The sequence below is a fragment of the Aquamicrobium segne genome (assembly GCF_042656785.1).
Taxonomy (GTDB): Bacteria; Pseudomonadota; Alphaproteobacteria; order Rhizobiales; family Rhizobiaceae; genus Mesorhizobium; species Mesorhizobium segne.
The window spans coordinates 227,472-270,852 of record NZ_JBHSLL010000056.1 but is presented as its reverse complement, the minus strand read 5'-3'; the positions used below and the strand labels follow the sequence as shown (position 1 = coordinate 270,852).

Here is a 43,381-nt window from a genome sequence, read left to right as displayed (position 1 = left end):
CTGCTCTAATCTCTTGTTTTAGCCGCATTATTGCGGCTAAAACAAGAGATTAGAGCATTTCATCCGTTTCCGTGAAAACAAGAACTCTAATGGTGGGTTTTCTCAATCATAAAAAGATGCGCGATGGAAGAAGTTCAGCACGGCAGTTGTAATTTTAATTTGTCGAAAATGTTTGAATGCTGGCTGAAAGTCACCCGTATTCTGTAAGCACAGCGTTATGCAGGGTGAGCAGACGACCAGAATAAAGCCGGAGCGGCAGATTTATTGCGTTAATCCGGGGTTTTCATTATTTTTTCAAGCTGCCCTTGCTTGTGCGAACCAGACTGTCATAAATCTGTAACCGGATAACGGGAGAAGGCCGGTGCTCGCTAACGGGCATCAGGTAATAAAAAGTATTCAGGGGCAGACATATGACTAAAAAAACACGTTCTTACCGAGGCATGCATCGTTCGCTGCTGGCAGGCCTGGCTTTGTGCACAGCCATCGGTATTGGCTCTGCACAAGCTGACGCCATTACGGTCTATACTTCTTATGAGGAAGATGAAATTGCCGCTTTCCTTGCCCGCGCCAAGCAAGATATGCCGGATCTCGACATCAATGTCCTGCGACTGTCGACAGGTGATCTGCATGCGCGCATTCTGGCGGAAGCTTCCAATCCGCAGCATGATGTCATCTGGGGCTGGGCGGTTACCTCGCTGATTGATCCACGCATTGGCGAACTGGTCGAAGCCTATACGCCGGAAGGCATTGAGCGCATCGCCGAGCAGTTCCGCGACAAGGACGGCAAGTGGTTTGCCACCACCGGCTATATGGCCGCTTTCTGCGTCAATAATGAGGTTCTGAAGAACAAGAACCTGCCGATGCCGACTTCATGGGCCGATCTGACCAACCCGGTCTACAAGGGCGAAGTTGTGATGCCGAACCCGGCCTCATCAGGCACCGGCTATCTGATGATTGCTTCCATCCTTCAGATGATGGGCGAGGAAAAAGGCTGGGAATACCTCAATAGCCTCGACGGCAATATTGCGCAATATATCAAGAGCGGTTCGCGCCCCTGTAATGCGGCGAGCGAGGGCGAATTCGCCATCGGCGCCTCCTTTGCGCTTCGTGCCATCAAGAATATCGATGAGGGTTATCCGATCACCATGGTGATTCCCTCCGAAGGCGCCGGTAACGAACTGGAAGCCAATGCGCTGATGGCTGGCTCCAAGAACAAGGAGGCCGCCAAGCGCTTTCTTGACTGGACCGTTTCTGAAAACGCCGTCAATGAATATTATAACTGGAAGGAAATCGTCACCGTTACGGGCGGCGAAATGCCGGAGAAGTTCAAGGAAGCCGGTCTGCCGGAAGACATCGCTTCAGTGATGTGGAACATGGACTTTGTCTGGTCTGCTGATAATCGTGCGCCGGTCCTCGAGCGTTGGCAGAAAGAACTTGAGCGCTAAAGCAAGATTGGTCTGACCTTGCGACGCCTGCCGGTGCGCCATGCGCACTGGCAGGCAATTTGCCAAAGACAGTTCTGAGGTTATTGCGTGACGCTTGCTATTTCCCATGTGACCAAGCGCTTCGGTGAGACCGTAGCGCTCAATGATATCTCTCTGACAATCGAGCGTGGTGAATTCATCTGCTTTCTGGGCCCTTCAGGCTGCGGCAAGACCACCTTGCTGCGCATCATTGCCGGTCTGGAACTGGCGGAAGAGGGCACGGTGAAGCTGGAAGGAAATGATCTTTCACAGGTGCCGGCCCGTCATCGTAATTTTGGTGTGGTGTTCCAGTCCTATTCGCTGTTTCCCAATATGACGGCTGCGCGCAATGTCGGGTATGGGCTCGAGTGCCGTCGCCGTCCGCGTCAGGAGATTGAAGCCCGCTCAGCCGAGATGCTGCGGATCGTGGCGCTCTCCGACCATGCGCATAAATTGCCGTCACAACTTTCCGGCGGCCAGCAGCAGCGTATCGCACTTGCCCGTGCGCTTGCCACCAACCCGGAAGTGCTCTTGCTTGACGAGCCGCTCTCGGCGCTCGATGCCAAGGTGCGTGATAGTTTGCGGCTGGAAATCCGCGACTTGCAGCGCCGGCTGGGCATCACCACCATCATGGTTACCCATGATCAGGAGGAGGCGCTGACCATGGCCGATCGCATCGTGGTGATGGATACGGGCCGCATTGCTCAGGTGGGTACCGCTCATGAGCTTTACGAACAGCCAAGCTCACGCTTTGTCGCTGAATTTATCGGGCGCATGAATGTGCTGCCTGTCGAAGGGGGCAAGCTTGCCGGCCTGCCGCTTGGCTTGCCCGATAGTGCGCAGGGCGCGACGCTGATCGGTGTGCGCCCCGAAGATGTGCGCCTTCATGCCAATCCGGTCGTAACAGACGGGGCTGCCTGCACCATTTTGCCAGCGCAGCTACGCAACATTATCTATATTGGTAATCTTGCGCATCTGGTTCTGGCGCTCGATGGCGTGGAGCATGAAGTGACGGCAGAAATGCCGGGCCATGCCTATAAGACAATTGCCGAGGCCGCACATATTGGTGTGGAATTTCCGGCATCAACGGTCAAAGTGCTGGCATGAGTACGCTTGCCGCAGATATGAACACGCCGACTGCTGCAGGTAACCAGCGTAAGCGTCGTCTTTACGCCATGCTGCCGGCGGTGATTGTTGCCTTGCCGCTGATTTTGTTCGTGCTGTTTCCGCTGACGCATATTCTTGGCCGCTCCTTCTCGGTGCCGGGTGGCTATGGACTTGCCAACTATGCCGCCATGCTCGGCAATGAACGGTTTTTGCGCATCACATGGAATTCGTTTGCGGTAACGCTGTTGAGTGCGGCGATCGCCATAATACTGGCTTATGTCTTTGCCTATGCGGTGCAGCGCTCGACCATGAGACTGCGCAACCTGTTTCGTCTGATTGCTATCCTGCCGCTGTTTGCGCCCTCGCTGGTGCAAGCACAGGGGCTGGTGCTTTTGTTTGGCCGCAACGGGCTGATCAATCGCAGTTTTCACTTAAACATCGACCTTTATGGCTATTGGGGCATTGTCATTGCCTCTGTGCTTTATGTCTTTCCTTACGCTTTCCTGATCCTGTCGGCCGCACTCGCCGTTGCCGATGCGCGCATCTATGAAAGCGCGGAAATGCTTGGCGCATCAAAGTGGCGTGCCTTCCGCACGGTCACCCTGCCAGCCACCCGCTATGGTCTGGCGGCTGCAATCTTCGTCTGCTTTACACTGGTCATTACTGATTTCGGTAATCCGATGGTGATTGGTGGCGATTACACGGTGCTGGCTTCCGAGGTCTATAATCAGGTCATTGGCCAGGCCAATTTCGAGATGGGCACCGTTATCGGCATGGTGCTTTTGATCCCGGCTGCCCTTGCAGCCATTGTTGAAAAACGTGTCAGCGCCAAGCAATATGCGCTGATCAGCGAGCAATCCAAGCCGCTGGTGCCGCAAAAAGACAGATTGCGCGACATGTTTCTGCTTTGCGTCTCAGTGCTGATTTCGGCGGCGATCCTGTCGATCGTGCTGGTGGTGGTGTTTGCTTCCTTCGTGCATCTGTGGCCTTACCGGATGACATTTTCGCTACGCCATTACGCCTTTGACGTACAAAACGGCATCGAACCCTTATGGAACTCGATCTATATTTCGCTGATGGCGGCTGGTCTTGGCGTTATCGTGGTGACGGCTGCTGCCTATGTGATCGAGAAATTTCCTTCACCGGCGTCGCGCGGACTTTATTTCCTGTCGATCCTGCCGGCGGCGGTGCCGGGCATGGTGCTGGGGCTGGGTTATATTCTTGCCTTCAACAACCCTTCAAACCCTGTCTATATGATCTATGGCACGCTTGTTATCATCGCCATTGCCAATGTCTATTACTATCACGCCCACGGCTTTCTGATCTCCGGCACCAGCATCAAGCAGATCAGTGGCCGGTTTGACGAGGCGTCGGCGACATTGGGCGGTAGCCGGGTGCAAACTTTCGTCAAGGTGACGTTGCCGCTGCTTTTTCCCACCCTGGTGGGTATTGCGGTGTTCTTCTTCATGCGCTCAATGGTTACGTTGTCGGCGGTGATCTTCCTGATCACTCCCAATACGCAAGTTGCTGCTGTCTCGGTACTCTATCTGCAGGATCGCGGTGCAACCAATCAGGCGGCGGCGTTTTCAGTCTGCATCATTGCCACCATCATGGTAGCATTGTTGCTGGTGCGGGCACTGCTCAACATTACGGGCCACCGCAACGTGTCGCTGATTCGCTAGCAACTGTGTCTAAGCAGCATGGCCTGACTGCAAAATGTTCTAAATCGCGGCAAGTCCAAATTGCTGACTTGCCTGGCGTGCGGCCTGAAAAATTGCAACCCAGTCAGCCGGAAATGGCCGTGGCTCAATTATTCTGGCGGCGGGCTTGTAAGGCAATTCACTGCTAGCACCTCTTGCGGCCAGTTGGGCACAGCCCAGTGCCGTCAGTTCCGCCTCGCCAGAAACACTGATCTGGCGGCCAAGACAATCAGCGACAAACTGGCAAAACCATGGGTTGCGGCTCATCCCGCCATCAATGCTGATCGGGGCGACAATTGCGACCTGCTTTTCCATTTCTGCAAGGATTTCGCCCACCCGAAAAGCGATGCCTTCCAGCACTGCCTGCATCATGTCGCTGCGTGATGTATCAAGGCCAAGACCAAACCATGCGCCGCGCGCATGGCGATCCCAATGCGGTGCGGCAAGACCGGCAAGGGCTGGCACAAAGACAAGACCCCGCGAAATGGCGGGTTCGCTGGAAAAATGATCGATCTGGGTCCAGTCATCGAACAGTCCGATCTCGCGTGACCAGTTTACGGCAGAAGATGCAGTATAAACCCCGCCATCAAGTGCGTGCATTGGCTGGGCACCGTCTTCGGCCCAGGCAATGGTCGGCAAAAGCGGGCCGCCATCGTAAAGCGTATCGGTCAGCGTCAATACGAAGGCGCCGGTGCCGAAGGTGATTTTTGTATGGCCGGGAAGACGGGCGCCATGACCAAACAAGGCAGCCTGCTGGTCCACAATGCTTGCTGTCAGAGGCACGCCGTTAGGCAAATTGCCAAGCTGACCACCGGTTGGGCAGATCTGTGGCAAGGCTTCGATTGGCACACTAAAAATACGGCAAAGTTCCGCGTCCCATTGGCGGGTGTGTAAATTCATCAGCGAGGTGCGCGAGGCCGTTGTCGGATCGGTTACAAAATTGCCGGTCAGGCGGTCGCGAAAAAAGGCGTCCGTTGTGCCAAGGCGCAGATTTCCTGTTTGAGACAGTTTTTGCGCTTCGGGAACATGTTGCAGGATCCAGCCAAGTTTTGAGCCGGAAAAATAGGGGTCGATGGGCAGGCCTGCGCGTTCGCGCACCATTGGCTCAAAACCCTGTTGATGCAATTGGTCACAAATATCGGCGGTGCGATCATCCTGCCAGACGATGACCGGCGTAATTGCCCGCCCGGTGCGGGCGTCCCAGGCAAGACAGCTTTCGCCCTGATTGGCGATGCCGACACAATCAATATGGGGTGCCGCATCAAGACAGGCGCGGATATTTTTCAGCAATTCTTCCGGGTCATGCTCGACATGGCCCGAATGTGGATAATATTGCCGATGCTCAACCGTGTGTACGCAATGGATTCCGGTTTCATCAGCAACAAAGGCGCGGGTGGAGGTGGTTCCCTGATCAATGGCCAGAGTTTTTTTCACGGTGCCTCCTCTAAAATAATGCTCATGGCGCCATCCTGTGATGGTATCGGCAACAGGATGCGACGTTCCGGTCGCGTGTGAACAGGGTATGACGCCACTTCGCGGCCATCCACATGAACAGACAGACGCCCCTTGACCGGCCGGTTGACGCGCAGTTGCAAGTGATCGAAGGCGCGTTCCTTGCTGGTAAATTGCGGCACGACCCAGGACAACGCCTCTCCGGCAAGCACTATCGGCTGGCGAGTTGGTGAAGGAGGCGGGGCAGGCTGATCGGGAGAGGACATTTCGTCTTGCAAGTCAGCAAGAATGGTGCGTCCCATCTTTTGGCCCTCCGCCCAGCACCAGCCAGCGGTTTCGACTGGATGCAACATATTGCCCGCCGCATAATAATGCGGGTCTGTACAGCGGCCCATCATGTCGATGGCGGGGCCGCCACTGGCCGGGTCGCGCTTGACAGGCCCGTCGGCAAGCAATGTCGCCTCGGAGCGGAACCGGCCGCTGACGATCACGCCATCCGTTTCGATATGGCGCTTGCCGTCAGGGCCTTCGACAATGACGCCTTCCACCCGGTCACGGCCCTCAATGGCAAGAATGCGCGTGGAAAGATGCACAGGGATATTCTTCAGACGCGGATAAAGTGACAGGGGCCAGCGCGCCGTGGGAGTTGTATTCGGCTCGATCATGGCAATGGGGCGAATACCGGCATGGGCGCAGGTCATGATGGCTGAAAAAGAGACGAGTTCCGTGCCAAGAATGACCGGACGGCGAAAGGGCCTGCTGTTTTCCAGATAGACCAGACCTTGCAATGCGCCGGTTGATAAAACCCCGCCGGGCTTGGTGCCGCCGATCAGCCGCTGGGCACGTGAGCTTTCGCGCACGCCGGTGGCCAGCAGCACACGCCGGGCCTTGATTGTGGCAAGGCCGCTATCTGCGGTGACACTCACGCAAGGGCCGGGATGAAGGGCCACAACATTGACGTTGAGCGCTATGTTCACGCCTGCAGTTTGTGCACGTTTGACCAGCCCTCTGGCATAGTCGGGGCCGCGCATCGGGCGGTAAAATTCACGCATCCCAAAAGGGTAATGGCCGCAGTGACGCGGAATGCCACCGGCAGCACTTTCACGCTCGACCACCAGCACAGTGCAATGGGCGGCCAGTTCAGTTGCTGCGGCAAGCCCGGCGGGACCGGCGCCAATCACGAGAACATCCACTTGCAAAGGCAGGGTCATTGTGTCGGCTCCGCCATCGGCTGATCAAAATGGCCGCTTGTGATATGCGACAGTTCTGCCGAACAGTAAAAACCCTGACAGCGGCCCATGGTGACACGGGTGCGCCGCTTCAGCCCGGCCAGTGAACGGGCTGCCAAAGGGCCGGTAAGGGCATCCATGATTTCGCGCCGGGTAACCAGTTCGCAATGGCATACAATGCCGCCATGATCCGGCTTTTCCCAGTCACGTTCCTGAAACTGCGAAATATTGCGCACGGTCGGCCACGCAGGATTGGCAGGTGGTGTGAATGTATGATCTGCCAGTGTCTCGACATGCTGTGCAATGCCAAGCGCAGCCGACAGGCCGGTTGAGCGGATACCGCCAACCGTGATGCAGGACAGCCCTTCATGTGCGGTGATGCAGTAATCCTTGTACTCGGTTGCGGGGCGCAAGCCCGCATAGAGCGCGCTGACCTCATGGCTTTTTAACGCTGGCAGGATTTCCTCAGCCCGGCGCATCAGCCCGGAAAGTATTTCGGTGTCCAGTTCGGCATGTTGCCGGTCGTCCTGATCCTCGGCTGTTGGCCCCACCAGCAAATTGCCGAAAGCCGTGCGGCACACGACCACCCCCTTGGTGATGGCGGTGGGCACCGGCAGCAGGATATGCTGCACCAGCGCGGCTGCCGGTTTGTCATAAACGACAAACTGCCCCTTGCGCGGCCTGATGGTGAAATTGCGCCGTCCAATCAGGATTTCATCGACCAGATCGCCAAAATTTCCCGCGGCATTGATCACCAGTCGGGCGCGTAGCTGACCGCGCGTTGTCTCCAGCAGCCAGTCGTCTTCCTTGCGTGCGGCGGTCAATTCAGCGCCGCGCAGCACTTCGGCGCCGTTTTCAACCGCTTGCAACAGATAAGCAAAAGGTGCTGACCATGGATCGATCAGATATTCGCCCGGAACCCGGAAGGCAGCTTGCGCCAAAGGCCCGAGAGCCGGTTCGACTTCTCGCAATTGTGCCTGACTGAGCGGCTCGATATTGGTGACCCCGTTTTCATGCGCCTTGTCGATCAGCGCCGGCAGGGCCGCTTCCTGCTCCTGATTCCAGGCCACGACCAGTGCACCGCAGCGCAGAACCGGCAAGCCAAGCCGACCATGAATGGTCAGATATTCTTCATAGCCTGCCCGGATGCAGGCCTGTTCCAGCGAACCGGGCGGCGCATCAAAGCCGGTGTGGAGAATGGCGGAATTGCCCTTGGAGGCGCCATCGAGAATGTCGAGCGCCTTTTCGATGATGACAACGCGCGCGCCAGCGAGTGAAAACCGTCGGGCAATGGCGCAGCCGACGATACCGGCGCCAATGATTGCCACATCGAACTGCCCTGTAAGGGCCTGGGTCGGCTGCTGCACTGGAATTCCTGTTTCTTGTTGGTCAAAAGGAATTTTCCTGAAAATGACTGAATAGTCAATTTAACTTCTGAAAAATGTAAAAAAAGATATGTTTTGCCTGTTTTTATGTTGACATAGTCATAAATCTTGAGGCTAGCTGATACTTCCTGGGAGGGTGAACGTTGAAGCCGAGCAATCGACAGGCTGAAATCTTGTTTTGCGTCGAAAGGGATGGCGAAGTCTCGGTGCCAGACCTTGTGGCGCGTTTTGAGGTATCGGCTGAGACCATTCGGCGCGATCTGGCGCAACTGGCTGCAAGTGGGGCGGTGCAAAAAGTGCATGGCGGCGCGCGTCGCGTGCGCCTGCATGTCGAAAACAGTTTTGAAGACCGCATTTCCGAACAGGCTGCCGAAAAGGCGATCATCGCCCAGAAATTGCGCAAGCTGGTTTCTCCCGGCGACACATGTTTCATCGATACCGGAACGACAACGCTGGTTTGTGCGCAGGCAATTGCCGATATTGAAGACCTGACCGTGATCACCAATTCCTTGCATGTTGCGCGCCTGCTGGGCGCGGGCAAAGGGAAGGTGTTTTTGCTGGGCGGCAATTATGCCTTTGACAATGATGAGACAGTCGGCCCGATTGCCCTGGTGCAAATTGCACAGTTCCGTGCCGATTATGCGGTAATCGGTGCGGCAGCCCTCGACCCTGAGGCGGGGCCCATGGACGCAAATTTTGAGGAAGCCGCAATCGCACGCGCCATGTGCAAACATGCTGCAAAAATCATCATCGTGGCGGATTCCTCCAAATATGGCAAGCGCGCGCTCCACCATGTCTGCCCATTGGAAGATGTAGATATCATTGTCAGTGACCGGCTGCCGGACAAGGCATTTCAGGCTGCCCTCGATGACGCCAGAGTGAGGCTTGTCTAGCGTGAAGGCTGCCAATGCAGGGAAGAGTTAAATAGATGTCTTTGTTCATAAAAAGATATGTGCAGTTCATGGATGGCCTGTCGGAATGGGTCGGCAGATTTTCCATGCTGCTTATCTATCTCATGATTATGGTTCTTCTGTTTGATGTCTTTTCAGACAAGGCGTTAGGCATCATTCAGAACTGGACGCTGGAAACGGCGCAATTCAGTCTTGCAGCCTTCTATTTCCTTGCCGGGCCCAAAACCCTGAAGGATGAAAGCCATGTCCGTCTCGACCTGCTTTATGATCGCTTCAGCGAGCGCGGCAAGGCCATTATTGATTCCATCACGATCTGGCTGGTGATCTTTTATCTGGTCGTTTTGCTGTGGGGGGGCATTTCCTCGCTGCAATATTCCTGGGCCACCAATCAGCGCTTGCCATCCTTGTGGGGGCCTTCACTGGTTCCGATCAAAATCCTCATGAATGTCTGTATATTCCTCATGATCCTGCAATCTCTCGCAATCTTCTTCCGCGACGTCCTTAAAATTCGCGAAGGAGACGCATCATGAGTTATGAACTCATTGCATTGATCATGTTTGCGGGCATGGTCCTCCTGATGCTGACCGGCCAGCGCGTCTTTGCCATGATCGGTGTTGTGGCGGCGGCTTCAGCGCTTGCGCTTTACGGCAATGCAGCCATTGAACTGCCCTTCAATGCGGTTTTCAAGCTGTTTTCCTGGTATGCGCTGCTGACTCTGCCGCTGTTTGTTTATATGGGCCACATGATGGCCAAGTCGGGCATTGCCGAAGATTTGTATCAGATGATGCATGTCTGGTGTGGCAGGCTGCCGGGTGGTCTTGCCATGGGCACCATCTTCTTGATGGTCATCATCAGCGCCATTAACGGCTTGTCAGTGGCCGGTCTTGCCATCGGTTCGGCAATCGCACTGCCTGAAATGCTGCGCCGCGGCTATGACAAGCTGCTGATTACCGGTGTGGTGCAGGGCGGATCGACACTTGGCATTCTCCTTCCGCCTTCGGTGGTGATGGTGCTGTTTGCCGTCATTGCCCGCCAGCCGGTCTCGGATTTATGGCTTGGCGGAGTTTTCCCGGGCCTGATGATGGCGGCCATTTTTGCGCTTTATGTTTATGTGCGTGTCAAGTTCAATCCAAAGCTGGCGCCCAAGCTGAGCGAGGAGGAACTGGCCATTCCCTTGCGGGAAAAAATTCTTCTCCTGCGCGCCGGTATTGCGCCGATTATCATCTTCCTGCTCATGATCGGGCTGTTTGTGACCGGCTACACCAATCTGCTTGAAAGCTCGGCTGTTGGAGCCACTTCAGCAACCGTGGCTGCAGTCTGCAAGGGCCGGTTGAGCCTCAAATTGCTGATCGAGACGGCGCGTGAGACCATGTCGGTGACCGCCATGTTCATGTGGATCGTGCTGGCCGCATTGGCGTTTTCCTCAGTCTTTGACGGCATTGGTGCAGTTCGCGCCATCGAGAATATCTTCATCCATAATTGGGAATTGTCGCCCTGGGCAGTGATCATCCTTATGCAGGTCAGCTTTATCCTGATGGGCATGTTTCTGGATGATACGGCCATGCTGGTGATTGTTGCCCCTCTCTATATTCCACTGGTGCAACGGCTCGATCTCGGGATCGATCACCAGATGGTATGGTTCGGCATCCTGTACACGATGACCTGTCAGATTGCTTATATGACCCCACCCTTTGGCTATAATCTGTTCCTGATGCGTGGAATGGCGCCAAAGGAAATTACGCTCATCGATATTTACCGCTCGATTGTCCCGTTCGTGCTGATTATGGCGCTTTGTATTGTCTTGATCATGATCTTCCCACAGATCGCAACCTGGTTACCCGGTTATTTCAGAGGCTGATGCCGCAACCACAGGAGGAAATAATGTCTGACAAAAAACCCCTTTCCCCATCTGAACGGATCCTTGCGACGCGACGCAAGTTTCTGACCACTGCGGGACTTGCCGCGCCTGCAGTTCTGGCGGCACCTGCCATTGTGCGCGCCCAGGCGCCGATCCGCTGGCGCTTGCAGACCTATGCCGGGCCTTCGCTTGGCGAACATGTCATCAAGCGGCAGGTCGATGCCTTCAACGCCGCCGCCAATGGCGAAATGGAGATCGAGCTTTATTATGCCGATCAGCTTGTTCCCACGTCCGAGCTTTTCCGCGCCCTGCAAAACGGCACGCTCGATGCTATCCAGTCGGATGAGGCGACCATGGCCGCGCCTGTCGATATTTCCGTGTTCGGCGGCTATTTCCCGTTTGCCACGCGCTTCAGCCCCGATGTCGGCTCGCTGTTTACCTATTACGGGCTCGATGAGATCTGGAAGGAAGCCTATTCCGAAGTTGACAATGTCACCTATCTTTCGACGGGTGCATGGGATCCTTTGCATGTCTTTACCGTCGACAAGCCGGTTCGCTCGCTGGAGGATCTGAAGGGGCTGCGTGTCTTTGGTGTTCCCACTGCCGGCCGTTTCCTGTCACGTTATGGCCTGATCCCGGTCACAGTGCCGTGGGATGATGTCGAAGTGGCGCTGCGCACCGGCGATCTGGATGGCGTTTTGTGGTCCGGTTTTACCGAAATGTATGAGATGGGCTGGGCCGACATCTGTAAATATGCGCTGTCCAACTCCATCACCGGCGCCTGGTTTGGCTCTTATTATGTCAATACGCCAAGCTGGGAGAAGGTGCCGCCGCATCTGCAACAGCTCTACCGCTCGACCATCGACCAGTCTCACTATTACCGCATGATCTGGTATTGGGGCGGTGAAGCAAAGCTTCGCGTTGAAGGCGAAAAGATGGAGCTGACGTCTATTTCTCCCGAGGAATGGAATCAGGTTACCAAGGATGCCGAGAGTTTCTGGGATGAGGTTGCCGGTGAAAGCCCGCGGGCGGCGCGTGTCGTGGAAATCCTCAAGAAATATAGCAGTGATATGGAAAAAGCTGGTTATCCGTATCGTTAAGCATTTTGCAGCCAGATGTTTTCATCTGGCGTCGCACAAATGCGGCTAAAAGCAAGATAGATAGAAATTTTGCCGTCAGATGGAGCCATCTGACGGCAAAATATTATTTTAAAGCGCGTCGCAATCTTTCAGATTCACGCGACCCGCTTTAAGCCTTTGTTCTTACGCATGTCTTTATCCCGAAACCGGTTCCCAGTTCGGGAGACAGGCTTTAAGGCCGGAGTGGCTTTAAAATCTTGTCTAAATGGCCCCTTTTCGCGCAGGCAGGACATAGTAGACATGTGATGTTTGAAGAAAAGGCAAGCCGGTGTCAGATTTCGATTTCATCATTGTTGGTGCAGGCTCGGCTGGTTGCCTGATTGCCAATCGCCTGACACAATCGGGTGCCTATCGGGTCTTGTTGCTGGAGGCGGGCGGCAGTGACCATCGCTTCATGATCAAGATGCCGATTGGCTATGGCCACAGTTTTTATAATCGCAAGGTTAATTGGTGTTTTGAAACAGGACCGCTACAGGCATTGGCAGGCCGTAGCAGCTATTGGCCACGCGGCAAGGTGCTTGGCGGGTCCTCCTCCATTAATGCCATGGTCTATGTGCGTGGCCAGCGTTTTGATTTTGATGACTGGGAGCGTGCAGGCAATCCTGGATGGGGCTGGAATGATGTGCTGCCCGCCTTCAAATCAATAGAAACATTTCAGCGCGGCGCCGATGAATGGCGCGGCGGCTCAGGCGAGCTTTATGTCAGTGATATGGCCGGGAGCGTGCATCCCTTGTGCGAAGAGTGGTTGCAGGCTGCTGAGCAAGCCGGTTTTACACGCACAGCCGACTATAATGGACAACAGCAGGAAGGCATTTCGATCTATCAGATCACGGCCCGTAACGGCTTGCGCATGTCCACGGCGCAGGCTTTTCTTCATCCTATCAAGAAACGCTCCAACCTGAAAATCATCACAAAGGCTGTTGTGACCCGTGTCTTGTTTGAAGGCCAGCGCGCGGTCGGTGTTGAATATGAACAAGGGGGGATGACACATCGTGTGCGGGTACAGCGTGAAGTCATTCTCAGCGCAGGTGCGGTGTTGTCGCCGACCCTGCTTCAGCATTCGGGGGTCGGCCCTGGCGCCTTGCTGCAAAAACTTGAGAAGACCATTGTAAAGGATATGCCCGCGGTCGGCCAGAATCTTCAGGATCATCTGGGTATCGATTATCTCTTCCGTTCGCGCAAGCCAACGCTGAATTCGCTATTGCGCCCCTGGTGGAGCAGGATCGGACTTGGCCTGCGCTATCTTTTGTTTCGCGATGGGCCGCTGGCGCTCAGCGTCAATCAGGCAGGCGGCTTTGTGAAAGCAAATCCTGAACGCGGGCATGTCGATACGCAGCTTTATTTTTCGCCGGTCAGCTATAGCAAGCCAACGCCAGGGGTGCGACGGCTGACCATGCCTGATCCGTTCCCGGGGTTTTTTATCGGCATCCAGCCATGCCGCCCGCAAAGTCGGGGTACAATTGAAATCGGGTCGCCCGATTTTCATGCGGCGCCGGTTATTGAGCCGAATTATCTGTCGGCGCCGGGCGATATGGAGGATATGCTGGCGTCTGTGCGTCTGATCCGGCGTATTGCCGCACAACCGGCCATGCGTGCCCTGATCGTTGATGAAATGAAGCCGGGACAAGGCGTACAGGCGCAGGCTGATCTGATTGCCGATATCCGGGCCCGTTCAGGCAGTGTCTTTCATCCATGCTCCACATGCCGCATGGGGCCCGATGACGGAACCAATGTTGTTGACCAGCGGCTGCGAGTGCACGGGATTTTGGGGCTGCGTGTCATCGATGCGTCGGTTTTTCCAAACATCACGTCAGGCAATATCAATGCACCGACCATCATGGTTGCGGAAAAGGGAGCCCGGATGGTTTTGGAAGATAGTCACTAGATTATGCGGCAAAAAATCTAAAGCCTGTCTCTCGAAACTGGGAACCAGTTTTGAGATAAAGACATGCGTAAAAATAAAGATTTAAAGCGGGTCGCGTGAATCTGAAAGATTGCGACACGCTTTAAAGTATTTTATTCCCTTCAGGGATGATGAGCTTGCAATATCTGGCCCAGAATCTTGACGCCTCCGGCGATGGCGCGTTCATCAATGGCGCTGACGCCAAGTATCAGCCCGGGCTGCACACGCTCACGCTCAATGGCAAAGCGGCGTATCGGAAAAACCACCAGCCCGGCTGCTTCAGCCTCAGCAACGATGCTGTCTTCGTCCATCGTTGGCGACGTAAATTTACCGACCACATGAAAACCGGCGATGGACCGGTCGATATGAAGCAGTCCTTCCAGATGTTGCGAGGCCGCTTCATGGAATGCGGTGTGGCGCTCCATGTAGATTTCTCGCATCCGGCGCAGATGTGTCGCAAAATGGCCTTCCTCGATGAATGCCGCCAGCACAGCCTGAATGCTGGAGGGAACGCCTTGTAAAAAGGCCCCGGAAATGCGCTGAAAAATTGGTATGAGCGGAGCAGGGGCAATATAAAAGCCAAGCCGCAAGGCTGGAAACATGGTCTTGGAGAAGGTGCCGACATAGATGACGCGCCCGTCACTGTCTGCACTCTTGAGGGTCGGCAGCGGTCGGCTGTCATAACGGAATTCACCGTCGTAATCATCTTCGATGATCCAGGCCCCTGCCTGATTGGCTGCCGCCAGCAATTCGTGGCGTCGCGCCAGGCTCATTTCAACGCCTGTCGGGTGCTGGTGTGAAGGTGTGACAAAGGCAAGGCGGAAATCGGGCGCAAGCTTCATGCCTGACTTTACACACATGCCTTCGTCATCAACCGGAACGGGGATCATGCGTGCGCCGCAGGCAATCAGGCTGTTGCGGGCGCCAATTGCGCCCGGATCCTCAAACCACACAGGATCGCCGGGATTGAGCAGAACCCGGCCAATCAGGTCAAAAGCCTGTTGTGCGCCGGTAACGATGAATATCTGCTCGGGGTCGCATGACAGCCCCCGATTGGCTCGCAGATGTTCGGCAATTGCCAGTCGCAGTTGCGGATGGCCGTTTGCATCAGGATAGCCCAGGATCTGATCGCGGGGTTCGCGCCAGTGCTTTGCGGTCAGGCGCGCCCACACGGCCAAGGGGAATGCGTCGTAATCGGGCAGCCCGGTCACGAAAGCGCGTGGGCGTTTGGGATGTGACAGACGCTGGAAGAAGCGTGGCGAGGCGTCGGCGATAATGTCGGCGAGTTTGGCTGAAACAAGCCCTTTGGCAGGAAGGACGAGCGGTTGATCCGGCTTGCCTGCTTCGGCCTGATCCGAGACATAGGTTCCCGATCCGGTGCGCGAGACGATCAAACCTTCTGCCGTCAGGCGCTCGAATACGGCCATGCTGGTAGTGCGTGAGATGTCCAGTTCGCGGGCCAGTGTTCGGCTCGATGGCAGTTTTTTTCCTGCGGACAAGGCACCGGAGGTGATCAACTGGCGGATGGCTGTGTAAACCTGGGTTGTAATCGAGCGCGCAGATGAACGGTCAACGACAATCGAAAGCAAAAGCTCGCCCGATGACCTTTTCACCATTTTTAGAAAAACCCTTTTGCAAATTTTTCGTTGCAGAGCCCGATAACCGGCTTTCTGATTTTTTGAAAATGGACCTTACTGCAAAAGTCTGGATTTTCTAAACCTTTGCTGACAGGCTGGATTTGGAGAGCTGATGTGAAGATCAAATGCGTGGAAACTTTTTCAAACCAGTATGTGGGCTTCGTGCGCATCACTGCTGAAGACGGTACGCAAGGCATGGGCCAGCTTTCAACCTATCATTCGGATATTGCTTCACTGGTGCTGCACCGGCAGGTTGCGCCGCATGTGCTGGGTGTCGAATTTGACGATATTGATGCTCTTAGTGAAAAAGTGATCGAGCGTGAACATAAATTTCCCGGATCCTATATGAAGCGGGCAATTGGCGGCCTCGATACTGCCATCTGGGATTTGCGCGGAAAGGTGACAGGGCTTCCTGTGGTCAAATTGCTTGGTGGGGAGCCGGGCAAACTGCGCGCTTATGCGTCTTCCATGAAGCGTGACATCACGCCTGCCGATGAGGCCGAGCGGTTCAAGCGGCTGCGTGACCGCTTCGGTTTTGACGCTTTCAAATTCCGTATCGCGGCTGAATATGGTCATGACGTGGATGAATGGCCGGGGCGCACCGAAGAAATCGTGCCGATGATCCGCAAGGCGCTGGGGCCGGAGGTGGCGCTTCTGGTTGATGCCAATAGTGGTTTTTCACCAGAGCGCGCCATCGAGGTCGGGCGGATGCTTCAGGATAATGGCATTGAGCATTTTGAAGAGCCTTGCCTTTATTGGGAACTGGAGCAGACAAAACAGGTCGCGCAAGCTCTCGATATCGCCGTCACCGGCGGTGAGCAGGATTGTGAAATCGCGACATGGCGGCACATGATCGACATGCGCGCCGTTGATATTGTGCAACCGGATATTCTGTATCTGGGTGGCATCAGCCGCACTTTGAGGGTCTGTGCAATGGCAAGGGCCGCAGGCTTGCCGGTAACCCCTCACAGCGCCAATCTTGGCATGGTGACGCTGTTTACCATGCATCTGTTGCGCGCCATTGAAGGGGCTGGAAAATATCTGGAATTTTCGATTGAGGGCCCGGATTATTATCCCTGGCAGGAAGGCCTGTTCGTCACGTCTCCCTATGATGTGCAAGACGGCATGGTGACTGTTTCGGATGCGCCGGGCTGGGGTGTGGAAATCAACCCTGAATGGCTGGCCAGGTCGCATTATCAGGTCAGCAAAACAGAGTAATCAACAAATATGCAGGCTTTAAGCGGCCTTATCATTGGTTGAAAGTGGCCCTTACGTAGCAAAGTGGCAGATTGCATAATTGAGCAGGGAGAAAAGCGCCAGAAACCATTGGCCTTGAAATAAACAGGGAGGAAATGTTGATTTCTAGAAAGCTGATTATTGCACTGGCGAGTGCTTGCATGATGTGGCCGCTTTCAACTGGCGCACAGGCTGAAACGCTGCGTATCCTGACATGGGGAAATTACGCACCGGATGATGTCATCAAGTTGTTTGAAGCAGAATATCCCGACATTAATGTTGAGGTGACGCTATCCAATAATGAGGAGATGATCGCCAAATTGCGTGCAACCGGCGGGGCAGGCTTTGATCTTGTACAGCCGGGGTTCAATCGTGTGGCGGCAGCGCAGGCCGAGTTCAATATCTACAAACCGATGGATATGTCCAAGGTCAATGTCGATGCGCTTGATCCAATGCTGCTGGAAAAAGTACGGGCCGATACTACCATTGACGGTGAGATTTATTCCATTCCGTTCGATTGGGGCACGTCAGGTCTGATGGTTGACAAGACCAAGGCTCCCGAGGTCACGGACTGGCTTGATCTATGCGATGCCAAATATAAGGGCCGCACGTCCATGCGCCTACGGCGCACCATTCTGGTGGGGACGGCTTTTGCGCTCGGCAAGGATCCGTTTGCGGCCTATTCCGATCTGGATGAATACAAGAAAATTCTTGATGAAGTGGCTGATACGCTGATTGCCTGCAAGAGCAACGTCAAGGCTTATTGGCAAGGTGGCGATGATTTGTCGGCGCTGATGCTTTCTGGTGAAGCGGTTGCAGCCGAAACCTGGGACTCGACGGCATTCAGGCTTTTCTCGCAGAATCCGAACATTGTTTATGTTCCCCCGAAATCAGGCGCATTGGGCTGGATCGACACCTTTACGCTGCCGCGCAAGGGGCAGGCAGACGAGGCCGCCTATAAATGGATCAATTTTGTCTTTCGTCCGGACATTGTAACGAAGCTTTCGGCAAGCACAGGCTCGATCATTGCCGTGAAGGATGGCATCGGATTGCTGCCTCAGGATGTCAGGGAGGCGGTTCAGGGTGCTTTTACCCCTGAAGATATTGCCAATATCCGGTTCGCAGCCCAGATTCAGCCGGGTGTGGAGGACATCGAAGGCAAGGTGCTGGAGCAGATCAAGGCAGCTTCATCGAACTGATAGACATATGCGGCAGCAGGCGGGTCGCATTCTGCGTCTGATATGTGATGATATTTTATGTTTCAGCTGCATTTATGCAGCTGAAACAAATATTTAGAATATCTCGCCCTGTTTTTATGAAAATAGCTGAGGGTGCTGAAGCATTTTGCAGCCAGATAGAATTATCTTTGGGTGAAAGTGGATCTGCTGTGCTAGCTTTGCGTGTGCATGGCAGGTTTGAGACGGCACGCTACATGCTGTTTGCTTGTAAACCAAACAAGGGAGGATGTAATGATCTTAAAGAAGCTAATGACCGCGCTGGCAGGTGCCGGCGCCCTTTTGACTGTTTCGACAAGCGCGAATGCCGAAGCACTGCGGATTTTGACATGGGGCGGTTACGCGCCAGACAATGTTATTCAGCTGTTTGAAAAAGAATACCCCGATATCTCCGTTGAAGTGACGCTCTCCAATAATGAAGAGATTATCGCCAAGCTGCGTGCGACTGGCGGCGCCGGTTTTGATCTGGCCCAGCCGAGCCATGACCGTATTTTTGCAGCGCAGCAGGAATACGACATTTACAAGCCTCTTGACCTTTCACAGATCAACACCGGCGACATGCAGGAAAATCTGCTTGAGGCGGTCAAAACCAATGCAAGCATTGACGGCAATGTTTATGCGGTTCCCCATCAGTGGGGCACATCCGGCCTTGTGGTCGACAAGACCAAGGCCCCGGATGTCAAGGGCTGGGCAGATCTGTGCGATCCGCAGTATAAGGGGCGCACTTCCATGCGGCTGCGGCGGACAATCCTCTTGGGTATGGCCTTCTCGATGGGGAAGGACCCGTTTGCGCTTTATAGCGATCGTGATGCCTACCAGAAGATGCTGGATGAGGTGACCGAAAAGATGATCGCCTGCAAAAGCATGGTGAAAACCTACTGGAACGGGGGCGACGATCTTTCGACGCTGTTGCTGTCAGGTGAGGTTGTCGCGTCTGAATCCTGGGATTCGACTGCTTTCAAGCTCTACGCACAGAACAATAATCTGGTCTATGTTCCACCGGAAACAGGCGCGCTTGCCTGGATCGACACTTTTGTCATTCCTCGCAAGGGTAAGGCGGATGATGCGGCCTATAAGTGGATCAATTTTGTGCTGCGCCCTGAGATCGTTACGATGATGTCGGATTCGACGGGTGCGATCTCGGCGGTAAAGGGCGGTGTGGAATTGCTGCCAGAGGATAAAAAGGCTGCCGTCAAGGTGGCGTTCGATGATGCCGCGCTGGCTAATTTGAAGTTCTTTGCCAATATCCCAGCCGGGCTGGAAGATCTGGAGGGCAAGGCTCTGGAGCGTATCAAGGCTGCGTCGTCAGACTAAAGCCTGTCTCCCGAAACCGGGAACCGGTTTCGGGATAAAGACATGCGTAAAACAAGAAATGCTCTAGAGTATTTTGTGAGCACAGATGGCACCATCTGGCGCAAGCATAAATGCGGCTAACGCAAAAGCTTGGAATGGCTTTTTATGATGAGCTTGTCTCTGCAGGACAGCCATGCCCTGCAGGGACATGAAGTTGACGGCGGATTGGTGAGTGTCCATGTACGATCTTGAATGTGAGAATCTAACCAAGCTGTTTGGCCGCCACCGTGCGGTGAACGATGTTTCTTTTGAAGTGCCGCGCGGCTCGTTCTTTTCGATTTTGGGCCCTTCGGGCTGTGGCAAGACAACCTTGATGCGGATGATTGCGGGCTTTGAGACACCCGCAAACGGCGATATTTACATCAAGGGAAAATCAGTTCTCGCAACACCGCCCAACAAGCGTAGCGTCAAGATGGTTTTTCAGCATCTGGCGCTGTTTCCAATGATGAATGTTGGTGAAAACATTGCCTATGGCCTGCATTGCCAGGGCGAGAGCAAGGCCGAGATTGGGCGCAAGGTGACCGCCGTTCTGGATCGCGTTGGTCTGCCCGGTGTTGCTGAAAAACAAATAGCACAACTTTCAGGGGGGCAAAAGCAACGTATTGCGATTGCCCGTTGCATGGTGCTGGAGCCGGATGTTCTGCTTCTGGATGAGCCGCTTGGTGCGCTGGACCTGAAATTGCGTGAGCGTATGAAGATTGAACTGAAATTGTTGCAGAGTCAGTTCAATACGACATTTCTTTATATTACGCATGACCAGTCCGAAGCGCTGATCATGTCCGATAATGTGGCTGTCATGAATGCCGGGCGTTTCGAGCAGATCGGTTCGCCAGAGCAGCTTTACAACAATCCAAAGACCGGCTTCGTTGCCGGATTTGTCGGTGACAGCAATCGCTGGCTTGGCCGGGTTGTTGATGTGGCTGGCAAGGCTGCGCGCATTGATCTTGAGCATGGTGGCCAGATTGTCGCCACGCTCAATGACGATGCGGTTGCCGCAGGCATGCAGGTCGAGGTTTTTGTCCGGCCGGAAACAATCTCGCTTCGCTCCGACAATCATGAGGGCAACCGCTTGTCTGGTGTGGTTGACAGTCTGCTTTTTAATGGTGCCAACAGCCGTGTTCTTGTGCGGACCGGCCATGGCGATCTGGTTGAGGTCAGCCTTGCTGTGATGGATGGATCAAGCCCGATCCGGCCCGGAGATGCAGTCGATATGGTCTGGCAGCGCGAGCATTGCCTTTGCTTTGCTTTGGCGGGGTGGAACGATGCGTCTTTCTGATACGGGCAAGCTGTCGATCATTCTTTTGTTCATGCCATTCGTGCTGTGGATGGTCCTGCTGATTTTGCTGCCGCAATTCGGCATCGGCTATTTGTCACTGCGCGAAAAGCTGGGGCCGCGGGAATACAGCTTCGGCCTGGCTAATTATGCCGATTTTGTGCAGGAACCGATCTACTGGAACACTTTGCTGCGAACTGCCTGGATGTCGATTCTGGTAACGGGTCTGGCGCTTGTTACCGGTTTTCCCATTGCTTATTATATCGCCAAGATTGCCAGACAGCATTCGCGTGCGGCCTTGTTTTTGATGTGTCTCATTCCGCTGTGGGTCAGTGATCTGGTGCGCGCATTCGGCTGGATCGTGCTTTTGCGCGAGACCGGGCTGATTTCAGGCTTTTTGCAATATCTGGGGCTGATCAGCGGGCCGATCGAATTTCTCTATAATGACATTACTGTGGTGGTGGGGCTGGTCTACACCGTTGTCCTGTTCATGATCGTGCCACTGGTGTCGACGCTGGATGGCATGGACAATTCACTGCTGGAGGCGGGTTACAATCTGGGTGGTTCGCGGTTCACGGTGTTTCGCCGTATTGTCGTGCCCTATGCCATGCCCGGCATTGTTGCCGGATCGATCATTGTTTTCATGCTGACTGCGGGCAGCTATCTGACCCCTATTCTTCTGGGTGGCAAGAACAGCATGTGGTTCACAGAACAGATCTATGAGCAGTTCGTGACCCGCTACAATTGGGAATCGGGAGCGACGTTTGGCGTGTTGCTGCTGACCTTTACGTCTTTTGTTGTCTGGCTTGGCTTGCGTGTGACCGGCCAGAGTCTGGCCTCTACAGTAGCAAAGGATTAAAGCAGATGAATGTTGCTGCACCTCAGTCACCTTTGCTGCGCTGGATCTATGCGGGCTATGTGGTCGCCTTTTTTCTTTATCTGGCTGCGCCGCTGGCTGCTGCTGCTGTCTTTGCCTTCAATGACTCCTTGTTTCCGGCGCTGCCCTGGCAGGGCTTTACCCTTGACTGGTTCTTTGGCGCCTCTGCGCCAAAGCTTGGCATGTTTTATGACCGTCGGCTCATGGAGGGTTTGTGGAACTCCTTGCTGATCGGCCTCATTGTTTCTACGCTGACGGTGACTGTGGGCACCTGCAATGCGTTCCTGTTTGAGCGCAAGCAGTTCCCCGGCAAGAGCATGCTTTATGTGTTGATGATTGTGCCGCTGGTCATTCCCGGCGTCATTCTTGGTATTTCTATTCTTGTCTTTGCCAGCATGATCGCCAATGGCGTGGAAGAGTGGTTTGGTTTTGAGTGGGATTTTCTGCGGCCGGGTATGTTCCTGATTGTGCTTGGTCAGTTTTCCTTCATCGTGACAATCACCTCGCTGGTCATTGCTGCGCGGTTGCGCAAATTTGATGTGACGCTGGAGGAGGCGGCCCTTAATCTGGGGGCGTCGCGGCTGCGGGTGCTGCTGACAGTGACGCTGCCTTATCTGATGCCCGCCTTGTTTTCAGCTTTCGTTGTTTCTTTTCTGGTGTCTTTTGAGAATTTCAACACGACACTGATGCTGGTCGGGTCTGATGCTCCGCTTACAATCACCATGTATGACCGCATGGTAAAGGTCGGATCGACGCCGGTGCTGAATGCCGTTTCGGTATTTTTAATGATTGGCTCGGGACTGCTGGCTTTGCTCAGCATTGTCGTGCAGCGGCCAAAGGAAAAATCTTCTTAAAGCGTGTCGCGATTTTTCAAGTTCATGCGACCCGCTTTAAGCCTTTGTTTTTACGCATGTCTTTATCCCGAGACTGGTTCTCAAGTCTCGGGGGATAGGCTTTAGAGCATTTTTTGTTTTCGTGGAACGGACAAAATACTCTAATCGAGAGCTTGTTGCACAATGGATTCCACCCAATCGGCCGCTGAAACACCGGCCTCTTTTGCCTTTGCCTCGATCGAGTTCATCACCAGTGGTGGAAAATTGACTTCAAGGATAATCGCCTCAGTGCTATCCAGTTGATAGACCATGCGGGTCATGCGCAGGGCGAACTGGTTGACCTTTTGCGTCTTCTGGGCATCTGAAAGCCCGGTTTCATTGGCAATTGTCGGGCAGTAGGCCGCAATCAGGGTATCGACAATGATTGGCATGCTCACGCCTTCTGCATGAAGCGCTGTGAGCGCGGCTGTCAGCGCTGTGCGGTCGTCAAATGCCGCTCCAGTAGGAAGTGCAGCGGCAATTATTGAATTATGCGCGGTTTCCAGTGGCTGAGTTGGGCATTCAAAGGCTGCGCGGGCAGATATGGACCAGGGCAGGACAAATGCCAATCCGGCAATTGTCATTTTGAGCGGGTGTTTGCAGATCATGATTTCACTGAGTGGTAAGGATTAAAAATTCACCTGAGTGTTCAGGCTGTCTTCTTCAGAAAGGCGCAGTCTGTATTGCAACTTGATCGGGAATTCAGTCATTGTTCTTTTTTGCCCCATTGTCAGGCTGAATGCTGATATCCACCAGATTCTGACCTGAGGTCATGCTGCACTTTTTCAGAGGTGATGATCCAATTTAAGACATTGTTTTCACATTTATATTGATTCAAAAGCGGGTTTGTCATCCGGGATAGGGGCATGAGCGAATTCATGAATAATTTTCCCGTCATCACGATCTTTACAATTACTACCTTGGATTGCAATCTGATATTTGGTAGCAAAAGATAGTGCGCATGCCAAATCATAATTTTGCGCCGTCGTGGTCTGACTGAAATCAGGGCTTCATTCTGAATGGTTCAGCTTGTGATTGGCCAATCCGTTTCCAGCCATGGAAAAAAGATGTCTTTCTTTTCAAGTCCTTCCTACGCTTTGTTTGGCGCTTTTTTCCCGGCATGGATGCTTTATGCATTTATTGCGCTGGTTGTGACGGTCATGGTCCGCGCGCTCTTCATTCGTGTTGGTATTGATGATGTCTTGCCATTGCGGTTGGTGACCTACACAGCCCTTGCTTTTGCCTTTGCCAGCGCGCTTGCGCTTATCGCAGGCAGTTGATTGATGCCGGGGCATGATGCTTACGCCAAAAAATCCGTCAATACCCTTGGCGTCGGGGTGACGGGTTTTGTCATCGTGCTGGCTGTTATTCTGGTCAGTCTTCATCTGTGGCAGTCGCGCCAGAACCTGCTTTCTGAAGATGCGGTGATCAGCGCCAATTTCGTTAATGTTGCCGCTGGTGTGGCCGGGCGTATCCAGTCGATTGACGTTGTGGAAAATGAGCGGGTCAAGGCCGGGGACCTTTTGTTTTCCATTGATCCAAAGCCGCTTCAGTTGCTTGTTGATCAGACCAGAGCCGATCTGGAGATTGCCCAGGCAGCCCTTGCCGCACAGGCGCGCAGCCTGAAGGCAGAGACACAGAATGCGGCAATTGCCGATGATCAGATCATGCGCGCCAGAACCAATCTTGCCCTGGCGCAGGCAACATTGACCCGTCTGGAAGCGTTGCGCCCTCAAGGCTATGCCTCGCAGCAGCAGGTCGATGATGCGCGCACATTGCGTGATGATGCGCAGGTAAGTCTCAGTCAGGCGCTAAAGCAGGCGCAGGCCGCCAATGATCTGGTTGGAACTCTGGAGAGTTCGCAAGCGCTGGTGCGTGCCCGGCAGGCCGCTTATGCACTGGCGCTGCACAATCTTGAAAACACGAAAGTCACGGCTCCATATGATGGTTTCGTGGTTGGGCTTTTTCATGCGCCGGGCCAGATTGTTGCACCCGGCCAATCACTTTTCATCCTGATCGATGCGGCAAGCTGGTATGCCTCGGCAACGTATCGAGAGACAGATCTGGAGGGCATTGCAGTTGGCGATTGCGCCACTGTCAGGATATTGGCTGACAGTTCTGTGGCGGTGCAGGGCAGGGTTGAAGGCATTGGCCGCGGTGTCAGCAGCGAAGAAATCCTCAATGTGCCGCGCAATCTGCCTTTTATTCCCAAATCGCTGGACTGGGTCAGGATTGCCCAGCGTTTTCCGGTGCGCATCAAGCTCATTAATCCGCCAGATGATCTTGTCCGTGCGGGTGCTTCTGCTGTTGTGAGTGTGCATCATGGCCAAAGCTGCTAATTGGCGCTTCGGTGATCGCCGCCATGCCGATCGGGAGTTGTGGCAATCGCTGGGCGAGACATTTGCCGATCTTGCGCCCTTTCCGGGGCGACTGGCGACGAGCTGGCGCGTTGGGGTGGCGTGTGCGCTGGTGGCTGGCGTCGCCATGATGTTTCATATCCCGGAATCGGCCATCAGTTGCTATCTCGTGATCTTTCTCGTCAAGCAGGACGGGGCTGAAAATATGCTTGTCGCAACAGCGGCAGTGTTTGCCATCACCCTTCTGGTGGCCTTGATGATCCCGGTTCTGCAATCGACGATTGAATCGACATGGGTGCGAATCCTGACGATGGTGGTTGTTTCCGTCGTCTTCATTTTTCTTGGTGCAGCCACCAGGCTTGGCGAGGGCGGCAGCATTGTTGCGCTCATTATCGCTTTCATCCTGACACTGGTCAGTGCTGTGCCGATCAATGGCGTCATTTCCACGGGGCTGCGTTTTGCCTGGGAAATGGCAGTGTTGCCGATGTTCGTCATTGCCGGTTTCAATCTGTTCTTTGGCCGCTGGAGCCTGACGCTTTTGCGCGAGGAACTGCATCAGCGCCTGCTTCTGGCACAGCAGGCCCTGCATGGTCCCGACCCCGAAACAGGGCTGGCCCTGAGACGCAAACTTGAACAGGGCAATGATGAGCATGACAAGCGCGTCATGCTGGTAAAACTCTTGCACCAGACGACGCGGCAAAAGGCTGACAGGATGAGCAGGGATGTCTCGGCCTCCTACCAGTTGCTTTATGCGATTTCGGCCCTGCCGGAAACTGCGCTGGACAAGGCACGCGAACGGTTTTCAGCAATGATTGCGGCGATGGTGCAAGCGCTTGAAGAGGGGCAGCCCTTTGCCGAGTTCGTTGAAGATGATGTGCCCGGTGATGGCGAGGGAACAGCGCAGATGGCGGCGATTATGCAGGCGCTGCGCACGATCACCGGGACCGAGCCGGTGATTTATGAAAAGGGCAAAAATGACAGCTTTGTCGCGCCTGATTTTCTGTCCAATCCGCGTTATCTGCAATTTGCTCTGAAAACGACGCTGGCGGCGATGCTGTGCTATCTGTTTTACTCGGCCATCAACTGGCAGGGCATCCATACCGCAATGGTTACCTGCTATGTGGCGGCGCTGGGCACCACGGGTGACACTATCCACAAGCTTGGATTGCGGATTGGCGGCTGCCTTGTCGGTGCTGCCATCGGCCTTGGGTCGATCATCTGGCTGACACCGCAGATGGACAGTGTTGGTGGCCTGATGGGGCTGGTGTTTGCCGTTGGCTTGTTGTCGGGCTGGATTGCTGCGGGCAGTGAGAAGATTTCCTATGCCGGTGTTCAGATCGGCCTTGCCTTCACGCTGACGGTTTTGCAGGACTATGGCCCGGCAACCGATCTTTCAACGGCAGGCGACCGGATCATTGGCATACTCGTTGGCAATTTTGCCGTCTATCTGACCTCGACCTTCATCTGGCCAACGCCGGTTAGCGTCGATATTCGCAATCTTTTGGGGAAGGTGAAGGCTGGAATTGCAGAGCTTGCTGCAACACCGCCCCAACAGCGGATGCAGAAAATTGCAACCGTCAGCGAAAATGAAAAATGGCTCGGCAATGTGCGTTATCTGCTTTATCTGGTGCCATTCGAACCGCATTCACTGCGGCTGCATGTGCGGGAAGAAGAAGAGTATAAGCGCCTCATCCAGATGCTCGCCCAAACTGGCAGGGATGTCTATTTTTCTGCTGAACCACCCGCCTTGCTGGCGCCCCCGCAAGCTGCCCTGACGGATGGTGCCCTATGAGAATGCGCTGGCTGTTTCCTGCTGCTCTCATTGCGCTTGCTGTTACAGGCTGTGCAAACGAGGCTATCGAGCGGGCATCCTTGTCACCGTCAAAACCATGGGTGGCGCAGGCGCAACCACGCAAAACCGGAGGACCTGCCGATTTTTCTGTACCGGCTGAGCCAAAACTGGCGCAGATTGCCAACCCGGTCCTGATTGATCCGGAGCACGCTTATGATCTGGCGGGACTGATTGATATTGCGCAGCGTTCCAGTCCCGCAACACGCCATGCGTGGGAAGTGTCGCGTCAGGCAGCCCTTGCCTCGGGCATGGTCGAGGCAAGTTTTCTGCCGCTGATTACCGCAAGCGTGATTGGCGGTGTGCAAAAAAACAGCACACCTGTCGATGTGCCACTGGTTGGCAGAGTTGATGTCGAAAGCACATTGAAGGGTGTTACCCCGGTTCTGGCGCTGCAATGGCTGGTGTTTGATTTTGGTCAGCGCGCCGCTTTGAGCAAGGCGGCGCGCCAGGTTTCTTTTGCCTCGAATGTTACATTCAATGCCGCACATCAAAAGCTGATTTTTGATGTCACGCGCCGCTATTACGAGCATGGGGCGGCGATTGAAGGCCATCGGATTGCGGCGCAGACACTGGCCAACAGCAAGTCGGTTTTGCGGGCTGTTGAGGCGCAGCTTCAACAAGGGCGCGCCACGGCTGTTGAACTGGCTCTGGCGCGCCAGCAACTTGCCCAGTCAGAGCTTAGACTGGTGCGGGCAGGTGGCCAGCAACAGGACAGCTATCAGGCACTGCTTGGCGCGATGGGGGTCAATGCGACAGTCAGGCTGAAGGTGGCGGCGCCAAACCGGCGTCAGCTTCCGGCCCGGTTTGATGCGCTTACTCAAACGGTTCTGGAAAGCGCCATGCAGCGCCGCCCTGATCTTCTTGCAGCCTATGCCGCGCTGAAAGCTGGCGAGGCGCAGGTGGAGGCGGCAAAGGCTGGCATGATGCCGAAAATTGTCGTTGCCGGAACGCTTGCGTCAAATTCCAGCCGGTTCCATGCCGGCAATCTTTCCGACATTGGCAGTTCGACAGCGCAAAGCAGTGTGCTTGTTGTTGCCAGTGTTCCGCTGTTTGACGGTGGTTTGCGTGCAGCACAGGTAAAGACTGCGCAAGCCGGCGCTGCGGCGGCAGCCGAGACATTCCGTCAGGTTCAACTGGCCGCGATTTCAGAGATTGTGATTGCGTCCAATGTGCTTGAGACAACTCTGGCGGCCAACAAGGCGGCGGGTGTTCTGGTCCAGACATCCGCCACCGCTTTTGATGCGGCACTGGAAGCCTACCGCAATGGCCTTGGCACAATCGTCATTGTCAATGAAGCCAACTCGGCGCTGCTCGATGCCCGCCTGACCAAGGCCGATGCGGAAGTCGCGGTGCTGATTTCCGCCGCCAATCTTGCTTTTTTTACCGGCGCGCTGACATCAGTTGACAAGATCCCCGGTACAGTCATGGGGAGATAATGTGGTGGAGGCGGTTGCTGTAAAATACTGGATCATCGGGGTGCTGATTCTGCTTGCCTGTGCTGTCGCGCTGGCATTGTGGCTGCTTATGCGACGCAAGCAGATCTGGTCAGGCAGCATTGCAGCCCATATTGCTTTTGTCGTCACCATCTGTGCGCTGATCCTGCTTTTGCGCCAGCTTGCCTATAGTGTCGCCTATGATGTCAAATCTGTCTGGGTGACAGACAAACAGATCGACATGGCTGCGATTATAGCTGTGGCGCTGCTGTTGATGTGGCAATCGTTCCTGCTGATTAACCGGCTGACCCATAATCAGATCAAAAAGGGCAGCGATCCGACCTCGGCGCGGTTGATTTCACGAATTCTCAAACTGGTTATTTTCCTGATGCTGGTGCTGCTGTTTGGCGAGCATTTCGGCATCGGGTTTTCCGGTCTGCTGGCCTTTGGCGGCCTTGGCGGTATCGCCATTGGCGTTGCCGGCCGTGATGTGTTGAGCAATTTTTTCTCCGGGGCGATTTTGTTTTTTGACCGCCCCTTCAATATCGGGGACTGGATCTCGTCACCTGACCGGCAGATCGATGGTACGGTGGCGGAGATCGGCTGGCGCAGCACCAAGATCATCACTTTCGACAAGCGGCCACTTTATGTGCCCAATGCGCTGTTTTCGACGATCAGCATCGAAAATCCCAGCCGCATGACCAACCGGCGCATCAACACGACAATCGGCCTTCGCTATGAAGATGCCGACAAGGTGGGCGATGTTGTCAATGATATCAGAATCATGCTGAAAAACGACATGCGCATCGACCAGAGCAAGGATCTGCTGATCTTCTTTGATGCCTTTGCAACATCGTCGCTCAATATCATGGTCTATTGCTTTACAAAGACAACGAAATGGGCGGAGTGGCTTTCTGTCCAGCAGGATATTTTTCTCAAAATCATCGAGATCGTTCATGCGCGGCAGGCTGATTTTGCCTTCCCTTCCCAGACGGTGTTTCTGGAGAAGACGCAAGACTGATGCGTGTGAAAGCCTGTCTTTCGAGACTTGAGAACCAGTTTCGGGACGGTATCTTTTAAATTGAGTATTTTAAATAAATTCTACTTGTAGTTGTAATTCTGATCGTGCATTCTTTCATGAGAGTCGCTGGTTTTTAAACAACCATTATTGTGAAGGGATCGGGCATGAGCAGCAAGGCCAGCATCAATCATCACAGCGCCATTGATGATGTGTATGCCTCGGCTGAACTTTCGGGCTGCCTGCCAAAGGAAAAATTTCCAGAAGCCGAGCGTGACCCACGCAATGTCTATGCGGCGGTGCGAGATGAACTGATGCTGGACGGCAATTCGCGCCAGAACCTTGCCACTTTCTGCCAGACATGGGTTGATGAGGAAATTCGCGATCTGATGGATCTGTCGATCGACAAGAACATGATCGACAAGGATGAATATCCCCAGACTGCCGAGATTGAGGCGCGCTGTGTGCGCATGATTGCCGATCTGTGGAATGCGCCGGATCCGAACACGGCCATGGGCTGTTCAACCACAGGCTCGTCGGAAGCGGCCATGCTGGGCGGGTTGGCGCTCAAATGGCAGTGGCGTAAAAAACGTCAGGCTGCTGGCAAGCCGACCGGCAAGCCCAATATGATCTGCGGCCCGGTCCAGATCTGCTGGCATAAATTTGCCCGTTATTTCGATGTTGAACTGCGTGAAATTCCCCTCGAAGGCGACCGCCTGATCATGAGCCCGGACGAGGTGCTCAAACGGGTTGATGAAAACACCATCGGCGTTGTGCCCACCATGGGGGTCACCTTTACGTGCCAGTATGAGCCGGTAAAGGCGGTCAGCGATGCGCTTGATGTGCTGCAAAAGGAAAAGGGACTGGATATTCCCATTCATGTCGATGGCGCCAGCGGCGGCTTTCTGGCGCCTTTTTGTGCATCTGACATTATATGGGATTTTCGTCTGCCGCGGGTGAAGTCGATCAATACGTCAGGCCATAAATTTGGTCTGGCGCCACTTGGAGCAGGCTGGGTGGTGTGGCGGAAAGCTGCTGATCTGCCGCAGGAACTTGTGTTCAACGTCAACTATCTGGGTGGCGACATGCCGACCTTTGCGCTGAATTTCTCGCGTCCCGGTGGCCAGATCATTGCACAATATTATAATTTTCTGCGCCTTGGCCGGGCAGGGTATGCCAGGGTACACAATGCCTGTTATGCAACGGCACATTATCTGGCTGGCGAAATAGGCCGCATGGGGCCGTTCAGGATATTGTTTGATGGCGACCGCCAGAAAGGCATTCCGGCACTGGCCTGGACGCTGAAGGATGGCTGCAACACCTTTGGATACACGCTTTACGACCTTGCCGACCGGCTGCGCAGCCGCGGCTGGCAGGTTCCGGCCTATTCGATGCCCGCCCATCGCAAAGATCTGGTCGTTCAGCGCATTCTGGTGCGTCACGGTGTAAGCCGCGATCTGGCCAGCCTGTTGCTTGATGACATGAAACGCGCGCTTGACCATTTCAAGAGGCATCCCGCAAGCTCTTTTCTCAGCGAAAAGGAAGCGGGCAGCTTCAACCATGGTTGAAGCTTGCGTTGCCGCCCCCGGCTCCCTCCCTCGGGGGCGGCATTTTTCTTCCCAAAATACTTTAGAGCATTTTGAACAGGCCCTGCTTTACGCAAAGAGGTTCACATGGATTTCCTGACAAGCCTTTTTTCCTTCCTCACACATATGCTGGCCTATCAGCCATCCGGCGAATTTGTGATGGGCTGCACCGCCTTGCTGCTTCGCAGCACGGAAGGAAACGCCTATGCCGGGCGCACCATGGAATTGTCGGCGGAAATGCCTTACGTCGTGGCCAGCATGCCAAAAGGACAGGCACTTGCCTCGCAGGTTGATGGGCATGAGCCGCTTCATTTTACAACCAGATACGGTATCCTTGCCATTGCTGTTCCCTATCAGACACTTGATGATCTGAAGATCGTTGAGGGGCTGAATGAAAAAGGGCTGACTTTCAGCGTTCTTGCCTATGGTGGGGCATCGGGCCCGCGCAACAATGGCAAAAAGACACAGGCAATGCTGGCCGCCATTGATCTTGGCGCATGGCTTCTGGGGCTGTTTGCCAATATCGATGAGGTCAAGCAGGCCTTGTCACAGCGCAATATTGTGCTGACGGCGCTTGCGCCGCTGCATGGAGCAAAAACACCATTTCATTTCGTCGTGCATGATGCGTCGGGCGCATCTCTGGTCATTGAATTTTCCAATGGCGCGCAGCATGTCTATGACAATCCCGTCGGGGTGATGACCAATGGCCCGGATTTTCCCTGGCATTTGACCAATCTTGGCAATTACACATTTTTGAACAATCAGGACCGTTCAACCGGCCGGTTTGGAACACTCGATGTGGAACAGCCGGATGCCGGGATTGCCACTGCGGGCTTGCCTTCTTCCAACACCTCTGTCGGTCGTTTTGTGCGCGCGGCCTATTACGCGACCTATGCCGGGCAAACAGATGATCAAAACGCCATCCGCACGCTGGCGCATATCATGAACACTTTCGACCGCCCCAAAGGGACGACGCTAAACTCTCCGTCACTGTCCGGGCTTGATATTGAGGGGGCGACATCAAAGCCCGGCGAACAGGCCAGCGAATATACATCATGGACGGTGCTGGCTGATCTTGCCGGGAGCCAGATTTATATTCGCAGCTATGACGTCATCAATTTTATCCGGCTTGATCTGCGGCGATTGCTTGCCGCTGGCGAGATGAAGGTTGCACCGCTTGGCCAGCTTTCCGGACTTGCGACACTTGATGCGACAGATGCACTGCTTGGGGTCAGGACCTGACCTTAGAGCATTTTGCAGTCAGTCGGAATCGTCTGGCGTCGCAGAAATGCGGCTAAAACAAGAGATTAGAGCATTTCATCCGTTTCCATAAAAACAAAAAATGCTCTAAAGTACCAGCTATTGCGCCAACCAGCTTGCTGGTAAATCGTCCGGGCTGGTTCCGTAATCGCGTGTCAGATCGGCAAAACGGGGCCCGGCAGCGCAATTTTTTATTTCTTCCCCATTGTCGCTGCGATCAGTTCAAACGAGCGCAGCCGTTTTGCAGGGTCGAACATGTCGGAAATAATCATCAACTCGTCTGTGCCGGTGCGTGCAAGCAGGTTATCGAGCCCTTCACGCACCGTTGCCGGGCTGCCGACAACACTACAGGACAGCATTTGCATCACCTGTACTTTTTCCGTAGGCGTCCAGTAGCTTTCAATATCCTCGATCGGTGGCTGGGTAAGATTGCGCGCGCCACGGAAGATGTCGGTAAACGACATTTGCTGCGAGGTGGCGAGAAAGCGTGCTTCCGCATCTGTTTCAGCCGCTATGACATTGACGCCAATGAGCACATAAGGTTGCGACAATTGCTTCGAGGGCTTGAACCGGCTGCGGTAAACTTCCAGCGCCTGATCGAGCGCCTGCGGGGCAAAATGGGAAGCAAAGCCGTAGGGAAGGCCCAGTTCTGCGGCAAGATAAGCACCAAACAGGCTTGAACCAAGAATCCACAGCGGCACATTGGCTCCCGAGCCGGGCACGGCTTCAATGCGCTGACCGGCAACGGCATCAGCTAAAAACGCCTGAAGCTCTTGTACATCACTTGGGAAATTCTCCGCACTTGCCGGATCACGCCGCAAGGCGCGCAATGTCAACTGGTCGGTTCCCGGCGCGCGACCAAGACCAAGATCGATCCGCCCGGGAAACAGGGTTTCCAGCGTCCCGAATTGTTCGGCAATGATGTAGGGCGCATGGTTGGGCAGCATGATGCCACCGGCCCCCACCCGGATGCGTGTCGTTCCAGCGGCGATATGAGCAATGACCAGCGAGGTTGCGGCAGTCGACACAGCGGGCATATTGTGGTGCTCGGCCACCCAGATGCGCTCATAGCCCCATGTCTCGGCCTGTTGCGCCAGTTCTCTGGCTTCGTCGAGGGCCGCGCGACGGCTGCCCCCTTGCCGAACGCGGCCAAGCTCAAGAATCGATAGTTTTGTCAAAGATTTACTCCCTGAACTGTTGGCCCGTTATCTGACGGGTCATCATTGTCAGCGCATTAAAGCGTGTCGCTTTTCTTTCAGATTCACGCGACCCGCTTTATATCTTTATTTTTACGCATGTCTTTATCTCGAAACTGGTTCTTAAGTCTCGAGAGACAGGTTTTAGATTTTCCCACCCCATCGACTGAAGCGATTGAGGCGAAGCTGCGTGATGTCAATATGTGCAGCCTTGCCCGAAACCAGTTCCGCCACCAGCCGCCCGGTAACACCGGCCAGTGTCAGGCCCAGATGCCCGTGGCCGAACGCATAGGTCACATAAGGTGTGGAAGGAGAGTTTCCAATGACCGGCAATGAATCGGGCATGGAGGGGCGAAAACCCATCCAGGTCTTGCCGGAGGCTCCGGCATTGGGCAGTAAATGCCCCACCTGTGTGCGGATCACGTCACTGCGCACCGGGTTGGGCGCTGCCGACAGCCCGCCAAATTCCACGGTCCCGGCGGCGCGCAGGCCGTCGGCCATCGGCGTCATGTAAAAGCCGTGCTGGACAAAGCAGACCGGCCTTTGCACGAGTTTTCCGGCATCGGGAAACATGACATGATAGCCCCGCTCGGTATCGAGCAGGATAGGATCGCCCAACTGGCGTGCGAGGCGGCCTGAAAAGGCCCCGGCTGCAACCACAATATGTTCGGTCGTGTGCTTGACGCCATCGACCGTAATTTCCATTCCCGTTCGCGAGCGCATTGGGTCGGTGGCCGCCCCCTTGATAACTGTCCCACCTTTTGCCTGAAACGCCCCGGCAAGCGCTTCGCCCATCTGCTGCGGGCTGTCGATCGTATATGCATCCTCATGCAAAACACCGGCATGATAGAGCGGAGCCAGGTTGGGTTCGAGCGCGTGGACCTGTGCTGCATCCAGCCTGGTCAGCCTGACACCATGTTGTACGCGCAGCCTGTTGTCATACTCGCCAGCCTTATATTCGGCCTCGCTCTTGTAGAGATAAAGGCACCCCTTGCGGCGCAGGAGGTGGCTTGCACCGGCAAGCTGGAACAGCGGCTGCCAATCGGTGTCGGCATGGCTGAAGAGCGTAGCCAAAGTGCTGGCGATGCGCTGAACCTCGGCCTCTCGTCCGGCGCGCAGAAAGGCGCGCAGCCACGGCGCAAGTCGGGGCAGATAGCGCCAGTTGATCGCCAGCGGGCTGGCAGGGTCCAGAAGCATGCCCGGAACCTGCCAGACAAGCCCCGGCGTGGAAACCGGAACCACACCGTGGGGCGCAAAGGTACAGGCATTGCCATAGCTGGCGGCCTGCTGCCAGGGATCGTTGCCGATAGGCGGAGAAGGATCGACGATGGTGACTTCATGCCCCAATTCCTGAAGCCAGAGCGCCGAGGCAAGCCCGACCAGCCCGGCGCCTATGACGGTGACGTGCCGACGATGAGCGCCGCCTGCTGCGGCAGGGGATATGGTGGCTGGTGTCGTTTCCATGACGAGCTTGTCCCATAGGGCATTCTTCCATTCCCATGAAAGAATCGCACCATCAAAATACGGAATCAAACATTTAGAGCATGATCTTAGAAAAGTTGCAGACTTTTCAGGATAAAAATTGTCTGCACAAAAAGCGACAGGCCGATTGTTCGGTGATGCCGATGAGAATGTTTTATGAATCCAATTGGATTATCCCCAAAAGCCTGAGTTACATGCAAGGGCTTTTTTCAAATGACATTTTGAGTGCCCGTCATGAGCCTGTTTACTGCCGCTGATAAAAACGCCAGCACCGTTATTGCAGACTATGTACCGGGCTTGATTCTGGTCGCTGTCGTCACCGCGTCCGCCTATGGCCTGCACCATATTCCTTTTGTGTCGCAGTTAAGCCCGATGATCACGGCGATTTTTGTTGGCATGCTGTTTGCCAATGTGGTTGGCGTCCATGCTTCGGCCGGGGCTGGCATTGCGCTTTCGGGCAGGCGTCTGCTTCGTTTTGCCGTTGCCCTGCTTGGCCTGCAAATCTCGTTTGCGCAGCTCAGCGAGATTGGTGTGCGCGGGGTTGGCTTTGCAGCATTTGGACTGTGCTTTACATTTTTGTTCACGCTGTGGATGGGCCGGTTGCTCGGCGTCAATCGCCAGCTTGCGCATTTGCTTGCTGCAGGAACTTCGGTTTGCGGCGCTTCGGCGATTGCTGCGGCAAATGCCGTGACCGGCGCAGATGACGAAGATGTCGCCTATGCCGTCGCCTGTATCACGCTTTTTGGCACGATCGCCATGTTCCTGTTTCCGTTCCTGGCGCTGCTGACGGGAATTTCAGATCGTGCCTATGGATTTTGGATCGGTCTGTCGGTTCATGAGGTTGCGCAGGTCGTCGGTGCAGGTTTTCAGGGCGGCGCTGAGGCCGGTGAGGTTGCAGTGGTGACGAAATTGGCGCGGGTGATGATGCTTGCACCGCTCATCATCTGCCTGTCTGTCGTTCTTTCGCAACCGCAAACGCAGGCAGTCGCCAAGGGCCGGAAAATACCGCTCGTGCCATTTTTCGTTATCGGATTTCTGGTGCTGGCTGTCGTCAATAGTGTGGGTATTGTGCCCGATGCTATCCGGGCGCCGATTGTAACTGCCACACCCATATTGCTGACCGCCGCCATGGCGGCGCTGGGGCTGGGAACCAGCGTGTCGAAACTTAGGCAACATGGCTTGCCGCCATTGGTTCTGGCTGGCGTTGCATCCGTATTCATTGCCGTCATCAGCTATCTGATGGTGACAATAATACCTTGAGGCAAAGTCATGTGTCCGGAAAAATTATGATTTGAAGTTGGGCGCAGCTTGAGGCAGGTTATGTAAGAAATCTTACAGGACTTGCTTATGATTGCCATGGATGGCCTCACAACACGGCAGCAATGGATATTGCGCCATATTCAGGACCGGGGCTTTGCCACGATTGAAGCCATGGCCGAAGAGATCAATGTCTCGGCGCAGACCGTGCGGCGTGAATTGATCGAGCTTGAAGGCCGGAACTATCTCATTCGCTTTCATGGTGGAGCGGGATTGCGGCAAGATCTGTTCCGCATCGGCTATGCGCAGAAAATATCCACCAGCCTTGAAGGCAAGCAGCGCATTGCAACCGTGGTGGCTGACATGATCCCGCCGGGGGCTTCTGTTTATCTGGATGTCGGCTCGACGGTGGAGTGTGTTGCCCGGGCGCTTGGCAAACACAGTTCCTTGCATGTGGTAACCCCAAGTGCTGCTGTAGCCATGATTTTTTCTACGCATCCGCAGATTGATACTTTCGTGACCGGCGGGAGTTTGCGGGGCGCAAATGGCGCTCTTGTCGGCATCCATGCCATCCGCACATTGGCAAGCTTTCATTTCGACTTTGCCGTCAGCAGCTTTGGTGGTTTTGATCCTGAAGGGCAGCCAACCGACTTTGACCCGGAAAAAATTGCCTTGCGGCAGGCGGCTTTCGATAATGCCAGTCGTCGCATCGGCATGGCGGATGCAACCAAATTCGACAAGACTGCCTTGCGCCGCATGTTGGGCGGGCATCAACTGACCGATCTGATTGTCGATGCCGAACCGCCAGCCCATATTGCGGCGGCTTTGGCGCAGGCTGGTGGCAGATTGGTGGTTGCCGCTGCCGAACAGCCCTTGGCGGCATCGGCCTCGATGTCCAAAAGACAGATATCCGAAAATTAGCTTGCGTAAACTATTTTACATTTGTCTGATAATTTGATTACATCGCAATAATCACGAATTGGGAGGTTCGTTCATGTCTGCAGCACTTGCTTCACTGCGCGCTATGGCCTTGGTGGCTGCGTGTGTATTTTCAACCGCCACTTTTGCGCAGGACTGCACCAGTCGCGGAGATCTGAATGATCGCTTTTGCGATATGGATGGTGACGAGCTTGCCGATCCGCCAACCGACCCGGCGCAGTGGCTCGACCCCGATACGCTGATCTTCAGCTATACACCGGTTGAGGATCCTGCGGTTTATGAAGACACATTCAGCGATCTTCTCGACCATCTGGCGCAGGCCACGGGCAAGAAGATCAAATGGTTCCCGGCAGATTCCTATGCAGCAGAAGTTGAGGCCATGCGCTCCGGGCGGCTGCACATTGCCGGCTATGCGGCCGGGGCTGTGCCTTACGCCGTAAACCTTGCCGGTTTCCACCCGGCTGCGACGATGGACAAGATCGACGGTTCGCTAGGCTATAGGCTCAAGCTTATTGTTCCTGCCGACAGTGATATCAAATCGGTGGAAGATCTGAAGGGCAAGCGGGTCGCCCATGTCGCCCCGTCCTCCAATTCGGGTGATACGGCACCAAAAGTGTTGTTCAAGCAGATGGGCGTGGTGCCGGGTACAGATTATGAAATTATCTATTCGGGCAAGCATGACAATTCGATCCTCGGCGTCGTCAATGGCGATTATGATGCTGCTCCGATTGCCGACAGTGTTTTGAACCGCATGATCGAGCGGGGACTTGTCGATGAAGATGCGCTGCGCATTGTTTATGAATCCAGGCCTTTCCCGCGCACCGGTTACGGGTTTGTCTATAATCTCAAGCCCGAACTTGCCGAAAAGATCGTCAATGCGTTTCTGGATTTCGACTTCATGAATTCAAGCCTTTTTGAGGAATTCAAGGATACCAAGGGCTTTACGACGGTCAATTACAAGGAAGACTGGGAAAACATCGTGGCCATCCAGCGCGAGACGGGCGCCAGCTATGATGAATCCGGCCTGTCCACCCTGAAGGCAGATTGAGCCGGAAAGCCTGTCTGATGACCAAACCACTTCTGGAAATAACCGATCTGGCAAAGGATTACGGAACCGGGCGCCGGGCGCTCGATTCCGTGACCTTTACTGTCGATACTCCGCAGCTTGTGGGGATCATCGGCTCGTCGGGCGCAGGAAAATCCACGCTGATCCGCTGTATCAACCGGCTGGTTGAACCCACATCGGGCTCGGTCCGGCTGATGGGGACGGATATTCCTTCGCTTTCGCCCGGTGAGCTTCGCAAGATGCGTCGCCAGATCGGCATGATCTTCCAGGAGTATAATCTGGTCGAACGATTGACCGTGATGCAAAATGTCCTGACCGGGCGGCTTGGCTATGTCGGCTTCTGGACATCATTGCGCTACCGCTACAGTGCCGAAGATATTCGCTATGCCTATGCGTTGCTGGAGCGGGTGGGGCTGGCCGGTTTTGAAAACCGGCGCGCTGACGCCTTGTCGGGTGGCCAGCGCCAGCGTGTTGGCATTGCCCGCGCCTTGATGCAGCGCCCCAAGCTTTTGTTGCTCGATGAGCCGACCGCCAGCCTTGACCCCAGCACATCCCGGCAGATCATGCAGCTTGCTCAAGGCGTTATAGAAGAGCAGAAAATGCCTGCGCTGATCAATATTCACGATGTCTCGCTTGCCAGGGCCTTTTGTGACCGCATCATCGGCATGCGCGACGGCGAACTTGTTTTTGATGGCGCGCCTGCCGAACTGACCCATGCCAGGCTGGTCGATATTTATGGCGCTTATGAGGATGATGAGACCAGTTTGAAGCAAGAGGAGCCGGCATGAGCACCACCGGCTCTGCGGCTGAATGCGACTGGCGGCCGCCGACAATTTTTGGCAGCTACAGGCTGCGGACCGCCTTTCTTCTGGCGGTCGTCCTCTATCTGGTCTGGTCACTGGGAACATTGGAGTTTAACAGCCAGCGGGTTCTGCGCGGGTTTTTCCGTGCCGGGGATATTTTTGCACGTATGTGGCCCCCGGATTTCTCACGCTCGCAATTGCTGATCAATGGCATGCTCGAAAGCATCCAGATCGCCATTATCTCAACGGTTCTGGGACTGTTCATTGCCGTGCCGATCGGTGTTTGCGCGGCCCGCAATCTGGCTCCGCGGCCCATCTATCTGGCGGCGCGCGGTCTTATTGTGATCGGGCGCACATTTCACGAACTGATCATCGCCATCTTCTTCGTCAAGATGTTCGGCTTTGGTCCTTTGGCCGGTGTGCTGACGCTAAGCTATGGTTCTTTCAGCTTTGTCGCCAAAATGCTGGCGGAAGACATTGAAAATATGAAAATGGGGCCTGTCGAGGCCTTGCGGGCAACCGGTGCAGGCTTTTGTCAGGTGATCTGGTTTGCCGTGCTGCCACAGGTGCTGGTGCGCCAGATCGGCATTCTCATCTATCGTCTGGATTCAAATTTGCGCCATTCCACCATCATCGGTGTTGTGGGGGCCGGTGGCATTGGCCAGACGCTTTCGGCAGCTTTCAGCAAATATGATTTCGACTTTGCCAGCGCCATCCTCATTTGTATCGCCGTTCTGGTGGCAATGGGAGAGTTCGGGTCTGATTATATTCGCAGGAGGCTCCGGTGACCAATCGTCTCGATGCCTATCCTTCCCGTTACCGGCGCTATTCTGGCCGCGAAAAAACCGTTCAATGGCTATGGACAGTTGCTTGTGCGGTGGCCGTGGTCTGGGCGATGCGCGCGATCGATGTGGAATGGGCTTTTCTGGGGGATGCCCATATACAGGCGCTCGACATGGCCGAACGCATGTGGCCGCCGCGCTGGTCTTATGCCCAGCAGATATGGCAGCCGCTGGTTGAAACCATCCATATCGCCACGCTGGGCACCATGGCGGCTGTGGTGCTGGCCATTCCTGTTGCCTTTATCGCGGCCAGAAATACGGCAGGCTACAGGCCGGTCTGGTTTGTCGGGCGTCTGATCCTGATCCTGTCGCGGTCGATCAACACTGTGATCTGGGGGCTGCTTTTCGTCGCCATTTTTGGTCCCGGCCCGATTGCCGGTATCTGTGCGGTAACGGCGCGCTCCACCGGCTTCATCGCCAAGCTTGTGGCCGAAGCCATTGAAGAGGTCGATTATGGGCAGATCGAGGCTGTGGAAGCCACAGGCGCCAGCAAGTTGCAGGTGCTTGCATCAGCCATCTGGCCGCAGGTGCAGCCGGTTCTGATCGGAACCTCGATCTATCGCTGGGACATTAATGTCCGGGAAGCCTCAGTTCTGGGCTTTGTCGGTGCTGGCGGCATTGGCTTGCAACTGAATGCTTCCATCAATGAGTTCGCCTGGAATCAGGTTCTGCTGATCCTTTGCGCCATTCTGGTGCTGGTCATTGTCAGCGAGTTTGTTTCTGCCCGGGTGCGGGCAAAGGTGTCGTAGCCCATGATGAACACGCTGCCGCCACTCATTTCCTCACTGGATGAAATTTCGGATCGCTATGATGGCTATCTGATCGACCAATGGGGCGTTTTGCATGATGGCGAGACGGTGTTTCCGGCTGCTCTTTATGCTCTGGAGCGTCTGAAACAGGCAGGCAAGCGCGTTATCATTCTTTCCAATTCCGGGCGCAGTGGTGAAGAAAATGCCCGATTGATGCAGGAAATGGGCATTGCGCGCTCTCTTTATGAGCGGGTATTGTCTGCGGGCGATGATGCGCTGGATGCGCTGACCGGCGAGCGCGATACAGCCTATGACCATCTGGGGCGCCGTGTCTGGCCTTTTACACGCGATGATGACCGGGTTGACCTGCTCGATCATGGCTATGAACGGGCGCAAACCGTTGCCGACGCTGATTTTTTATTTGTGCAAAGCATGCCGCCTTTGCCAACGCCGCCTGCCGACTGGATCGAGCAGCTTCGTGAGGGGTTGAGCCATTCTCTTCCCCTGATTTGCGCCAATCCTGATCTTACCCGGGTCAAGGGAGCCGGAGAGGTGGTGGCAGCCCCCGGCGCTGTGGCTGAGTTTTATAGCGGAATGGGGGGGCAAAGCCATTATCACGGCAAGCCATGGCCGCGTATTTACAAAACTGCGCTGAAACTTCTGGATGTTCCGGCCCACCGGGTTCTGGCTATTGGCGATTCACTGGCGCATGACATGCGTGGTGCATGTGGGGCAGGTATCGACAGTCTTTTTGTGGTGAATGGCATTCACCGCGAGCGGATCGACCTTTCCCGGCCCAACACGCTTTATGCTGAACTGGCTTCTTATCCGCAGGACAGGCCGCAGGCCATGATTGCTGATTTTGCCTGATCTGCAAGCGGGTCATACAGGCAATTGTTGCAGCGTTCATGCAGGCAGCAGCGTTTTTCCCATCATGGCCAGATCGATGGCGCGGGCGGCCTGCCTGCCTTCACGGATTGCCCACACAACCAGAGACTGGCCGCGCCGCACATCGCCAGCGGCATAGAACCGGTCAATACTGGTGCGATAGTCATTTTCATCGGCCACGACATTGATTGAGCGGCGTGTATCCAGCGCGGTGTTCAGCCTCTCGCCCAGTTCGGTCAGCACGCCGGTTTCAGTGGGGCCGCAAAAGCCGATGGCGATAAAGGCCAGATCGGCACGAATGATGAATTCCGTGCCGGCCACCGGCTTGCGCCTTTCATCGACCTCGCAGCATTTGACACCAACCAATCTGCCTTCTTCGCCGACAAATTCCAGCGTCGCCACCTGAAATTCGCGCTGCGCACCTTCAGCCTGACTGGATGAGGTCCGCATCTTGGTTGCCCAATAGGGCCAGACAGCCAGCTTGTCTTCCTTTTCAGGCGGGCGCGGGCGAATATCGAGCTGGGTGACGCGCACCGCCCCTTGCCGGAAGGCCGTGCCAACGCAGTCGGAGGCCGTGTCGCCGCCGCCAACGACGACGACATGGCTACCAGATGCCAGAATCGGCCGGGCGGCCCAGGCAACGGACTGGATGTCTTCGCCGCCATTGCGGCGGTTTTGCTGAACCAGATAGGGCATGGCGTCATGGACGCCGTCTAGTTCTGCCCCCGGAATTCCGGCAGGGCGTGGCTTTTCCGAGCCACCGCAATAAAGCACGGCATCATATTCAGCCAGTAATTGCGCCACTGTCTTGTCGAGGCCGATATTGACACCGCAAAAGAAGGTAACGCCTTCGCCTTCCATCTGGCGAATACGCGCATCGACATAGTGCTTTTCGATCTTGAAATCGGGAATGCCATAGCGCATCAGCCCGCCCGGCTGGCTTTCGCGTTCATAGACATGAACCTCATGGCCTGCGCGCCCCAATTGCTGGGCAGCCGCCATGCCGGCAGGGCCGGAGCCGATAATGGCGACACGCTTGCCGGTCATGATTGCTGCCGGTTGCGGCGCAAGACAGCCCGTTTCATAGGCCTTGTCGGCAATGGCCTGCTCAATGGTCTTGATCGCTACCGGCGCATCTTCAAGATTGAGCGTGCAGGCTTCCTCGCAAGGGGCGGGGCAGATGCGGCCCGTCCAGTCGGGGAAATTATTGGTTGAATGTAGATTGCGGATCGCGCTTTCCCAATCGCCAGTATAGACGAGATCGTTCCAGTCGGGGATCTGGTTATGTACCGGGCAACCGGTTGGCCCATGGCAATAGGGCACGCCGCAATCCATGCAGCGCGCCGCCTGCTTTTCGACCTCATTCTCCGACATTGGCAGCGTGAACTCACGGAAATGGCGGATGCGGTCAGCGGCTGGCTGGTACTGGCGCACCTGCCGGTCGATTTCGAGAAATCCTGTTACTTTGCCCATCTTGTTTTCCTCAGGCCGCCACGATGCGCATGCGTTCCATCTCCTGCAAGGCACGGCGATATTCGACCGGCATCACCTTGCGGAATTTCGGCCGATAGTCGGCCCAGTTGTCGAGGATGGTTTTTGCCCGCATTGAGCCGGTCAGGTTCATATGGCTGGAAATCAGCTTGTAGAGCCGCTCCTCATCATGGCTGGTGACGTCGCCCGAGACATCGACGCGGCCCATATGAGCGATGTCGCCGCCATGGTGATGCAGTCGTTCAAGCATGTCGTCTTCTTCCGGCACCGGCTCCAGTTCGACCATGGCCATGTTGCAGCGGGCGGCAAAATCGCCGTCCTCATCGAGCACATAGGCAACGCCACCAGACATGCCCGCGGCAAAATTGCGCCCTGTGGGCCCCAGAACGACGACAACGCCACCTGTCATATATTCGCAGCCATGATCGCCAACGCCCTCGACCACGGCCACAGCACCGGAATTGCGCACGGCAAAGCGTTCACCGGCGACACCGCGAAAATAGCACTCGCCTTCAATCGCCCCGTAAAGCAC

At 55.1% G+C, this 43,381-nt stretch carries 37 protein-coding genes (1 of these 37 running past the window's edge); 28 read left to right on the top strand and 9 right to left on the bottom strand.

The features are described 5' to 3' along the window. The first annotated feature begins 410 nt into the window (after positions 1-410). From ACFPLB_RS15835 to ACFPLB_RS15825, 3 genes are all read left to right on the top strand, one after another. The gene (locus tag ACFPLB_RS15835) at positions 411-1,445 is read left to right on the top strand and encodes an ABC transporter substrate-binding protein (protein ID WP_378231402.1); all 1,035 of its coding nucleotides are present in this window, start codon (positions 411-413) and stop codon (positions 1,443-1,445) included. Positions 1,446-1,532: 87 nt separating this feature from the next. Continuing rightward, the gene (locus ACFPLB_RS15830; protein ID WP_378231400.1) at positions 1,533-2,570 is read left to right on the top strand and encodes an ABC transporter ATP-binding protein; all 1,038 of its coding nucleotides are present in this window, start codon (positions 1,533-1,535) and stop codon (positions 2,568-2,570) included. After that, positions 2,567-4,252, top strand: a complete 1,686-nt coding sequence (locus tag ACFPLB_RS15825) for an ABC transporter permease subunit (RefSeq protein WP_378231398.1) — start codon at positions 2,567-2,569, stop codon at positions 4,250-4,252. Before ACFPLB_RS15830 ends, ACFPLB_RS15825 begins: the two co-directional genes overlap by 4 nt. A 39-nt stretch (positions 4,253-4,291) precedes the next feature. Here ACFPLB_RS15825 and ACFPLB_RS15820 read toward each other — a convergent pair whose 3' ends face one another. The 3 genes from ACFPLB_RS15820 to ACFPLB_RS15810 are packed head-to-tail and all read right to left on the bottom strand — an operon-like array spanning position 4,292 to position 8,318. Further along, the gene (locus ACFPLB_RS15820; RefSeq protein WP_378231396.1) at positions 4,292-5,704 is read right to left on the bottom strand and encodes an FGGY family carbohydrate kinase; all 1,413 of its coding nucleotides are present in this window, start codon (positions 5,702-5,704) and stop codon (positions 4,292-4,294) included. After that, positions 5,701-6,933, bottom strand: coding sequence for an FAD-dependent oxidoreductase (locus tag ACFPLB_RS15815; protein WP_378231394.1), 1,233 nt, complete (start codon positions 6,931-6,933; stop codon positions 5,701-5,703). The genes ACFPLB_RS15820 and ACFPLB_RS15815 overlap by 4 nt, the downstream gene beginning before the upstream one ends. Beyond that, positions 6,930-8,318, bottom strand: coding sequence for an NAD(P)/FAD-dependent oxidoreductase (locus ACFPLB_RS15810; RefSeq protein ID WP_378231392.1), 1,389 nt, complete (start codon positions 8,316-8,318; stop codon positions 6,930-6,932). The genes ACFPLB_RS15815 and ACFPLB_RS15810 overlap by 4 nt, the downstream gene beginning before the upstream one ends. 161 nt (positions 8,319-8,479) lie before the next feature. Between ACFPLB_RS15810 and ACFPLB_RS15805 the strand changes: the two genes are divergently transcribed. From ACFPLB_RS15805 to ACFPLB_RS15785, 5 genes are all read left to right on the top strand, one after another. Then, positions 8,480-9,229 carry a DeoR/GlpR family DNA-binding transcription regulator gene (locus ACFPLB_RS15805; protein WP_378231390.1) on the top strand — a complete coding sequence of 250 codons (750 nt, stop codon included), beginning with the start codon at positions 8,480-8,482 and terminating at the stop codon, positions 9,227-9,229. Between the two features lie 35 nt (positions 9,230-9,264). Then, positions 9,265-9,777, top strand: coding sequence for a TRAP transporter small permease subunit (locus ACFPLB_RS15800; protein WP_378231388.1), 513 nt, complete (start codon positions 9,265-9,267; stop codon positions 9,775-9,777). Further along, positions 9,774-11,105: a TRAP transporter large permease gene (locus tag ACFPLB_RS15795; protein WP_378231386.1), complete on the top strand. Its 1,332-nt coding sequence runs from the start codon at positions 9,774-9,776 to the stop codon at positions 11,103-11,105. The genes ACFPLB_RS15800 and ACFPLB_RS15795 overlap by 4 nt, the downstream gene beginning before the upstream one ends. Before the next feature lie 23 nt (positions 11,106-11,128). Then, a complete protein-coding gene (locus tag ACFPLB_RS15790) occupies positions 11,129-12,205 on the top strand; it encodes a type 2 periplasmic-binding domain-containing protein (protein WP_378231384.1) in 1,077 nt (358 codons plus the stop codon). 307 nt (positions 12,206-12,512) lie between these two features. Further along, positions 12,513-14,129 carry a GMC family oxidoreductase gene (locus tag ACFPLB_RS15785; RefSeq protein ID WP_378231382.1) on the top strand — a complete coding sequence of 539 codons (1,617 nt, stop codon included), beginning with the start codon at positions 12,513-12,515 and terminating at the stop codon, positions 14,127-14,129. Between the two features lie 140 nt (positions 14,130-14,269). On the opposite strand, the gene pdxR is transcribed toward ACFPLB_RS15785, so the two are convergent. Next, positions 14,270-15,763: a MocR-like pyridoxine biosynthesis transcription factor PdxR gene (gene pdxR / locus ACFPLB_RS15780; RefSeq protein WP_378231380.1), complete on the bottom strand. Its 1,494-nt coding sequence runs from the start codon at positions 15,761-15,763 to the stop codon at positions 14,270-14,272. A 135-nt stretch (positions 15,764-15,898) separates the two neighbouring features. Here pdxR and ACFPLB_RS15775 point away from each other — a divergent pair, with 135 nt between their 5' ends. The 6 genes from ACFPLB_RS15775 (at position 15,899) to ACFPLB_RS15750 (ending at position 22,612) form a co-directional block, all read left to right on the top strand. Next, a complete protein-coding gene (locus ACFPLB_RS15775; protein WP_378231378.1) occupies positions 15,899-17,002 on the top strand; it encodes a mandelate racemase/muconate lactonizing enzyme family protein in 1,104 nt (367 codons plus the stop codon). 179 nt (positions 17,003-17,181) lie between these two features. Further along, entirely contained in the window at positions 17,182-18,219 is a 1,038-nt protein-coding gene (locus tag ACFPLB_RS15770) for an extracellular solute-binding protein (RefSeq protein WP_378231376.1), read from the top strand. A gap of 270 nt (positions 18,220-18,489) precedes the next feature. Then, the gene (locus ACFPLB_RS15765; protein ID WP_378231373.1) at positions 18,490-19,569 is read left to right on the top strand and encodes an extracellular solute-binding protein; all 1,080 of its coding nucleotides are present in this window, start codon (positions 18,490-18,492) and stop codon (positions 19,567-19,569) included. A gap of 217 nt (positions 19,570-19,786) precedes the next feature. Further along, entirely contained in the window at positions 19,787-20,884 is a 1,098-nt protein-coding gene (locus tag ACFPLB_RS15760) for an ABC transporter ATP-binding protein (RefSeq protein ID WP_378231371.1), read from the top strand. Continuing rightward, on the top strand, positions 20,871-21,740 hold the full coding sequence (locus ACFPLB_RS15755) for an ABC transporter permease (RefSeq protein WP_378231369.1): 870 nt from the start codon (positions 20,871-20,873) through the stop codon (positions 21,738-21,740). The genes ACFPLB_RS15760 and ACFPLB_RS15755 overlap by 14 nt, the downstream gene beginning before the upstream one ends. 5 nt (positions 21,741-21,745) lie before the next feature. After that, positions 21,746-22,612 (top strand): ABC transporter permease, encoded by an 867-nt coding sequence (locus ACFPLB_RS15750; RefSeq protein ID WP_378231367.1) that lies wholly within the window; start codon positions 21,746-21,748, stop codon positions 22,610-22,612. Between the two features lie 140 nt (positions 22,613-22,752). On the opposite strand, the gene ACFPLB_RS15745 is transcribed toward ACFPLB_RS15750, so the two are convergent. Further along, positions 22,753-23,238 carry a hypothetical protein gene (locus ACFPLB_RS15745; protein WP_378231365.1) on the bottom strand — a complete coding sequence of 162 codons (486 nt, stop codon included), beginning with the start codon at positions 23,236-23,238 and terminating at the stop codon, positions 22,753-22,755. Between the two features lie 459 nt (positions 23,239-23,697). Between ACFPLB_RS15745 and ACFPLB_RS15740 the strand changes: the two genes are divergently transcribed. From ACFPLB_RS15740 to ACFPLB_RS15710, 7 genes are all read left to right on the top strand, one after another. Further along, on the top strand, positions 23,698-23,910 hold the full coding sequence (locus tag ACFPLB_RS15740; RefSeq protein WP_378231362.1) for a YtcA family lipoprotein: 213 nt from the start codon (positions 23,698-23,700) through the stop codon (positions 23,908-23,910). A 3-nt stretch (positions 23,911-23,913) separates the two neighbouring features. Further along, complete coding sequence (gene mdtN / locus ACFPLB_RS15735; protein WP_378231361.1) at positions 23,914-24,969, top strand: multidrug transporter subunit MdtN; 1,056 nt, start codon at positions 23,914-23,916, stop codon at positions 24,967-24,969. Further along, on the top strand, positions 24,953-26,779 hold the full coding sequence (locus ACFPLB_RS15730) for an FUSC family protein (RefSeq protein ID WP_378231359.1): 1,827 nt from the start codon (positions 24,953-24,955) through the stop codon (positions 26,777-26,779). Before mdtN ends, ACFPLB_RS15730 begins: the two co-directional genes overlap by 17 nt. Further along, positions 26,776-28,275, top strand: coding sequence for a TolC family protein (locus ACFPLB_RS15725; RefSeq protein WP_378231356.1), 1,500 nt, complete (start codon positions 26,776-26,778; stop codon positions 28,273-28,275). The genes ACFPLB_RS15730 and ACFPLB_RS15725 overlap by 4 nt, the downstream gene beginning before the upstream one ends. Position 28,276: 1 nt before the next feature. Next, positions 28,277-29,293, top strand: coding sequence for a mechanosensitive ion channel family protein (locus ACFPLB_RS15720; protein ID WP_378231354.1), 1,017 nt, complete (start codon positions 28,277-28,279; stop codon positions 29,291-29,293). A 164-nt stretch (positions 29,294-29,457) separates the two neighbouring features. Further along, the gene (locus ACFPLB_RS15715; protein WP_378231351.1) at positions 29,458-30,858 is read left to right on the top strand and encodes a glutamate decarboxylase; all 1,401 of its coding nucleotides are present in this window, start codon (positions 29,458-29,460) and stop codon (positions 30,856-30,858) included. Between the two features lie 105 nt (positions 30,859-30,963). Next, positions 30,964-32,118 carry a linear amide C-N hydrolase gene (locus ACFPLB_RS15710; protein ID WP_378231349.1) on the top strand — a complete coding sequence of 385 codons (1,155 nt, stop codon included), beginning with the start codon at positions 30,964-30,966 and terminating at the stop codon, positions 32,116-32,118. Between the two features lie 209 nt (positions 32,119-32,327). Here the strand turns inward: ACFPLB_RS15710 and ACFPLB_RS15705 are convergent, their stop codons facing one another. Further along, the gene (locus tag ACFPLB_RS15705) at positions 32,328-33,314 is read right to left on the bottom strand and encodes an LLM class flavin-dependent oxidoreductase (protein ID WP_378231346.1); all 987 of its coding nucleotides are present in this window, start codon (positions 33,312-33,314) and stop codon (positions 32,328-32,330) included. A 162-nt stretch (positions 33,315-33,476) separates the two neighbouring features. Beyond that, a complete protein-coding gene (locus ACFPLB_RS15700; protein WP_378231344.1) occupies positions 33,477-34,796 on the bottom strand; it encodes an NAD(P)/FAD-dependent oxidoreductase in 1,320 nt (439 codons plus the stop codon). A 252-nt stretch (positions 34,797-35,048) separates the two neighbouring features. On the opposite strand from ACFPLB_RS15700, the gene ACFPLB_RS15695 reads away from it, so the two are divergent. The 7 genes from ACFPLB_RS15695 (at position 35,049) to ACFPLB_RS15665 (ending at position 41,340) form a co-directional block, all read left to right on the top strand. Next, the gene (locus ACFPLB_RS15695; protein WP_378231341.1) at positions 35,049-36,074 is read left to right on the top strand and encodes a YeiH family protein; all 1,026 of its coding nucleotides are present in this window, start codon (positions 35,049-35,051) and stop codon (positions 36,072-36,074) included. Positions 36,075-36,161: 87 nt separating this feature from the next. Continuing rightward, positions 36,162-36,992 (top strand): DeoR/GlpR family DNA-binding transcription regulator, encoded by an 831-nt coding sequence (locus ACFPLB_RS15690; RefSeq protein WP_378231339.1) that lies wholly within the window; start codon positions 36,162-36,164, stop codon positions 36,990-36,992. 73 nt (positions 36,993-37,065) lie between these two features. Continuing rightward, complete coding sequence (gene phnD, locus ACFPLB_RS15685) at positions 37,066-38,058, top strand: phosphate/phosphite/phosphonate ABC transporter substrate-binding protein (protein ID WP_378231337.1); 993 nt, start codon at positions 37,066-37,068, stop codon at positions 38,056-38,058. A 17-nt stretch (positions 38,059-38,075) separates the two neighbouring features. Then, the gene (gene phnC, locus ACFPLB_RS15680; protein WP_378231335.1) at positions 38,076-38,864 is read left to right on the top strand and encodes a phosphonate ABC transporter ATP-binding protein; all 789 of its coding nucleotides are present in this window, start codon (positions 38,076-38,078) and stop codon (positions 38,862-38,864) included. Next, on the top strand, positions 38,861-39,667 hold the full coding sequence (gene phnE, locus ACFPLB_RS15675; RefSeq protein WP_378231333.1) for a phosphonate ABC transporter, permease protein PhnE: 807 nt from the start codon (positions 38,861-38,863) through the stop codon (positions 39,665-39,667). The genes phnC and phnE (ACFPLB_RS15675) overlap by 4 nt, the downstream gene beginning before the upstream one ends. Then, positions 39,664-40,470, top strand: a complete 807-nt coding sequence (gene phnE / locus ACFPLB_RS15670; protein ID WP_378231331.1) for a phosphonate ABC transporter, permease protein PhnE — start codon at positions 39,664-39,666, stop codon at positions 40,468-40,470. The genes phnE (ACFPLB_RS15675) and phnE (ACFPLB_RS15670) overlap by 4 nt, the downstream gene beginning before the upstream one ends. A gap of 3 nt (positions 40,471-40,473) precedes the next feature. Next, positions 40,474-41,340 (top strand): TIGR01459 family HAD-type hydrolase, encoded by an 867-nt coding sequence (locus ACFPLB_RS15665; protein ID WP_378231329.1) that lies wholly within the window; start codon positions 40,474-40,476, stop codon positions 41,338-41,340. A 36-nt stretch (positions 41,341-41,376) separates the two neighbouring features. Here ACFPLB_RS15665 and ACFPLB_RS15660 read toward each other — a convergent pair whose 3' ends face one another. After that, entirely contained in the window at positions 41,377-42,831 is a 1,455-nt protein-coding gene (locus tag ACFPLB_RS15660; protein ID WP_378231327.1) for a glutamate synthase subunit beta, read from the bottom strand. A 10-nt stretch (positions 42,832-42,841) separates the two neighbouring features. Further along, positions 42,842-43,381: the 3' portion of a glutamate synthase large subunit gene (gene gltB, locus ACFPLB_RS15655; protein WP_378231325.1), read on the bottom strand. 4,203 nt of this gene lie beyond the right edge of the window; 540 of the gene's 4,743 nt are visible here — the last part of the coding sequence; the start codon falls outside the window, past its right edge; the stop codon is at positions 42,842-42,844.

Bases quoted from the DNA above. Each gene is read 5' to 3' on its own strand.
- ACFPLB_RS15835 (WP_378231402.1), top strand. From the start codon at position 411: ATGACTAAAAAAACACGTTCTTACCGAGGCATGCATCGTTCGCTGCTG.
- ACFPLB_RS15825 (WP_378231398.1), top strand. From the start codon at position 2,567: ATGAGTACGCTTGCCGCAGATATGAACACGCCGACTGCTGCAGGTAAC.
- ACFPLB_RS15815 (WP_378231394.1), bottom strand. From the start codon at position 6,933: ATGACCCTGCCTTTGCAAGTGGATGTTCTCGTGATTGGCGCCGGTCCC.
- ACFPLB_RS15800 (WP_378231388.1), top strand. From the start codon at position 9,265: ATGTCTTTGTTCATAAAAAGATATGTGCAGTTCATGGATGGCCTGTCG.
- ACFPLB_RS15795 (WP_378231386.1), top strand. From the start codon at position 9,774: ATGAGTTATGAACTCATTGCATTGATCATGTTTGCGGGCATGGTCCTC.
- ACFPLB_RS15790 (WP_378231384.1), top strand. From the start codon at position 11,129: ATGTCTGACAAAAAACCCCTTTCCCCATCTGAACGGATCCTTGCGACG.
- pdxR (WP_378231380.1), bottom strand. From the start codon at position 15,763: ATGGTGAAAAGGTCATCGGGCGAGCTTTTGCTTTCGATTGTCGTTGAC.
- ACFPLB_RS15770 (WP_378231376.1), top strand. From the start codon at position 17,182: ATGATGTGGCCGCTTTCAACTGGCGCACAGGCTGAAACGCTGCGTATC.
- ACFPLB_RS15765 (WP_378231373.1), top strand. From the start codon at position 18,490: ATGATCTTAAAGAAGCTAATGACCGCGCTGGCAGGTGCCGGCGCCCTT.
- ACFPLB_RS15760 (WP_378231371.1), top strand. From the start codon at position 19,787: ATGTACGATCTTGAATGTGAGAATCTAACCAAGCTGTTTGGCCGCCAC.
- ACFPLB_RS15755 (WP_378231369.1), top strand. From the start codon at position 20,871: ATGCGTCTTTCTGATACGGGCAAGCTGTCGATCATTCTTTTGTTCATG.
- ACFPLB_RS15750 (WP_378231367.1), top strand. From the start codon at position 21,746: ATGAATGTTGCTGCACCTCAGTCACCTTTGCTGCGCTGGATCTATGCG.
- ACFPLB_RS15745 (WP_378231365.1), bottom strand. From the start codon at position 23,238: ATGATCTGCAAACACCCGCTCAAAATGACAATTGCCGGATTGGCATTT.
- ACFPLB_RS15740 (WP_378231362.1), top strand. From the start codon at position 23,698: ATGTCTTTCTTTTCAAGTCCTTCCTACGCTTTGTTTGGCGCTTTTTTC.
- mdtN (WP_378231361.1), top strand. From the start codon at position 23,914: ATGCCGGGGCATGATGCTTACGCCAAAAAATCCGTCAATACCCTTGGC.
- ACFPLB_RS15730 (WP_378231359.1), top strand. From the start codon at position 24,953: ATGGCCAAAGCTGCTAATTGGCGCTTCGGTGATCGCCGCCATGCCGAT.
- ACFPLB_RS15725 (WP_378231356.1), top strand. From the start codon at position 26,776: ATGAGAATGCGCTGGCTGTTTCCTGCTGCTCTCATTGCGCTTGCTGTT.
- ACFPLB_RS15715 (WP_378231351.1), top strand. From the start codon at position 29,458: ATGAGCAGCAAGGCCAGCATCAATCATCACAGCGCCATTGATGATGTG.
- ACFPLB_RS15710 (WP_378231349.1), top strand. From the start codon at position 30,964: ATGGATTTCCTGACAAGCCTTTTTTCCTTCCTCACACATATGCTGGCC.
- ACFPLB_RS15700 (WP_378231344.1), bottom strand. From the start codon at position 34,796: ATGGAAACGACACCAGCCACCATATCCCCTGCCGCAGCAGGCGGCGCT.
- ACFPLB_RS15695 (WP_378231341.1), top strand. From the start codon at position 35,049: ATGAGCCTGTTTACTGCCGCTGATAAAAACGCCAGCACCGTTATTGCA.
- ACFPLB_RS15690 (WP_378231339.1), top strand. From the start codon at position 36,162: ATGATTGCCATGGATGGCCTCACAACACGGCAGCAATGGATATTGCGC.
- phnD (WP_378231337.1), top strand. From the start codon at position 37,066: ATGTCTGCAGCACTTGCTTCACTGCGCGCTATGGCCTTGGTGGCTGCG.
- phnC (WP_378231335.1), top strand. From the start codon at position 38,076: ATGACCAAACCACTTCTGGAAATAACCGATCTGGCAAAGGATTACGGA.
- phnE (WP_378231333.1), top strand. From the start codon at position 38,861: ATGAGCACCACCGGCTCTGCGGCTGAATGCGACTGGCGGCCGCCGACA.
- ACFPLB_RS15665 (WP_378231329.1), top strand. From the start codon at position 40,474: ATGATGAACACGCTGCCGCCACTCATTTCCTCACTGGATGAAATTTCG.
- ACFPLB_RS15660 (WP_378231327.1), bottom strand. From the start codon at position 42,831: ATGGGCAAAGTAACAGGATTTCTCGAAATCGACCGGCAGGTGCGCCAG.